Raw genomic sequence first — 57,671 nt, forward strand, 5'->3', positions numbered from 1 at the left:
TGGGGTGATGCAGGAGGCCAATTCCCGGCCAAACCGGTCCTACCGGAGGATCGCGTACCCCGTAGGACCGGCTTTAGCCGGGAACAGGCTGTTATTACGCAGAATTCAGAATGGGCTATTCCGCTATCAACCAATCCATCTTCCAGTCACCCTGAGTCTGACCCAGCTTCTCGGCCAGCCACGGCAGCAGCTCGCGTAACTCTTCTTCCAGCCCCCATGGCGGATTGGCGATCGCCAGCCCGGAGCCGTTGAGGCTGTTGGGCGTTTCCAGCGGATGCACCAGCAACTCAACCCGCAGCAGCTTCGGCGCGCCGGTTTCGGCGAGGTCCTGATAGAAGCGTTTCAGGGCGCGCTGGTCTTTGACCGGATACCAGATGGCGGCGACGGTCTGGCGCATGCGCGCGATGGCCTCCTTGAGCGCAACGGAGCAACGCTTCATCTCGTCCAGTTGCTCGAAAGGCGGATCAATGAGCATGACCGCGCGCTTTTCCTGAACCGGCAGCAGCGCCCGGGGCACATACCAGCCCTCACCCAGATGCACCGCGACGCGACGGTCGTATTTCATGTTGTCTTTGAGCAGCGCGCCATCTTCGGGGTGCTTTTCGTTAAGCAGCACACGGTCCTGCTCACGAGTCAGGCGACGCGCCAACTCCGGGGAGCCGGGATAGTAACGCAGCTCACCGTTCTTGCGGTTCATGTGACGAATGACGTTCATGTAACCCGCGGCCATCGGCGGCACGTCTTCGGCATCCCACAGACGGCCGATGCCTTCGATCCATTCACCGGTACGTGTCGCCTGATCGCCCTGCAGGTCGTACAGCCCTAGGCCAGCATGGGTGTCGAGATAGGCAAAAGGCTGCTCTTTGCGCGACATCAGCGCGAGCAATCGAGTCAGGACAATGTGTTTGAAAACGTCGGCGTGGTTGCCGGCGTGGAAGGCGTGACGGTAGTTCATGGCGGCTCCTGGAAGGCTGCGGAGTTTACCAAAACAGCCGCCGTCGCGCAGACCGCTCATACCCTGCAGCACCCTGGGCATCCAAACGGCAGGCAAAAAAATCCCCGGTTAAGCCGTTACAAAACCGGGGCTGAGGCACTTGCGCAGGCTAGAGGGTGACCAAACCATGACCTGCGCAATTTTGAATGAGGCCATTATGCCGAATTAACTAAACAGTTACATAGCCGAAAACGACACCGTTATGCGTATGTCAGACATTGCCGACGACAGGTATTGCCGAGCCCTTCGGGCCCCACCAGAATCGAATCATTCCCAATAAAGGAGCCAACGTCATGATGCATGCGGACCTGATCGACCAGGACGATCTCATCGGCCAACTCAGATCCATCGGCTTTGAAACGCCCTCCGGCGCCAGCGCCGAACAGGCGTGCGCCCAGGTCGTCTGCGGTCTGACCGAAGACCGCGCCCGAGCGCTGCGACAACTGGTGGAAAGAATGCTCAGCGGCAGTGCCACCATCCTCCCGGCGGTGCGCCAGGCGATCGATCAGCAGCTGTTGCCGGCGCTGGCGACGTATAACCAGGGCCGCGTACAGGCCTGACACTTAACTTGGATGTGTAGGAGCGCGCTTGCCCGCGATGGAGGTTGCCTGCAACCGATGTGTCGACTGACACGCCGCAATCGCGGGCAAGCGCGCTCCTACAGCACGCACATAATGCGTGAGCCTGTTACAACCTCACACTCGCAAACGTCGACTCATTACGCGCCTGGCTCAGTGCAGACAGCGGGCCCGACAGCGGCGCGAGCACCATCGCTTGGGGAATCGGCATCATCGCCACCTGTTGTGCCGTGTTGGAGCCGACGCGTTCGTCACGCGGTGGAATGCCGAAATATTCGCGGTAGCACTTGGAGAAGTGCGGCGTGGAAACGAAGCCGCAGACCGACGCCACTTCGATGATCGACATCGGCGTCTGTTTGAGCAACTGACGCGCACGGATCAGGCGCAGCTTGAGGTAATAGCGTGACGGCGAACAGTGCAGGTATTTCTGGAACAGCCTTTCCAGCTGACGCCTGGACACCGAGACATACACCGCGAGTTCGTCGAGGTCGATCGGCTCCTCAAGGTTCGCCTCCATCAGGGCGACGATTTCCTGAAGCTTCGGCTGATTGGTGCCGAGCATGTGTTTGAGCGGCACGCGCTGATGATCCTGCTCATTACGGATACGCTCGTAGACGAACATTTCCGAGATTGCAGCGGACAGTTCACGCCCGTGATCGCGGCTGATCAGGTGCAGCATCATGTCCAGCGGCGCCGTGCCGCCCGAACTGGTGAAGCGGTTGCGATCGAGGGTGAACAGGCGAGTGCTCATGGCAACGCGCGGAAAAGCTTCCTGCATCGCGGCCAGACATTCCCAGTGCACGCTGCAATCGAAACCATCGAGCAGGCCCGCGCAGGCCAGTGCCCAGCTGCCGGTGCACACAGCGCCAAGGCGGCGGGATTGACGCGCCTGACTCTGCAGCCAGCTCACATGTTCGCGCGTGACCGTGCGCTGAATGCCGACGCCGCCACAGACGATTACGGTGTCGAGCACCGGCGCCTTGTGCATGGCCGCGTCAGGGGTGATTTGCAGGCCGTCGCTGGCCCAGACCTGGCCGCCGTCGACGCTCAGTGTGGTCCAGCGATACAGCTCACGGCCAGAAAGCTGGTTGGCCATACGCAGTGGCTCAACCGCTGATGCGAGGGAAATGAGTGTGAAATTGTCCAGCAGCAAAAAGCCGATGGATTGAGGCGCACGGTTCTGGGGTTGTGCCCCGGAGTTGAACGAAGTCATCACGGTATCTCCTCACACGAAAAGCGGTTGATGGCCCCAAGAAGAGGCTCTTGTTGTTGGCTCTCATCAGTGGAGAGCTTTGTTATTGCAACGCAAATGCCATGCCTAAACTTGAATGGGCATTCAATAAATCCTGATTGCGACGTCGCGATGCGTCTATTCGGGAGCGACATGAGCGTTCGATTCGCGACCTGCTGGACGCAAGGCCTTATAACAGAGGGCGGGCTGAGCAATTCAGTAGCACTTTTGTGAAGTGCCCAAATGCCAGCACAAGCTGGAGTGTCACCGCATGCACAGGTGACAGGCGGCGCAGCGGATAAGGTCGGTGTGACATGGCTTTGCGCCATGTTCGGCAGCCTCCGCGCCAAAAGGCAGCGGCAGGCTCGAAACGTGAGCGAAAAGCGAGCAGCGGCATGTTGCGCCCCCATGATCGACGACGGGCACAAGGCCTCGTGAGCAAGCTCACTCCCACCTATTTCGCGACGTGACGTCGCTCGCCAAAAACGCCACGCCCCCCCTGTAGCAGCGCGCCTGCTCGGGGCCGCCATCTGACGAAGTCTGATTTCCAGACGCTGCATCTCCACAGCATGCACCTGCCTCTTCCCGGCTGAAGCCGGTCCTACAGACGCTGCAAATTCTTCGTAGGACCGGCTTCAGCCGGGAAGGCATTGGGTATTACGATGATCGAGGGGCTATTAAAGACAACTGGCTCACTCCCACGGGTTGGCCGTTGCCAGTCATCGCTGCCTACGACGCAAACCCTGTGGGAGTGAGTTGGCTCACGAAGGCGTCAGATCAGGTGCCGCCGAATCAACGCCTCAACACTCAACCGCACTGACAGCCAATCCGCCGCGCGACGTTTCTTTGTATTTGTCGTGCATGTCCGCGCCGGTGTCGCGCATGGTGCGGATGACGCGATCCAGGGAGATGAAGTGCTTACCGTCCCCGCGTAACGCCATCTGGGCGGCGTTGATGGCTTTCACGGCAGCAATCGCGTTGCGTTCGATACAGGGCACCTGAACCAGACCGCCGACCGGATCGCAGGTCAGGCCAAGGTTGTGTTCCAGACCGATCTCGGCGGCGTTGCACAGTTGCTCGGGAGTGGCCCCAAGGATATCCGCCAGCCCCGCGGCTGCCATGGCGCATGCCGACCCGACCTCGCCCTGACAGCCGACTTCGGCTCCGGAAATGGAGGCGTTCTTTTTGCAGAGAATGCCGATTGCTGCCGCGCCGAGGAAGTAATCCACCACGTTCGCTTCACTGACTTCATCACTGAACTTCACGAAGTAATGCAGGACGGCCGGAATGATCCCCGCCGCGCCATTGGTGGGCGCCGTCACCATGCGCCCGCCTGCGGCGTTTTCTTCGTTGACCGCCAGGGCGAACAGGTTGACCCACTCCATTGCGCTCAACGTCGAGCCAATGACATTGGGTTTATTGAGTTCCTGAAGACTGCGGTGCAGACGCGCCGCTCGACGACGTACATTCAGGCCACCTGGCAGGATGCCCTCTTCTTTCAGGCCGTGCTCGACGCAATCCTGCATGGCCTTCCACAAGCGCATCAGGCCGGCGCGAATCTCTTCCTCACTGCGCCAGACCTTTTCGTTGGCCATCATCAATTCCGACACGCGCAGATTGTTTTTCTCGCACAGCATCAGCAGCTCATCAGCGCTGGAAAAGTCGTAGGGCAGTACCGTGTTGTCCGCATCGAGAACGCCACTGGCGGCCTGCGCCTCGTCGACGACAAAGCCTCCGCCGACCGAGTAATACGTGTCGCGAAACGCCTCGCCTCGTGCATCGAATGCAATCAGCGTCATGGCGTTGGGGTGATACGGCAGGTTTTCGTCGAGCAGCAACATGTCGCGCTGCCAGACGAAGGCAACCGGATGATCGCCGTTGAGCTTCAGCGTGTCGGTTTCCCGCAGCTCTGCGATGCGCTGGCCGATCTGCGATGGATCAATTGCGTCAGGCCACTCGCCCATCAGCCCCATGATCACTGCGTTGTCGCTGCCGTGACCGACGCCGGTTGCCGACAACGAGCCATACAACTGCACTTCGATGCGCGTGACCGACGCCAGCTGGCCACGCTCGCGCAGCCCTTGCACGAATAACGCCGCTGCACGCATTGGCCCCACGGTATGAGAACTGGAGGGGCCGATACCGATCTTGAACAGGTCGAAAACGCTGATAGCCATTAACCGCAAACCTCCGCAAAACAGGGTTCCCGGCGCGCCGCGCGGCCGGCGACGGAACTGCTACGCTGAAGCTGTCATCCGTCGAGATGGCGGCATCATCAGCCTTTTATCTCGAAGGGCGGCGTCTCACACCGACTCACTCATGTCCACGAACGTCGCCGCTGCACATGCGCGCGCAAGAGCCGACTCGCCAGAAAGAGGCCTCACTGTTTTCGACACTTTTTGCCGCATAGACACTCGAAAACCGCTCGGCGGGCGGGGAAAAAATCTGTAAGCGACGTCACTGACACTGGATACGACCCCCTATGTACTGGTTACGACGCACCCTGTAGGCGTTTGTTTTTCCCTGTTACATGATCGTTAACGACTCAATCGCCAGACGCAGTGATAGAGCTGTTTTCCCCCTTGACTCGCCGACACCAGAAAACGCGTCAGCCTCGGCTGATGACGAGAAGAAAACACCTAAGGAGTCCAACCATGAAAGGTTCACAAAAGCTGTTGCTGGGCGTTGTGCTGAGTCTGCCCGTTCTGACTCAGGCCGCAGAGCCCGCCGCTTGCAAGATGGTCAATTTTTCTGACGTAGGCTGGACCGATATCACTGCGACGACCGCTGTCACCAGCGTGGTGCTGCAGTCGCTGGGTTACAAGACCAAAACCACCATGATTTCCGTGCCCGTGACCTACAAGTCGCTGGCCGATGGCAAGAACATGGACATCTTCCTCGGCAACTGGATGCCGACCATGGAAAACGACATCAAGGCCTATCGCGATGCCGGCACCGTTGAAACCGTCCGCGCCAACCTTGAAAACGCCAAATACACCCTCGCCGTTCCGCAAGCCCTCTACGACAAAGGCCTTCACGATTTCGCCGACATCGTCAAATTCAAGAAAGAGCTCGACGGCAAGATCTACGGCATCGAGCCCGGCAACGACGGCAACCGCCTGATCCAGAGCATGATCGACAAGAACGCCTTCGGCTTGAAAGACGCAGGCTTCAAGGTCGTGGAATCCAGCGAAGCGGGCATGCTGTCGCAAGTCGACCGCGCCACCAAACGCAACACCGACGTCGTGTTCCTGGGCTGGGAACCGCACCCGATGAACACCCGTTTCAAAATCCAGTACCTGACCGGTGGCGACGATTTCTTCGGCCCCAACTTCGGCCAGGCGACGGTCTACACCAACGTGCGCAAGGGCTACACCACCGAGTGCGCCAACGTTGGCCAACTGCTGAAGAATCTGTCCTTCACCTTGCCGATGGAAAGCTCCCTGATGGGCAACATTCTGGACGACAAGATGAAGCCTGATGCCGCAGCCAAGGCATGGCTGAAGAAGAACCCACAAGTACTCGACACCTGGTTGGCAGGTGTGACCACAGTGGACGGTAAACCTGGCCTGGAGGCCGCAAAAGCCGAGCTGACGAAGTAACTCGACACGCAGGCGGGTACGCCCGCCTGTTGTCCTCATTTCATCCCGCACGCGGACAACCGATATCATGCTGACTGATCACAAAATCCCCCTAGGCCAGTACATTGCAGGCTTCGTTGACTGGCTGACGCAACATGGCGCCAGCACGTTCGACGCCATCGCATCGTCGCTGGAAACCATGATCCACGGACTGACCTCGGGTCTGACCTGGTTCAACCCCTTCGTCCTGATCGGCCTGATAGCTCTGCTTGCCCATTACATCCAGCGCAAATGGGGCCTGACCGCCTTTGTCGTCATTTCCTTCCTGCTGATCCTGAACTTGGGTTATTGGCAGGAAACCATGGAGACCCTCGCGCAAGTGCTGTTCGCGACGCTGGTCTGCGTGGTCATCGGTGTGCCGCTGGGCATTGTTGCCGCGCACAAGCCGATGTTTTACACCTGCATGCGCCCGATCCTGGACCTGATGCAGACAGTCCCGACTTTCGTGTACCTGATCCCTACCCTGACTCTCTTCGGGCTCGGTGTGGTTCCCGGTCTGATTTCCACGGTGGTGTTCGCGATTGCCGCACCGATCCGTCTGACCTATCTGGGCATCTGCGACGTACCGCAGGAATTGCTCGACGCCGGCAAAGCCTTCGGCTGCTCCCGTCGTCAACTGCTTTCCCGAATCGAACTGCCTCACGCCATGCCCAGCATTGCGGCCGGTATCACTCAGTGCATCATGCTGTCGTTGTCGATGGTGGTGATTGCGGCACTGGTGGGCGCCGATGGCTTGGGCAAACCCGTGGTCAACGCACTGAACACTGCTGATATCGCACTGGGCTTCGAAGCAGGCCTTGCGATCGTATTGCTGGCGATCATGCTCGACCGTATCTGCAAACAACCCGACGCTAAAGTGAGGGCCGACGCATGAGCATCATCAAATTCGACCAGGTAGACGTCGTCTTCTCCAAAGACCCGCGTGAGGCTCTCAAGCTGCTGGATCAGGGCCTGACGCGGCCAGAAATCCTGAAGAAGACCGGACAGATCGTTGGCGTCGAGAAAGCCAGCCTGGAGATCAACAAGGGCGAAATCTGCGTGCTGATGGGCTTGTCCGGGTCGGGCAAATCCAGTCTGCTGCGCTGCATCAACGGCTTGAACACCGTCAGCCGCGGCTCGCTGTTCGTGGAGCACGAAGGCAAACAGATCAACATCGCCAACTGCACACCGGCGGAACTGAAAATGATGCGCACCAAGCGCATCGCCATGGTGTTCCAGAAGTTCGCCCTGATGCCGTGGCTGACCGTTCGCGAGAACATCAGCTTCGGTCTGGAAATGCAGGGTCGTCCCGAGAAAGAACGTCGCCAGCTGGTTGACGAGAAACTCGAACTGGTCGGCCTGACCCAATGGCGCAACAAGAAGCCCGACGAGCTCTCCGGCGGCATGCAGCAGCGCGTCGGTCTGGCCCGTGCGCTGGCGATGGACGCCGACATTCTGCTGATGGACGAGCCGTTCTCCGCGCTCGACCCGTTGATCCGCCAGGGCCTGCAGGACGAACTGCTGGCGTTGCAGAAGAAACTGAGCAAGACCATCGTGTTCGTGAGCCACGACCTGGACGAAGCGCTCAAGCTCGGCACGCGGATCGCGATCATGAAAGATGGCCGGATCATTCAGTACAGCGTTCCGGAAGAAATCGTGCTTAACCCGGCGGACGAATATGTGCGTACGTTCGTGGCCCACACCAACCCGCTCAACGTGCTGTGCGGCCGCAGCCTGATGCGCCCGATCAACGATTGCACGCGCATCAACGGCTCCCAGGTCTGCCTGGATCCGGGCGACGATTCCTGGATCGACCTGGCCGATGGCAACACTATCAAGGGCCTGCATCAGCACGGCGCGGCTGTTGATCTGCAAAGCTGGGAACCGGGGCAGTCCGTGGAAAACCTGGGCCGCAAACCGACGGTCGTGCATTCGGACATCGGCATGCGCGAGGCGCTGCAGATCCGCTACCACACCGGCAACAAACTGGTGCTGCAAGAGAACAACCAGCTGGTCGGCATCCTGGGCGACAGCGAGCTGTACCACGCATTGCTTGGCAAGAATCACGGTTGATCGCGACACACGCTTAACGCAATACCTCTAGCAGATCTGATCTGATCGTTCCCACGCTCCGCGTGGGAATGCATCTCGGGACGCTCCGCGTCCAACGGTATGACGCGGAGCGTCAGGGGCGGGATTCCCACGCAGAGCGTGGGGAACGATCAGCACAGATGATCGACTTCGGCCTCGCAGACGCTGCCATTCACAACCTTTCCGCACGCCCATGGTTTTTTGTTGATTGAACGTTCAATTAAAAAGCACTAGACTGGAGGCCGTTTTTCAGTCCTTCACGATCACCCGGCGAGCCAAGGAGACTCACAGATGCCCAAGGTCGGTATGCAACCCATACGCCGTCAACAGCTGATTCAGGCCACCCTTTCGGCGGTCGATCAGGTCGGCATGGGCGACGCCAGCATTGCACTGATCGCCAAGCTGGCGGGCGTCTCCAACGGCATCATCAGTCACTACTTTCAGGACAAGAACGGCCTGATCGCAGCGACCATGCGCCATCTGATGAACGCGCTGATCATCAATGTCGCCGAGCGTCGTCAGGCGCTGACCGATGACAGCCCCCGCGCTCATCTGAAGGTGATCATCGAAGGCAACTTCGACGCCAGTCAGGTCAATGGACCGGCAATGAAAACCTGGCTCGCCTTCTGGGCAACCAGCATGCATTCGCCTTCGTTGCACCGCTTGCAACGGATCAACGATCACCGCCTGTATTCAAACCTGTGCTGCCAGTTCCGCCGCGTCCTGCCACTGGATGACGCACGCACCGCAGCACGCGGCCTGGCGGCGCTCATCGACGGTCTGTGGCTGCGCGGCGCGCTGTCGGGCGATGCGTTCGATACCGGACAGGCGCAACAGATCGCCTACGAATACATGGATTTGCAACTGGCAAAAGCGGCGCGCTGCTCCTGACAGGGACGCAGGCCGCCGAACAGCGATCGGCACTGCGCACGGCGCACCCGCTCAACGCCCATCACAGACAACTGCGAGGACTTTATGGCCCGTTTCGAATTGCAAAAACTCTACATTGACGGTGGTTACGTCGACGCCAGCAGCGACGCGACCTTTGAAGCCATTAACCCCGCCAACGGCGAAGTCCTTGCCAAGGTTCAGCGCGCGACCGAAGCCGACGTCGAGCGCGCTGTGGTCAGCGCCGAGAAAGGCCAGAAGATCTGGGCCGCCATGACCGCCATGGAGCGTTCGCGGATCCTGCGCCGTGCCGTTGATATCCTGCGCGAGCGCAACGACGAACTGGCCGCGCTGGAAACCCTGGACACCGGCAAATCCATTTCCGAAACCAGATACGTCGACATCGTCACCGGCGCTGACGTGCTTGAGTACTACGCCGGTCTGGTCCCGGCCATCGAAGGCGAGCAGATTCCGCTGCGCGACACTTCGTTCGTCTACACCCGCCGCGAACCACTGGGCGTGACCGTCGGCATCGGCGCGTGGAACTACCCGATCCAGATCGCCTTGTGGAAATCCGCGCCTGCGCTGGCGGCCGGTAACGCAATGATCTTCAAACCCAGCGAGGTCACCTCGCTCACGACCCTGAAACTGGCGGAAATCTACACCGAAGCAGGCGTTCCAGACGGCGTCTTCAACGTCCTGACCGGCAGTGGCCGTGAAGTCGGTACCTGGCTGACCGAGCACCCGCGCATCGAGAAGATTTCGTTCACTGGCGGGACCGATACCGGCAAGAAAGTGATGGCCAGCGCCTCCAGCTCCTCACTCAAGGAAGTGACAATGGAGCTGGGCGGCAAATCGCCGCTGATCATTTTCGAGGACGCCGATCTGGATCGCGCTGCCGACATCGCGATGATGGCCAACTTCTACAGCTCGGGTCAGGTCTGCACCAACGGCACCCGCGTCTTCGTGCCGAGCGCGTTGAAGTCCGCCTTCGAAGCCAAAATCATCGAACGCGTCAAGCGCATCCGCGTCGGCAACCCGCAGGACGACAACACCAACTTCGGCCCACTGGTGAGCTTTGCGCACATGGAAAGCGTGTTGGGCTACATCGCCAAAGGCAAGGAAGAAGGCGCCCGTCTGTTGATCGGCGGCCATCGCCTGACCGAGGGCGAGTTCGGCAACGGCGCCTTCGTCGCCCCGACCGTTTTCACCGATTGCCGCGACGACATGACCATCGTCAAAGAAGAAATCTTCGGCCCGGTCATGAGCATTCTGAGCTACGACACCGAAGAAGAAGTCATTCGCCGCGCCAACGACACCGATTTCGGCCTTGCCGCCGGCATCGTGACGCGGGACCTGAACCGCGCTCATCGCGTGATTCATCAGCTCGAAGCCGGTATCTGCTGGATCAACGCCTGGGGCGAGTCCGACGCGAAGATGCCGGTCGGCGGCTACAAACAGTCGGGCGTGGGCCGCGAAAACGGGATTAGCTCGCTGGCGCAGTACACCCGGATCAAATCGGTACAGGTCGAGCTGGGCGATTACGCCTCGGTGTTCTGACCCGCCCCACTCCTACAGTCGAACGCAATCACTGTAGGAGTGAGCTTGCTCGCGATGGCGTCAGTACATCTTGCATCTCTGCTGACTGATCCGCCGCTCTCGCGAGCAAGCTCACTCCTACAAGTCCCGAGGCCAGTTCGGCTAGCGCATTAGCATGGGGCGCAAGGGGTCGAGCATGCCTATTGCTCCCCCCTGCTTCTCTCGACCGCCCACTTTCTGAAGAGGGAGCATCTTCAATGTCCCAAGAATTCGATTACATCATCATCGGCGCAGGCTCGGCCGGTAACACCCTGGCAGCCCGTCTCACCGAAGACGCGGGCGTCACTGTTCTGCTGCTCGAAGCGGGCGGCCCGGATTACCGCGCCGACTTCCGCACCCAGATGCCGGCCGCGCTGGCCTTCCCGCTGCAAGGCCGTCGCTACAACTGGGCATATGAAACCGAGCCAGAGCCGCACATGAACAACCGTCGCATGGAGTGCGGCCGTGGCAAGGGCCTGGGTGGCTCGTCGTTGATCAACGGCATGTGCTACATCCGTGGCAATGCGCTGGACTACGACGGCTGGGCGAAAAATCCAGGACTGGAAGACTGGACCTATCTCGACTGCCTGCCGTACTTCCGCAAGGCGGAAACCCGCGACATCGGTGCCAACGACTTTCACGGTGGCGATGGCCCGGTCAGCGTGACCACGCCCAAAGCCGGCAACAATCCGCTGTTCGCGGCAATGGTCGAAGCGGGCGTGCAGGCGGGGTATCCGCGTACCGACGACCTCAACGGTTACCAGCAGGAAGGCTTCGGTCCGATGGATCGCACGGTCACGCCATTCGGCCGCCGCGCGAGTACGGCACGCGGCTATCTGGACGAGGCCAAGAAGCGCTCGACCCTGACCATCGTCACCCATGCCCTGACCGACCGGATCCTGTTCGACGGCAAGCGCGCGGTTGGGGTGGCTTATCTGGTGGGCGACAGCGACACCCGCATCGAAGCCCGCGCGCGCAAGGAAGTCTTGCTGTGCGGCGGCGCGATCGCTTCGCCGCAGATTCTGCAGCGCTCCGGCGTGGGTCCTGCGGCGCTGCTGCAGAAGCTCGATATCCCTGTGGTTCACGACCTGCCGGGCGTTGGCGAGAACCTTCAGGACCATCTGGAGATGTACCTGCAATACGCCTGCAAGGAGCCGGTTTCGCTGTACCCGTCGCTGCTGTGGTGGAACCAGCCCGCCATTGGTGCTGAGTGGATGTTCCTGGGCAAGGGCATCGGCGCCAGCAATCAGTTCGAAGCCGGCGGGTTTATTCGCTCGCGCAAGGAGTTCGAGTGGCCGAACATTCAGTATCACTTCCTGCCCGTTGCGATTAATTACAACGGCAGCAAGGGCGTGCGCGAACACGGCTTTCAGGCCCACGTCGGTTCGATGCGCTCGCCGAGCCGCGGCCGTGTGCAACTGAAATCGAAAAACCCGCGTGAGTACCCGAGCATCCTTTTCAACTACATGTCCACCGAGCAGGACTGGCAGGAATTTCGTGACGGCATCCGCCTGACCCGCGAAATCATGCAACAGCCTGCGCTGGACAAATATCGTGGTCGCGAAATCAGCCCAGGCATCGAGGTCCAGACCGATGAGCAGCTGGATCAATTCGTCCGCGAACACGCCGAAACGGCGTATCACCCGTCCTGCTCCTGCAAGATGGGCAACGACGAGATGGCCGTGGTCGATGGTCAGGGCCGCGTGCATGGAATGGAAGGCCTGCGCGTAGTGGACGCCTCGATCATGCCGCTGATCACGACCGGCAACCTCAACGCGCCGACCATCATGATTGCCGAGAAGATCGCCGACAAAATCCGCGGCCGCGCGCCTTTGCCGCGCAGCACCGCGAAGTACTACGTGGCAGGCGATGCGCCGGTGCGCGGCACGCCGATGCGGGAGATAGGCCACACAGCCTGAGGACGACGCGCACTCGTAGGAGTGTGGCTTGTCCCGCGATCGGCGGGGAACCCGTCGTAAAATCGGCAAACTCGGTGTACCAGGAAAACCGCATTTGCTGAGTTTGCTGCCGGTTCCCGGCAGATCGCGGGACAAGCCACGCTCCTACAGTGCGGGAATTCACGTCCCGCCGCAGGGCTCAAGCGCGCTATGATTCGGACCGTTGCCTGTCCGAATCGCCAAGGAGCTTTCCTGCATGTTCGACTTTTCCGCTCACCTCAAGCAGCGGTTCGCAGCCCTGCGCAGCGGCGCTCAGTTTTTCTCTCTGCGTTACGTCAAACAGACCAGCCAACACCTCTCGGTGCGCAAGAACATCGCCGAACCGCCACAACTGAGCACCGACGAAGGCGCGATGCTGACGGTGCGCGTCAATGGCGTGGAAGCGTATGCCGCCACCAACGACATCTCGCAACGCGGCCTGCAGGCGGCTCTTGAGCGCGCCGAAAACCAGGCCCGGATGCTGGCCTCACACGCTCTGCTCGATCTGAGCGACCAGCCTGTCGCCACCAGCTGCGCGGATTATCTTTCACCCAATCTGAACAGCGCCTTTCCATCGTTGAGCGACTGCTACGCATTGCTTGGCAGTGAGTCCGCCAACGTTCCGCATGACGAACGCCTGGTGAACTGGCAGGTCAGTCTGGGACTGGAAAACGTCGAGCAGATCTATCTCAACAGCGCCGGAGCGCAGATCCGTCAGGCGCACCGTTTTGTGTTTCCCGGGCTGAGCGTGACCGCATACGACGGCCAGGACAGCCAGACCCGCAGCCTGGGCCGCGAGAACTTCGGCCAGCAGGGCGGCGCGGAAGTCATCGACGCTTGCGGCATCATCGGTGCCGCAAGGCAGGTCGCCGATCAGGCGCTGCAACTGATCATGGCGCCCAACACGCCCACCGGCCCGCGTGATTTGCTGTTGCTGCCCGACCAGATGATCCTGCAGATTCACGAATCCATCGGCCATCCGCTGGAGCTGGACCGCATCCTGGGCGACGAGCGCAATTACGCGGGCACCAGCTTCGTCAATGTCAGCGATTTCGGCAGCCTGCAATATGGCTCCAGCCTGCTCAACGTGACGTTCAATCCCGACATTCCCGAACAGCTCGCCAGTTACGGTTACGACGACGATGGCACGCCCGCCAGCAAACAATTTCTGATCAGGGACGGCATTCTCGAACGGCCGTTGGGTGGCGCGCTGTCGCAGTACAGATCGGGCATGGAAGGCGTGGCCAACAGCCGCGCGTGCAGCTGGAACCGCGCGCCGATCGATCGCATGGCCAACCTCAACATCGAACCGGGCGACCAATCGATGGAGCAACTGGTGAGCGGCATCGAGCACGGCATTCTGATGAGTACCAATCGCTCCTGGTCGATCGATGACGCGCGAAACAAGTTTCAGTTCGGCTGCGAATGGGGTCAGTTGATCGAGAACGGCGAAATCAAGGGCGTGGTGAAAAACCCGAACTACCGCGCCATTTCCGCGCAATTCTGGCGCAGCCTAAGTGCGGTCGGCGATGCGAGCACATTCAAGGTGCTCGGCACGCCGAACTGCGGCAAGGGCGAGCCCAACCAGGTGGTTCGCGTGGGCCACGCCTCGCCAGCCTGCGTATTCGCCAATGTCGACGTTTTCGGAGGTGACGCCTGATGTCCCATCAAGATCAATTCCATGCACTCGCCGACGGGTTGAGCGCTGCCATCACATCCGAAGAGCGCTTCACGCTCGGCTATAACGCCGAAGCGTCGGATTTCATCCGTTTCAACCACGGCAAGGTCAGGCAGGCGGGGCATGTGCAGCAGGCCAGCGTCTATTTCAAGCTGATCGCCAGCGGTCGCCACGCCAATCTGGACCTGACGCTGTCAGGCGAAAGCGACGTGGATCAACAGCGCTTGAAGCAGGCGCTTGAGCAACTGCGCGAAACCCTGACGCTCTTGCCGCAAGATCCTTATCTGTTGCTTAACGACGAGCCGTGGCACAGCAGCAACGTGCAGGACACGCCGCTGCCGGACAGCGCGCAGGTAGTGGACCGTATCGCGCAACTCGGCGAAAGGCTCGATCTGGTCGGCATCTACGCGGCAGGTCCGGTCTACCGGGGTTTCGCCAGTTCCAGCGGCGCGGCGGGTTGGCATCAGGCCAACAGCTTCAACTTCGACTGGTCCCTGTTTCATGAAAACGGCCAGGCGGTGAAAGCCAACTACGCCGGTCACCAATGGGACGACGAGGCATTCACCCGCCGCTTCGCGCTGGCCCGCGAGCAACTTGAGTTTCTCGATCGTCCGGCGCACAAGCTTGCGCCCGGTCAATACCGCGCCTACCTCGCTCCGGCTGCGCTGGAGGAAGTCATCGGCATGCTCTGCTGGGGTGGGTTCTCTGCCCAGTCGCTGGCCAACAAAACCAGTCCGCTGCAACGGTTGTACGACGCTCATGCCGCGTTGAGCCCGCTGGTGAGTCTGGACGAGCAGGTGACCGGGTCGTTGTCGCCGGCGTTTTCGGGCGAAGGGTATCGGCGCTCCGATCTGTCGCTGGTGGCGAATGGCATCGCCAGAGACCGGCTGATCGATTCCCGCAGCGCCGCCGAATACGGCCTTGTCGCCAACGGCGCAGGCTGGGGCGAGTCGCCCAGCGCGCTGAGCATGAATGCTGGCGCCCTGGCGCTGGACGACGTGCTAGAGGCGCTTGGCACCGGGCTGTACATCAGCAACCTCTGGTACTTGAACTTCTCCGACCGCAACGCCGGGCGCATGACCGGCATGACCCGCTTTGCAACCTTCTGGGTGGAAGACGGCAAGATCAAGGCGCCGGTCAGCACCATGCGGTTCGACGACAGTATCTTCAGCCTGCTGGGCGACTCGCTGGAACAATTGACGGCGCAAAGGGAACTCATTCTGTCGACAAGTACCTACAGTCAACGTCAGACAGCCTCGAATCTGCTGCCGGGAGCGCTGATCAGCAAGCTGACACTGACGCTGTAGCCAGACGCAATCCATGTAGGTGTGAGCTCGCGATAGCGCAACGTCAGGTGCTGCTCCGTGGGCAGACAGAACGCTCTCGCGAGCAAGCTCACGCCTACAATGACCGACACAAAAAGGACCTCGAACTTCATATGCCGACCTCGACGCCGCAGTTGGACGCCCGAACCTTGCGCTGGATGCCTTGGGTCATCGCCATCGCCTTTTTCATGCAGAGTCTGGATGGCACGATTCTCAACACGGCCCTGCCTTCGATGGCCGGTTCGCTGTCGGAAGATCCGCTGCGCATGCAGTCGGTGATCATTGCGTACATGCTGACCATCGCGCTGCTGATTCCAGCCTCGGGCTGGATCTCCGACCGTTTTGGCATAAAGCGCATATTCTTCAGCGCCATCCTGTTGTTCAGCTTCGGTTCATTGCTGTGCGCGGCGTCCAACTCACTTGGCATGCTGGTCGCCGCCCGCGTGGTGCAAGGCCTGGGCGGTGCCTTGATGATGCCGGTCGGGCGGCTCATCGTGCTGCGTGCCTATCCGCGGACCGAACTGGTGCGCATCCTGAGCTTCATCACCATGCCTGCGCTGCTCGGCCCGCTGCTGGGCCCGACCGTCGGCGGCTGGCTGGTGGAATACCTGAGCTGGCACTGGATTTTTCTGATCAATATTCCGGTGGGGATTCTGGGCTGCTTCGCCGTGCGCAAGTTCATCCCCGATCTGCAAGGCGGCGGGCGCACCCGTTTCGATCTGGTGGGGTTCGGGCTGTTCGGCGCATCGATGGTGTTGATCACCATCGCCCTGGAGGGTCTGGGTGAACTGCATCTGCCGCACCTGCGCGTCGTGATGCTGCTGTTCGGCGGGATGGCTTGTCTGGCGGCGTACTGGCTGCGCGCGGGCCATATCGAGGCGCCGCTGTTCTCTGCCTCGCTGTTCCGCACGCGCAGTTTCGCGGTGGGCATCATGGGCAACCTGTTCGCCCGCCTGGGCAGCGGCGCTTTGCCGTTTCTCGTGCCGCTGATGCTGCAAGTCGCCCTGGGTTATTCGCCTTCCCACGCCGGGATGAGCATGATCCCGCTGGCGCTGGCGGCGATGTTCGCCAAGCCGCTGGCGACGAGGGCCATCGAGCGACTGGGCTACCGCATTGTATTGACCGGCAACACCCTGTTGCTGGGCCTCTTGCTGGCGAGCATGGCGCTGGTGAGCGCCGACACGCCCTACTGGTTTTTGCTGGTTCATCTGGCGCTGTTGGGCGGCGTCAACTCGCTGCAATTCTCGGCGATGAACGCGGTGACGCTCATTGACCTGGACGACGCCAGCGCCGCCAGCGGTAACAGCCTGTTGTCGGTGGTGGCGCAGCTGTCGCTGAGCCTTGGCGTGGCGTGTGCGGCGGCGTTGCTGGGCGGTTTCACCGATGACGTGTCGACAGGCGAGGTCAGCAGTGTACTGGGCGCCTTCCAGCTGACGTTCCTTTGCGTGGGTGTGCTGGCGATGCTGGCTGCTTCGATCTTCCTGCAACTGTCACCGCGCATGCCTCCGGAAAACCCGCCGCGCAAGCCGCAGACCGAGCCTGAGATCGAAGCGTGATCGAGCCAGACTCAGGCCCGCTGTGGGATCAGGCTGGCTCATGAGGACTGATTTGCAACCACTGCATCTTTCCTCACCCTACTGGCCTGTTCCCGGCTGAAGCCGGTCCTACAAACGGTGCAGGCTTTCCGTGGGACCGGCTTCAGCCGGGAAGCCTTCAGGTGTTACGCCGTTGATCGGAGGGCGCGTTCAACAGAGCGGGCTCCTCCCACAGCGTTTGTGAGGTCAGCGCGAACATGACGGGCTGCCGAATCCTCCACCATTTATCGCCCCCAGCCCCAAGCCGGGGGCTTCGACCTGATACACTGCGCGACATTTTGTTTTGCAGGCCCGTCCCGTGACTAACACCGCTTTCAACACGCTGCCCCTTTCCGCCGCCATGCTGGCTAACCTGGAGTCCCTTGGTTATGCCCAGATGACGCCGATTCAGGCGCAGAGCCTGCCGGTGATTCTCAAGGGCATGGACCTGATCGCCCAGGCCAAGACCGGCTCCGGCAAGACCGCGGCCTTCGGCATCGGCCTGCTGAACCCGATCAACCCGCGCTACTTCGGCTGCCAGGCACTGGTGCTGTGCCCGACACGCGAACTGGCCGATCAGGTGGCCAAGGAAATTCGTCGTCTGGCCCGGTCCGAAGACAACATCAAGGTGCTCACCCTCTGCGGAGGCGTGCCTTTCGGCCCGCAGATCGGCTCGCTGGAACATGGCGCACACATCATCGTCGGCACACCGGGCCGCATTCAGCAGCACCTTCGCAAGGGCTCGCTGGTGCTGGATGGCCTGAACACACTGGTTCTCGACGAAGCCGACCGCATGCTCGACATGGGCTTCTACGATGCCATCGCCGACATCATCGAGCAGACGCCAGAGCGCCGTCAGACGTTGCTGTTCTCGGCCACCTACCCGGTCGGCATCAAGCAACTGGCTTCCAAATTCATGCGCGATCCGCAGACCGTAAAGGTCGAGGCGCTGCACGCCGACAGTCAGATCGAGCAGATTTTCTACGAAATCGCGCCCGAGCAGCGTCTGGAAGCGGTGGTTAAGGTCCTCGACCATTTCCGTCCGCAATCCTGCGTAGCGTTCTGTTTCACCAAACAACAAGTTCAGGAAGTGGTCGATCACCTGTGCGCCAAAGGCATGTCGGCTGTCGGCCTGCACGGCGATCTGGAGCAGCGCGATCGCGATCAGGTGCTGGCGATGTTCGCAAACCGCAGCACCTCGGTGCTGGTGGCGACCGACGTCGCCGCTCGCGGCCTGGATATCGATGCCCTGGACATGGTGATCAACGTCGAGCTGGCCCGTGACTCCGAAATCCATATCCACCGCGTAGGCCGCACCGGCCGTGCAGGCGAGACCGGAATCGCCGTCAGCCTCGTTGCGCCAGGTGAAAGCCAGCGTGCGCGGGCTGTCGAAGAACTGCAAAAGGCCCCGTTGAACTGGCAGCAATACGATCAGTTGACGCGCAAAGAGGGCGGCAAGCTGCTCCCGCCGATGACAACGCTGTGCATCGGCTCGGGTCGCAAGGACAAGCTGCGCCCCGGCGACATTCTCGGCGCGCTGACCGGCGAAGCGGGGATTCCCGGCGCCCAAGTCGGCAAGATCGCGATCTTCGATTTCCAGGCCTACGTGGCGGTTGAGCGCAGCATCGCCAAACAGGCACTGGATCGCTTGAACAACGGCAAGATCAAGGGTAAGTCGTTGCGCGTGCGGATTCTCTAAAACCGCCTGAATACCCCCTGATCGTCCCCACGCTCAGCGTGGGAACGATCATGTTTCGATATTCCCCCAGAGGACACCGCTTTGCCCGTTACTGACGTTGTGATCATCGGCGCCGGCGCCGCAGGTTTGATGTGCGCATTCACGGCTGCCAACCGCGGCCGCAAGGTCATGCTGATCGATCACGCCAATAAACCCGGCAAGAAAATTCTCATGTCGGGCGGCGGGCGGTGCAACTTCACGAACATGTACACCGAGCCCGCCAACTTCCTGTCGCAGAACCCGCACTTCTGCAAGTCGGCGCTGGCGCGCTACACCCAGTGGGACTTCATCGCGCTGGTGGGCAAGCACGGCGTGCCGTACCACGAGAAGAAACTCGGCCAGCTGTTCTGCGATAACAAGTCGAGCGACATCCTTGGCCTGCTGCTCAGCGAATGCGATGACGCCGGGGTGAACCTGCACATGGACACCTCTGTGCAGACCATCGAGAAGACCGAAAGCGGTTATCGGCTGGAAACCACGCTGGGTGCCATCAACTGCGAATCTCTGGTCATCGCCACCGGCGGGCTGTCGATCCCGACGCTGGGCGCAACCGGTTTCGGTTATCAGGTCGGCAAGCAATTCGGCCACACCCTGCTGCCGACCCGCGCCGGGCTGGTGCCATTTACCATTACCGACCAGCTCAAAGAGCTGTGCACCGAACTGTCCGGCACGTCGGTCGATTGTCTGGTGAGCTGCAACGACACCAGTTTTCGCGAGAACATCCTGTTTACGCATCGCGGTCTGAGCGGGCCAGCCATTCTGCAGATCTCATCGTTCTGGAACCCGGGCGATACGGTGGAAATCAATCTGCTGCCCGATCACGACGCTCATGAATGGCTGAGCACTCAGCAAGCGGAGCGCCCGAACAGTGAGTTGAAGACGTTGCTGGGCGAGCTGTTCACGAAAAAGATGGCCAACCTGATTGCCGAGCAGTGGTTCGTGTCCAGGCCCATGAAGCAGTACACCCACGCTGAGCTTGCCGACATCGCCGGGAAGCTGTCGAACTGGCAGGTGGTGCCGGCGGGCACCGAAGGTTATCGCACCGCAGAGGTCACGCTGGGCGGCATCGATACGCGCGAAGTGTCTTCCAAAACCATGGAATCGCTGAAATCGCCCAAGCTGTATTTCATCGGCGAAGTGCTGGATGTCAGCGGTCATCTCGGTGGCTTCAACTTCCAGTGGGCCTGGGCGTCCGCGTACGCGGCAGCGCAGTTTGTCTGACGTTCACCTTTTTGGCTGACAACGTAGCAACCCGCATCTCGACAGCATGCACCAGCCTCTTCCCGGCTGAAACCGGTCCTCCAGACGCTGCGAGCCTTTCGTAGGACAGACTTCGGCCGGGAAGGCGTCGGGTGTCACGCCATGGGTCGAAAGGGGGCGTTAAAGACAGTCGGCTCACTTCCACCGTTGTGTGCTTGAGCGACAACTTGCCCCCAGACTCGCGGAATAAATTTTGCTAAGCGGATGTACAGCACGCATCCGGCGCTGTACATATCCGTCAGCAGAATCAATCGCGAACAGGGCCGTCAGCGTTCATGGCATCGAAATCGTTGCGCAATACCTTCCGCCGCCTGTGGGCGCTGGACAAATTCTCCTACAGCGTCAGGGTGTTCATCGCGCTGACCGGCAGCATGGCGCTGTGTTGGTACCAGAACGAAATGTCGCTGCTGATCCCGCTTTTCCTCGGGGTCATCGCCAGCGCGCTGTCCGAGACTGACGACAGCTGGCAAGGCCGCCTTAACGCTTTGGCCGTGACGCTGGTGTGCTTCAGCATCGCAGCGCTGTCCGTGGAGCTGCTGTTCCCCTACCCCGTCGTCTTCATCTGCGCGTTCGCCCTGGCGGCGTTCTGCCTGACCATGCTGGGCGCTCTGGGAGAGCGCTACGGCGCCATCGCCTACGCCACGTTGATTCTCTCGGTCTACACCATGATCGGCGTGGACCAGCGCGGAGGTGAAGTCACGGATTTCTGGCATGAACCGATGCTGCTGGTGGCCGGCGCCGCGTGGTACGGCCTGCTGTCGGTGTTGTGGCAGATGCTGTTCTCCAATCAGCCCGTGCAGCAAGCGCTGGCGCGGCTGTTTCGAGAGCTCGGCCTGTACCTCAAGCTCAAGTCCGACCTGTTCGAGCCTATCCGTACGCTGGATGTCGAGGCCAAACGTCTGGAACTGGCGAAACAGAACGGCAAGGTCGTTGCCGCGCTCAACGTCACCAAGGAAATCATCCTCAACCGCGTCGGCAGTGGTCGTCCCGGCTCGAAGGTCAGTCGTTACCTCAAGCTGTATTTTCTTGCCCAGGACATCCACGAGCGCGCCAGCTCATCGCATTATCCCTATAACTCGCTGGCCGAGGCCTTCTTCCACAGCGACGTGCTGTTCCGCTGTCAGCGCCTGCTGCGCCAGCAAGGCAATGCCTGCCGCGATTTGTCGATTTCCATTCAATTGCGCCAGCCGTTCGTCTACGACGACAGTTTCGCCCACGCGCTCGACGACCTGCGCGCGTCCCTCGAACACCTGCGCATTCAAAGCAATCCCGCCTGGCGCGGCCTGCTTCGCTCACTGCGTGCTCTGGCGAACAACCTTGGTACGCTGGACCGGCTGCTCAGCGATGCCAGTAATCCCGATGCCCTCGCCGATGCGACTGACAGCAGCCTGCTCGACCGGTCGCCGCGTAACCTCAAGGATGTCTGGACCCGGCTGCGTTTGCAGCTGACGCCCACGTCGCTGTTGTTTCGCCACGCGCTGCGCCTGCCGCTGGCGCTGGTGATCGGCTACATCATGGTGCATCTGATTCACCCTTCGCAGGGCTACTGGATCATCCTGACCACGGTTTTCGTGTGCCAGCCAAGCTACGGGGCAACCCGGCGCAAGCTCGGGCAACGCATCATCGGCACGGCGATCGGCCTCACGGCAGGCTGGATTCTGTTCGACCTGATCACCACACCGGTGCTGCAGTCGATGTGCGCAGTGCTGGCCGGGGTTGTGTTCTTCGTCAATCGCACCACACGCTACACCCTGTCGACGGCGGCGATCACGGTGATGATTCTGTTCTGCTTCAATCAGGTCGGTAACGGCTACGGCCTGTTCCTGCCGCGCCTGATGGATACGCTGCTGGGCAGCCTGATCGCGGGTCTTGCGGTGTTCCTGTTCCTGCCCGACTGGCAAGGTCGCAGGCTCAACAAGGTGCTGGCCAACACGCTGTCCTGCAACAGCATCTACCTGCGCCAGATCATGCAGCAGTACGCGCAGGGCAAGCGCGACGACCTGGCCTATCGCCTGGCCCGCCGCAACGCCCACAACGCAGATGCCGCGCTCTCGACGACACTGGCGAACATGCTCATGGAGCCAGGCCATTTCCGCAAGGAAGCCGATGTGGGCTTCCGCTTTCTGGTGCTCTCACACACGCTGCTGAGTTATCTGTCGGGACTTGGCGCGCACCGGGAAACCCAATTGCCCAGCGAAGTTCGCGAGCAGTTGATCGAAGGGGCTGGCGCAAGTCTGGCGTCGAGCATCGACGAGATTGCCCAGAGCCTGGCCATGCGCGAGCCGGTGGCCGTGCACAGCGATGCAGAGGAAGCACTGGCCACCGAGCTTGAGCAAATGCCGGAAGAGATCGATGAGGGGCAGCGTCTGGTGCAGACTCAACTCGCGCTGATCTGTCGCCAGCTTGGCCCACTGAGAACGCTGGCGGCACATTTGATCAAAGAACCCGTTAAAGAGCCTGCAATCACAGACCGTGCAGCTTGAAGAGCGTGTCGTAGGAGCCGTCGGCTTTCATGGCGGCGATGGCCTTGTCGAAGTCCGCGACAATTTTCTCGTGATCGGGATGTTTCAGGCTGACGAGAATGTGCAGGCTGTTTTCACTCAGTGAGCGAGGCAGGAATTCGACGCTGTCCCGCACCTGCGCCGGTTCGTGACTGAGCGCGAACCGCGCCGCGTATTCATCCTCCACGGTGAGCTCTACCCTGCCCGCGACCAGCATGCGCACGGCGGTAGAGAAGCTCGCCACCGGGACCTTCTTGAGCAGAGCATCGGCATCGAATTCAGGCGAATAGGCGTAGCCGCGCACCACTGCGATGGAGTGGGGATGCAATTGCACGAGATTTTGAAAGTCGACATCAGCGTCCTTGCGTTTGATGAAACGCAACCGGTTGATCAGGTACGCCTGCGAGAACTGCCCGATCAAGGTCCGATCCTCGCTGTACCAAGCGTTGATCAGCACGTCGTAACGCCCCTCACTCACCCCGTGAACAGCTCTGGCCCAAGGCACTTGTTCGTATTCGGTGGAGTAGCCAGCGCGGGCGAATGCAGTCTGGATCAGATCCGTGGAAAGCCCTCCCTTGAGCAGCGAGGTATCCGAGTAAGGAGCCCACGCGTCGCCGGCCAGCCGCAATTTTTGCGCCCATGCCTGATCTGCGATCAGCAGCATTCCCAGCAAGGCCATGGCTAGAAGCAAACGCGGCATGCTCAAGATCCTTAGGCAGACGGATTGCCTGCAATGTTCAGCTGCACTAATGCGGCACGGTAACGTCCCTGATGCGAGCGACGGGCACGTTGATCAGCCCGGCGAAACAGCGATTACGGCAATAGCAGCTGGCCTCCATTGAAGACCTCTTCGGCACTTTTCACAACTCATATGAAGGCGATGTTTGTGCCGCAGTTCAAGAAATTCGAGCAATGTGCGAACCGTGTCGGCGCCCACGCTTTCAGGGCCGCTTTGGACTGACGCCCATATGCGTTTAGTATCCGGCATGGATTTCTTTTCGTGAGCCGGCTTCATGTCTATCAACTGGATTTGCAAACACCATACCGATCTTGGCAAGGAAGAGCTGTATGCCATCTTGAAACTGCGTGCCGAAGTCTTCGTGGTCGAGCAGAAATGCTGGTACCAGGACGTCGACGGCCAGGATCTGTTGGGTGACACCTGCCATTTGATGGCATGGCAGAACGACGAGCTGGTTGCCTATCTGCGCCTGCTGGACCCGATTCAACAGGATGGCGATGTCACCATCGGCCGGGTGGTGACTGCGCCCTCGATGCGCAACAAAGGAATGGGCCACGAATTGATGCTGCAGGCGCTGGATCATGCCGAACGAAAGTGGCCGGATCAGCCGATCTATCTGTCCGCTCAAGCCCACTTGCAGGGCTATTACAGTCGGTACGGGTTCAATCCGGTGGGCGAGGTTTACGTCGAGGACGGTATTCCGCACATCGGCATGCGGCGGGATCTGGACTGATCCCGCAGCCTTCGGAGGCGGCTTCAGGGATAACCCAACACCGTCTTTATCTGCTGTATGTTGCATTCGATCCAGTGCTTGTCGATTGCGCCCCATTCCCGGATTCGATAACCGCCTGCATGATTGCGGGCGCCGTCCAGCTGTTCGAACTCACAGACGATATCCAGATCGGCCAATGCCGCAATCGTGTCCTGCGCGGTGCGTCGCGGCATGCCAGTGACTTCGGTGAGCGCCGGTACGCTCGCGGCGATTTCACTGTCGATCAGATACGCCACATACAGACGGCGATAGAAACTGCTTTTGGTCTTGCTGACGTCCATCGCCAGATCCTTTGGGGTGTGAGAGCAAGCAGCTTACCGCGCACCGAGCGCCCTGTGCTACGACAGCGCCTATCGATCGGCAGACTGCAGGTCGCGCCAGGTCAAATAGACGCGCAGATCGAATTCCAACTGGTGATACCCCGGCTGCATGTGCTCGCACAGCTTATAGAACGCCTTGTTGTGCTCCGATTCCTTGAAGTGCGCCAGTTCGTGCACGACGATCATTTTGAGGAATTGCGGAGCGGCCTCCTTGAACAGCGAAGCCACGCGGATTTCTTTCTTTGCCTTGAGCTTGCCGCCTTGCACGCGTGAAACAGTGGTGTGCAGGCCGAGCGCACGGTGCGTGAGGTCGAGTCGGTTGTCGAACAAGACCTTATCGATGTTCGGGGCGTTGCGCAGATGCTCCTGCTTGAGCGCCAGCGCGTAGGCATACAGCGCCTTGTCGCTCTGCACTTCGTGGCGATCGGGGTAGCGCTGCTCCAGATAATCGCCCAGCCGATTCTGCACGATCAGCTGACGAACCTGATCCTGCAGGGTTTGCGGATAAGCCTGCAGGTATTTGAGCGGCATCAATGCTGTGGAAGTCATGGTCCGGTCGTGTCGCTGAAAAGTCGCCAGTCTACCCCGTCAGCCCTGATCGAGCAGCCGCTCGGCGACCGGCAACTGAACGGGATGCACGAAGCGCTCTGCTTCTTTGGGCTCCAGGGGATGCGCGAGCAGAAACCCCTGCATGAGCTGGCAGCCGTTCGCCACCAGCCAGTCATATTGCTCCTGGGTTTCGACGCCTTCGGCAATGACGTCGATGTCGAGCATCCGGCACAGATCGATGATGCTGCGCGCGACAGCCAGGTCCCGAGGCGAGCCCATCATGCCGCCGATGAAATGCCGGTCCAGCTTGAGCGTGTCCAGATCGAGATTGCGCAGATGCGCCAGTGAGCTGTCGCCTGCGCCGAAGTCGTCCAGCGACACTCGCACGCCGATGTCGTGCAGGCTTCGCAACTGCTGGCGGCTGTGAACCAGATTATGGACGAGCGAAGGCTCGGTGATTTCGACTTCCAGCTGACGTGGATGCAGACCGTGCAAATGGATGGCCCGCTGCAGCTCCGCTGCCAGGTTGGGCATGCTGAACTGCGCCGGACTGACGCTGACACTCATGACCAGATCGTCCGGGAACACGCCATTCCAGCGCTGCCGCTGAGCGGCGCCCTGCTCAAAAATCCAGCTGCCCAGCTTGTTGATCAGGCGCGTCTCCTCGAGTAATGGAATGAACACGCCGGAAGGCACATCGCCCGCATCGGGATGCTGCCAGCGCAGCAGCGCTTCAAAACCCCGGATCCGGCCAGTGGTGACGTTGATCTGCGGTTGGTACACCATCGAAAAATCCTTGCCATCGATGGCGGTACGCACGCTTTCTTCGAGCATCAGACGCGAGCGCGCGCGGCCGTTCATGTACTGATCGAAGAATCGATACTGATGTCGGCCTGCCCGTTTGGCCTCATACATGGCGATGTCCGCCGCCCGCAGCAGACCATCCAGATTCGTGCCACAGTCAGGGTAAACCGCAATACCGATGCTCGCGCCCAGCGTGGCCTCGATCCCGTCGATATGACGGCGAGCCGAGACACGTTCGATGAGTTTTTCGGCAACCTTGGCCGCGTGTTCGGGGAAATCCAGTCCGTCGATCACGACCACGAATTCGTCGCCGCCCATTCGCGCCAGGACGTCGTAAGGGCGCAAACAATCCTTCAATTGCTCGCCGACCCATTGCAACACCTGATCGCCTGCGTCGTGCCCGAGCGAGTCGTTGACGTGCTTGAAGCCGTCCAGATCCAGGTACAACACCACCAGGTATTTGCCCGAGTGCTCGTTGCGCAACAGCATGCCTTCGACCGTCTGATAGAAGCCCCGGCGGTTGAGCAGGCCGGTAAGCGAGTCAGTCACGGCCTGTTGTTCAAGCTGACGATACAGGTCGCGTACCACGGACATATCGAGCACGCTGAGCACCATCGCTTTCTGCTCTTCCGGCAGCGGCGCACAGGACAAGGCCACCGGCACCTGACGCCCCTCGGGCGTACGCAATACGGCATCGTGAACGCGATACGTGTCGGCGCGGCGGTAGTGGTGGTAGAACCCCGATTCTCTCCATTCGGTGAAGCAGGGTTCCTGAAGGTAGCTGCACAGATCCGTGCCCCGCAGCTCGTCATCGGACATGCCCAGCAAGCGGCAAATGGCCGGGTTGGCAAAGCTGATGATGCCGTCTTCATTGACCACCAGAATGCCCTCGCCGACGTTGGCCAGCACCGAAGCATTGAACGCCCGCGCCGTTTCCAGCTCTCGGCTGAGTTTCTGCAACGCACGCCGGTTGTGCTGTTGCTCCAGCAGGGCCTGCACCTTGGGCTTGAGAATATTGGGGTCGAACGGCTTGAACAGGTAATCAACCGCGCCGCTGGCATAACCCTTGTGCACGGCGTCGCGTGATTGTTCGTTAGCGGTCAGAAAGATGATGGGCGTCAGGCGTGTGCGCTGACTGCCGCGCATCAGACGGGCGACTTCGAAGCCATCCATTTCCGGCATCTGCACGTCGAGCAAGACAAGGTCCACGTCCACGTCGAGCAGAAGGCCCAACGCTTCCATGCCTGAGCTGGCCGTCACGATTTCCCAGTCCTGTCGTTGCAGGACCGCACGCATGGTGACGAGATTTTCCGGGTAGTCATCGACTACCAATAGGACTGACTTGCCATTGGGAGGCAGGGGTTGCACGCGATCCATGCTGCTACTACTCATCATTCACTTACTGCCCGGGGGAACAGGCTCCGCCGATGATCCGATAGGCAGATACTCTAGCCCCGAATGTGGAAAAGAGAAGGAAGGCCACCGTTTTGCCATCGCAAATCCGTTTGCCTCCCGACTAACGGTAGCTGCACCGTACGTCAGCCCCTGCCTGTCCCGCAACAAAAATGCAGGCACATTGACGCCAGCCACTCGACGGATTGCCGTTAACAAATCCACTTCTGAACCGTATAAGGAGCGCCCCCTAACCCTTGCGCCAGACACGTTTGCTGGCAATGAGACACATCGGACGAAAGAGAAAATGATTGATTTAGGCACGTGGAATCTGAGCATTCCTGTGGGCTCGCCCCCCGCCACGATTGAAACGAAGCAACTGCTCCAAGGCTATGACGGTAAATATTTCAAATCCGGTTCATCCAATGTGAGTTTCTGGGTTCCGGTCACCGGCAGCAAGACAGCCAACGCCATTTACCCCCGCACCGAACTGCGCGAAACCTGGTCCGACGGCACCCTTCATAACTGGTATTACCCTGACGCGGACAATTTCCTGCGCGCCAAGCTCAAGGTCATTCAGGTGCCGTCGTCCGGGAAGATCGTCATCGGTCAGATCCACGTTTATGAGAGCACCCAGCCGCTGCTCAAAGTGGAGTATCAGTACAAAGACGCAACCCACATGGGCAACATCGTTGCGAAGGTGCGCTTTCATCCCAAGGACAAGAAAGCCCGCGTCATCACCATTGCCGAAGACGTGCCGCTCAACGAGACCTTCAATTACGTCATCCATCTGAACAAGGCAGGATTGCTCAGCGTGACCGCTCGCGGCATGGTCTGGAACGACCGGATCAGCGCGACGTGGAGCAAACAGCAGCTGTATTTCAAGGCCGGCGTCTATTGTCAGGACAACACGGGCTATACCAGCGAAGGCGGCAAGGCGATGTTCTTCAACCTCGATACCGATCACAACAAAGGCTGAGCCCTTTCAGGCGCTGAGGCTGAAATGAAAAACCCGCGTCATTGCGAACGCGGGTTTCTTCATGAGCCAGACGGATCAGGCCGCTCTGTACTCCTTCTCCGCAGCCTCGAAGCGAGTCAGCATACCGGGCGTCGGGCCTTTGCCGATTGAACTGAAGAGCACGATGGCCGCACTGGCGAAGATGAAGCCCGGGATGATTTCATACAGTCCCAGCAACTCGAAGTGCTTCCAGACCACCACTGTGATCGCCCCGACCAGGATCCCTGCGAGCGCGCCGTTGCGGGTCATGCCTTTCCAGATCACCGAGATCAGCACCACCGGGCCGAACGCTGCGCCGAAGCCGGCCCATGCATAACTCACCAGCCCCAGCACCCGGTTCTCCGGATTGGCCGCCAGCGCAATCGCAATGAGCGCCACCAGCAGGACCATCGCCCGGCCCACCCAGACCAGTTCGCGTTGGGAGGCACCTTTGCGCAGGAAAGGCTTGTAAAAGTCCTCGGTCAACGCGCTTGAACACACCAGCAACTGGCAGCTCAGCGTGCTCATGACGGCCGCCAGAATGGCCGAAAGCAGCACACCGGCAATCCATGGGTTGAACAGGATCTTCGCCAGCTCGATGAACACCCGCTCATGGTTTTCGTTGACCGGCCCTGCCAGCTCCGGGTGCGCCGAGAAATAGGCGATACCGAAGAAACCCACCGCAACGGTGCCGCCCAGACAGAGAATCATCCAGGCCATGGAGATACGCCGCGCGCTGGCGATCGACTTGACCGAGTCTGCGGCCATGAAGCGCGCCAGAATGTGCGGCTGGCCGAAATAGCCCAGTCCCCAGCCCATCAGCGAAATCACGCCGATGAAGGTGGTGTTCTTGAGCATGTCGAAACTGGCAGGATCCTTGGCCTCGATCGCGAGGAAAGTCGTATCGACGCCGCCGGTCGCCAGCAGCACGATGATCGGCGTGAGGATCAGGGCGAAGATCATCAATGTTGCCTGGACTGTGTCGGTCCAACTAACGGCCAGGAAACCGCCGATGAACGTGTAGGCAATCGTCGCCGCAGCGCCCGCCCACAGAGCGGTTTCATAAGGCATGGCGAACGTGCTTTCAAACAGCCGAGCGCCCGCTACGATGCCCGACGCGCAATAGATCGTGAAGAAAAGCAGGATGACGATGGCCGAGATGACACGCAGCAGGCCGCTGGTGTCTTCGAAACGGCTGGAGAAATAATCCGGCAGTGTGAGGGCATCGCCATTGTGTTCGGTCTGCACGCGCAGGCGGCCTGCGACGAAAAGCCAGTTCAGATAAGCGCCGACGATCAGGCCAATGGCGATCCAGCTTTCCGACAGGCCGGACATGTAGATCGCTCCCGGCAAGCCCATGAGCAGCCAGCCGCTCATGTCCGAGGCGCCAGCAGAAAGCGCCGTGACGACGCTGCCGAGGCTGCGGCCGCCGAGAATATAATCCGAAAGGTTGTTGGTGGAGCGGTACGCCAAGAGCCCAATCAGGACCATTGCCGCGATGTAGATCACAAAGGTGATCAAGGTAGGGTTGCTGACGCTCATTGTGATGACCTGCCATTATTTTTATGGGCGCGAACGAGACCGATTGCACTGCGCACCGCAGATTCGCAGGTTCGTCGTTCGCGTACGTAACGCCCGTCCGCGATGTCGGCGCCGTAGAGAACACTTGGCTGCACCAAGGCGGCGCATGCTAGTGGACGCGCCCGAGCAGGTGCAACCCGAAATGATGGATAAGTTGTACCTTCTTACAATTTTTCGGTGATCAGATGCGCCTTCTTAGCCTGTTTAGCGCCGAAACAGGTCACTCCGCGCAGTTAAGCACGCAAACAGTGCTTCATGCGGGGCGTCACAGGCAGCCAGACAACGCACCGGAAATATTCGGCAAAAACCGGTTGCACCCGGTTGCACCCGGACCTGAGCGCAGCTACTCTTGACGTCATCCATAGCCACACGAATCGTGGCTTTCATGAGGACAAGACATGGCGACCACCACCCTGGGTGTCAAACTCGACGACCCGACCCGCGAGCGTTTGAAAGCAGCTGCACAGTCCATTGACCGGACGCCGCACTGGCTGATCAAACAGGCGATCTTCAATTACCTGGAGAAACTCGAGGGTGGTGCAACCCTGAACGAACTCAATGGCCTGAACGCCAAAGACGATGACCACGGCGAGCCGCCCGCCGAAAACGGCCATCAGGCGTTTCTGGAGTTTGCCGAGAGCATCCTGCCTCAGTCGGTGCTTCGCGCCGCTATCACGTCGGCCTATCGTCGCCCTGAACCTGAAGTCGTACCCATGTTGCTGGAGCAGGCGCGCCTGCCTGCCCAGATGGCCGATGCAACTCACAAACTCGCCGCGTCGATTGCCGAGAAGTTGCGCAACCAAAAGAGCGCCGGCGGCCGTGCGGGCATCGTCCAGGGCTTGCTGCAGGAGTTTTCGCTGTCGTCGCAGGAAGGCGTGGCGCTGATGTGTCTGGCCGAAGCGCTGCTGCGTATTCCTGACAAGGGCACCCGCGACGCCCTGATCCGCGACAAGATCAGCACTGGGAACTGGCAGCCGCATCTGGGCAATAGCCCGTCGCTGTTCGTCAATGCCGCCACGTGGGGCCTGCTGCTCACTGGCAAACTGGTCAGCACCCACAATGAAGCGGGACTCACTTCCTCGCTGAGCCGCATCATCGGCAAGTCCGGCGAACCGATGATCCGCAAGGGCGTCGACATGGCGATGCGCCTGATGGGCGAGCAGTTCGTGACCGGCGAAACCATTGCCGAAGCGTTGGCCAACGCCAGCAAGTTCGAATCCAAAGGCTTTCGCTACTCCTATGACATGCTCGGCGAAGCGGCGCTGACCGAGCACGACGCGCAGAAATACCTGGCGTCTTACGAGCAGGCCATTCACTCCATCGGCAAAGCCTCCCACGGCCGCGGCATCTACGAAGGTCCGGGCATCTCCATCAAGCTCTCGGCGCTGCACCCGCGTTACAGCCGCGCGCAATACGAGCGAGTGATGGAAGAGCTTTACCCGCGCCTGCTCTCGCTGACCCTGCTCGCCAAGCAGTACGACATCGGCCTGAACATCGATGCGGAAGAAGCAGATCGTCTGGAGCTGTCGCTGGATCTGCTTGAGCGTCTGTGCTTCGAACCTCAACTGACGGGCTGGAACGGCATCGGCTTCGTGATTCAGGCTTACCAGAAGCGTTGCCCGTACGTGATCGATTACGTGATCGATCTGGCTCGCCGCAGCCGCCATCGCCTGATGATCCGTCTGGTGAAGGGCGCTTACTGGGACAGCGAGATCAAACGCGCCCAGGTCGAAGGCCTGGAAGGTTATCCGGTCTACACCCGCAAGGTGTACACCGACGTTTCCTACATCGCCTGTGCCCGCAAACTGCTCTCCGTGCCGGAAGTCATTTACCCGCAGTTTGCGACCCACAACGCCCACACCCTGTCGGCCATCTACCACATCGCGGGCCAGAACTATTACCCCGGCCAGTACGAATTCCAGTGCCTCCACGGCATGGGCGAGCCGCTCTACGAGCAGGTCGTCGGAAAGGTCGCCGACGGCAAGCTGAATCGTCCGTGCCGCGTGTACGCACCGGTCGGCACCCACGAAACCTTGCTGGCGTATCTGGTTCGCCGCTTGCTGGAAAACGGCGCTAACACCTCGTTCGTCAACCGCATCGCCGATCAGTCGATCTCGATCCAGGAACTGGTCGCCGACCCCGTCTCGACTATCGAGCGCATGGCCACCCAGGAAGGCGGCTTTGGCCTGCCACATCCGCGCATTCCATTGCCGCGTGAGCTTTACGGCAGCGAGCGCGCCAATTCCGCCGGCATCGACATGGCCAACGAACATCGCCTGGCGTCGCTGTCCTCTGCCCTGCTTGCCACGGCTCATAACGACTGGAAAGCCGCGCCGATGCTGGGCAGCCCGGTAAGCGCAGGTGCTCAGACGCCCGTATTGAACCCGTCCGACCTGCGTGATGTGGTCGGTCATGTCCAGGAAGCAAGCCTGGAAGACGTCGACAACGCGTTGCTCAGCGCCTTGAGTGCCGGCCCGATCTGGCAAGCCACGCCACCCGCCGAGCGAGCCGCCATCCTGGAGCGCGCGGCCGACCTGATGGAAGCCGAAATACAGCCGCTGATGGGCCTGCTGGCCCGTGAAGCCGGCAAGACCTTCGCGAATGCCATCGCCGAAGTGCGCGAAGCCGTGGACTTCCTGCGCTATTACGCCGTGCAAGCACGCAACGATTTCAGCAACGACGCTCATCGCCCGCTCGGCCCGGTCGTGTGCATCAGCCCATGGAACTTCCCTCTGGCGATCTTCAGCGGTCAGGTCGCAGCAGCGCTGGCGGCCGGTAACCCGGTACTGGCCAAGCCTGCCGAGCAGACGCCGCTGGTGGCCGCTCAAGCCGTGCGCATCCTGCTTGAAGCCGGCATTCCTGAGGGCGTGGTGCAATTGCTGCCGGGGCGCGGTGAGACCGTAGGTGCCCGCCTTGTCGGCGACGATCGCGTCAAAGGCGTGATGTTCACCGGCTCCACGGAAGTCGCGCGTCTGCTGCAACGCAACATTGCCGGTCGTCTCGACTCTCAGGGGCGTCCGATTCCGCTGATCGCTGAAACCGGCGGCCAGAACGCAATGATCGTCGACTCCTCGGCGCTTACCGAGCAGGTGGTCATTGATGTCGTCTCATCGGCCTTCGACAGCGCCGGTCAGCGCTGCTCGGCCCTGCGCGTCCTCTGCCTACAGGAAGACTCCGCCGATCGCGTGATCGAGATGCTTAAAGGCGCCATGGCCGAAAGTCGCCTGGGCAACCCCGAGCGCCTGTCGGTAGACATCGGTCCGGTGATCGACGCCGACGCCAAGGCCGGCATCGAGAAACACATTCAAGCCATGCGCGACAAAGGCCGCGCGGTGTATCAGGTGGCGATTGCCGACAGCGATGAAATCAAGCGCGGCACCTATGTGATGCCGACGCTGATCGAGCTGGAAAGCTTCGACGAGCTGCAGCGCGAGATCTTCGGTCCGGTGCTGCACGTCGTTCGCTACAAGCGCAGAGAACTGGATCAGCTGATCGGCCAGATCAACGCCTCCGGTTATGGCCTGACGCTGGGTGTGCATACGCGCATCGATGAGACCATCGCCAAGGTCATCGACACCGTCAATGCGGGCAACATGTACGTCAACCGCAACATCGTCGGCGCCGTGGTCGGCGTGCAACCGTTCGGCGGCGAAGGCCTGTCGGGCACCGGCCCCAAAGCGGGTGGCCCGCTGTACCTGTACCGCCTGCTGTCGACGCGACCGGTCGATGCCGTGCAAAAGTCGTTCGCTGCGCGGGACGCACAGGTGGCTCCTGATACGCGGATGCGCGACGCCATGCTCAAGCCGCTGAACAGCCTCAAGGCCTGGGCGGCAAGCCAGCAAAAGCCGGAGCTGGAAGCCCTGTGCGTGCAGTTTGCCGAGCAGTCACAAAGCGGCGTGACCCGCGCGCTGATCGGTCCAACCGGCGAGCGCAACAGCTACAGCATTCTGCCGCGCGAACACGTGCTGTGCCTGGCCGAAGACGAAACCGACCTGCTGGCGCAACTCGCCGCTGTCATGGCTGTGGGCAGCACGGCCATCGTTCCGGACGCAGAACCAGGAAAATCGCTGCGCAATCGCCTTCCCAAGGATGTACAGGCACGCATCAAACTGGTGGCCGACTGGAACAAGGAGGACGTCTCGCTCGACGCCGTTCTGCACCACGGTGATTCGGACCAGTTACGCGCCATCTGCGAGCAGGTTGCCCAACGTGGCGGCGCGATTATCGGCGTGCACGGCCTGTCCAAAGGCGAAACCGGCATTGCCCTGGAACGCCTGGTGATCGAGCGCGCGCTGAGCGTCAACACGGCGGCAGCGGGCGGTAATGCGAGCCTCATGACCATCGGCTGATTGATCGCTGAGATCCATGGCAGTCTGGCTTGCCAGCGGCGGCGCCTTAATGGCCCACCGCCGGTGAGTCGGACGGCCGCAGATGCTCCACGCATTTCTGCGAGAGTCAGTTCGCTCACCCCCACAGATCCGCTGCAAGGCATTCACCCCACGTACTATCCCTCCATCACGCAAATCAATCTTCCTGTTCACCCCTTCTGCGCCTACCTAGACTCGACGGCAACTCATTGAAAGGTACGCTGCCATGTCCGAGACGTTGCTCAGTTCGCGCAATCTGGCTTTCGAGCTGTATGAAGTGCTGGATGCCGAAGCGCTGACGCGACGTGAACGGTTTGCCGAGCACAGTCGCGAGACGTTCGATGCGGCGATCTCCACGGCGCGCACCATTGCCGAAAAATACTTCGCGCCGCACAACCGCAAGAATGACGAGCACGAGCCGCGCTACGAGAACGGCGAGGCGGTCCTGATCCCGGAGGTGAAGCCCGCTGTCGACGCGTTTCTCGAAGCAGGCTTCCTCAATGCCGCGCGCGACTTCGAAGCCGGCGGCATGCAGCTGCCGACGCTGCTGTCGCAAGCCTGCTTCGCGCACTTCCAGTCGGCCAACGCCGCCACAACCTCCTATCCCTTCCTGACCATGGGCGCGGCGAACCTGATCGAAAGCTTTGGCAGCGACGAACAGAAAAGCCGTTTTCTGCAGCCCATGATCGAGGGCCGGTTTTTCGGAACCATGGCACTGACAGAACCTCACGCCGGGTCATCGCTCTCCGACATCCGGACCCGCGCCGAACCCATGGAAGACGGGACCTGTCGCCTGCGCGGCAACAAGATTTTCATCTCCGGAGGCGATCACCCACTGTCGGAAAACATCGTGCATCTGGTGCTGGCCAAGCTTCCCGACGCGCCACCCGGCGTGAAAGGCATCTCGCTGTTCATCGTGCCGAAATACCTGGTAAACGACGACGGCAGTCTGGGGCCGCGAAACGACGTGTTACTCGCTGGGCTGTTTCACAAGATGGGCTGGCGCGGAACGACGTCCACAGCGCTGAACTTCGGCGACAACGGTCAGTGCGTGGGCTATCTGGTCGGCAAGCCGCATCAGGGGCTCAGCTACATGTTCCAGATGATGAACGAGGCACGGATTGGCGTGGGCATGGGCGCGGTCATGCTCGGCTACGCGGGGTATCTGTATTCGTTGGAATACGCACGCCAGCGTCCGCAGGGTCGGCTGCCCGACAGCAAGAATCCACAGGCCGCGCCGGTATCGATCATTCAGCACGCCGACGTCAGACGCATGCTGCTCACGCAGAAGGCCTATGTCGAAGGCGCCTTTGATTTGGGGCTATACGCCGCGCGCCTGTTCGACGATACCCAGACCGGCGAAAGTGAAGACCAGCGCAAACAGGCCCACGAACTGCTCGACCTGCTGACGCCGATCGTCAAATCCTGGCCTTCGGAGTTCTGCCTCAAGGCCAACGAATTGGCGATTCAGATTCTCGGCGGTCATGGCTACACCCGGGAATACCCGGTGGAGCAGTACTACCGGGATAACCGGCTGAACCCGATCCACGAGGGGACGCACGGGATTCAGTCGCTCGACTTGCTGGGACGCAAGCTGGCGCAGAATGGAGGCGCAGGCCTCAGGCAACTGATCAGGCTGATCGCCCACACCTGCGAGCAGGCACAGACGCATGAAGCGCTCGATGCCTTGCGTGAGCCGCTCGAGCAGCTGGTTGCACGCCTCCAAGCCGTCACCATCGGGCTGCTGACCGATCTGGCACAGGGCAAAGTCAACGCCACCCTCGCCAACTCAGCGCTCTACCTGAAAGCATTCGGCCATACCGTGATTGGCTGGCGCTGGCTGGAGCAAGCGATTCGCGCCCAAGAGGGATTGAATGGGGCGGACGAGTCCGACACGCGTTTTTACAACGGCAAGCTGCAAGCTGCCCGGTACTTCCTGACGTGGGAAGTACCGGGATGCCATCACGACCTGGCGATTCTCGAACGCCGGGACGACGCCTGCCTGTCGATGCAGGATGAGTGGTTTTAGGCCCGCCCCTGACACGGGTCGAAGTCATAACCGCGCATCTGCGATCAGCAGTGAGTCACGCCTTTGTTGCATTCCAGGAGTTTGCAGCGCCTGGAAAAATCCTGAAACGTGAAGTAAACGGGCGGTAAAACGCTTTCACTCGCTCCAGCAGCCGGTAGTATTCGGACGAGTACACATTGAAATCAATCATAAACCCGTCGTTGAGAAGATCCGCATAATCGGGGCGGGTTCGCTTGAGCACATCAAAGAACAGCTTGGGGCCGGTGATTTCCGATATTTGCTTCATATAGGCAGCCAACCCTGTTGTGGATTGATGTCTGGAAGATTTCAATGCTTCAAGTTCGGCTCGCTGCCTGCTGAAGCGGACCTGAATTTCCAGCTCCATTTCTCTTAAGACAGGATTGCCGGGCCGACTCGCGAAATGACTGTTACCGGGACCTTTGAACGACAATGTCGGGCTTTCCAACGTGCCGCCTACCAGCACATCATTAGGACCGCCCAACAACTCGCCCCCGGAGAATGATCGCCCAATGATGTCATCGCAGTCCATGTAGATGCCGCCATACTCCCTGATCAGTCGGTACCTCAAAATATCCGAAGCCGCGGCGTAGTTTGCAGACTCTCCTTGGCGAAAATAAGAAAACGCTGCCCAGGTATCCGGGTCGCCCATGAACCCTCTAAAGAAAGGCTCATCCTGCAGCCTGGAAATAGTCATGTTGGGATAGTCGGCGAACACATTTTGCAGATGCTCGTGAGGGGATAGCTTGCCCAGCGCTTCAATGTCATCGATATCAACATGCATCGTGAACTTAAGCTCCGGACTTATGCTCATGTTGGCTTTGATAGTTTTTATCAGCGACTCGTCCGGCAACTGTCGACCCAGCCAGACCTGGTGCACCATCTGCTCAATCGGCTCTGCGTTGGCAGGAATACCTGGCACACGCCGAAATGAATACCAAAGGTTACGCACCTCTGCCTTTAATTTATCCTTGATCTCCAGATAGGCTTTTTCGGTTCCTGTACGCCACCGGCCTTTGTTGTCCAGCCACAGAAATTTGTCATTCCCCGCTTCCCAACAGCCTACCTCGGCGTTGTAAGTGACCTTCGTCCCTGCAGGAACATTGTTGGCGAAATATCGGCGTACCAGCCCCCCATCCGGGCCCTCTGTCCACCTTGTTTCGATGCCGTCCATGGGGATCTCGATTGTCAACGGTGGCTTGGCAGGTGTGAGTGTGATTCCGCTCTTCCCGGCGGGCGGGGCAGCTTGGGGTAACTCTCCAATGAAACTGTCTCCACCTCGCAAGCCGGGACGCAGGTCGATATCGGAATAGAAGCCGTTGAGCCTCTTGACATAAGGTCCCTTAAGCGTCGGGTCGTCCAGGGCGTAGATCCGGTACTGGCCGACGGCCTGTACGCGCTCGACGGGATACAGCTTTGAATGCACGCGAGCATAGTAAAGCGGCCTACCGGTCACCGGATCGCGCGCTTCATAGACGGCTCCCAACTCATCGATTTTCCAGGCGCCAGACGGGTCCAGTGGCGCGTCGTATTCGAACTGAGCGAGCGATTTGCGAGTTTCCGGAGTAAGTTCTCTCAAGCCTTGCGGCTCTACCCCAAAAGCAGTCGCGCTGTCGTAGCGTGCAGCGCGTTGGCGGCTGGTGGCCAATCGTTGCTGTTCTTCATGGCTCAGGCGATCGGCCCTTTGAGCAGGGGACTCCTTGGCGTGATCGACAACCTCGTCCGCATGATCTGCCTGGACTTGTTCATGCTTGGCAACCGCTGCATCCTGGTCCGCCTTCCCGCGCGTGGCGATTACGCTCGAGACCTCATCCGCAGCGCCCGGTATTGCTTTATCCCCGGCACGCGCGGCCGCGCCCAGAAAGCTGTGGGCTGTCCCCGCTCCTTCGATGATTGCCGGTACGGCATTCAAAACGCCGAAAACAATGCGGCCCGTGCCATTTTTCTTCTCCTCAAGTGTCCGGCCATGAATCACCTCATCTGCGCCCAGCCCGATCAACGCCACCGACATCGCCGCCAGAGGCACCCATGTGTAAGGCACCACCATCGCGATCGCGCCTGCTGCGGCTATTGCATCACTCAGCAACTGAGCGGCCACCTCTTTGTTGTAGTCGGCGCGATTACGAATCAGTTGTCGGCCGTCCTTCTCAAGACGCGTTTGCAGGTTCTGTCGGAAGTGCGAAAACGGCCACGGCGAGAGCGCCGCGCCGAGGTGAATCTCGCTGGACGGGTTCCAGTAACCGGACGCCTGATCGAGAAGATGCGGGTACATCGCCAGACCTGCCAAAGCTTTGTGAAGGCCGGTGTAGAACAGACCATCAGGATCGTCTTCGAGGCTGAAATGGCGCTCCAACGCCTTTCGTCGCCGTGGATCCTTGCATTGCAGCGCGAACCATGCCGCCAGCGCCGGCAGGTCTGCAAACCCGTGCAGAGGCGAGGAGTTTCCCGGGAAGTAAACCACTAGCCGATCCGTGTGCTCATCCCTCACCACAATGATGTCGGTGGCGACGTAGCGGTACACGATGAGCTCACGGAACGTAATATGATGGTCAAGCGGCGCATCGACGAATTGCTTGAACGTCAACGTTTCCCATTTCTGGCCAGGGTCGAGGCCGAGACTGCGCAATATCAGCGACTTGTCCTCTGTGCTCAGTGAGCCTTCGGCATTCTGCACATAAGCTGACTTCAAGAGCGCGGCCTTGATCAAGAGGTTGTAGTCAGCACCATGTTTGGCCCAGAAGCGCGTAAGTTCGGCCTCGTAATGCGCCTGTAGGTCCGCCTCCCAGACATACGCCTTGAACACCACCGGATCCAGGGGGACGTGGGTGGTTGCGTCGAAGCGCTGGGGGCTGGTTTTCCGGTAAATGGCCTCGTAGGCGAAGCAATCCCATAGTCCCAGTGGCGCGGGGGAAATCCGCGCCGGATAGCCACCGTCCCGGTAATGACGCAGCGTCGACAGGTGATCGAGCAGTTGTCCGTTTCCACTCTGCTGCCAGTTGCTCATCAGTGCGTCGGTCAGCGTCAGGGAGTGCGCGATATTGGCCCTCTGGGGCACAGCGTCAAGACCATTGATATACAGAGTGGTGATCAGCAAATCGTCCGGGTCAGTGTCATCCAGAAGGTGCTGGAACAGAAAGCTCTGTGCCTGAGCGCGTGCATATTCACGCGGCGATTCATAGCGCACGTTTTGCTGATCGAGCCAGTTGCTTAGCAGCGTTACATCAGAGGCACCTGGTTTCTCAGCGGCCAGCTCGACGGGCCAACCGTCTTTGTCCAAGACCAGATTGGGCTTATTCGAGCCTTCGTCCTCCGAGTCCCTGCCTCCCTGCCAGCCCAAGACTTGCCCGCTGTCACGACTGCTGTCACGACTGCGCTTAAGCTCTTCGAGTCTGCGCAGCAATGCGCCTATATTTCTCCATTCATCTTTCATAACTCGACATCCTGTCAGTGAGTGAATCTGCAGAATCCACCAACAGGCGCGCAAGGCAGCCATACATAATTATTGCTTACGAAAAGAACAGGCTATTCACGGCCTTTGAATCCAAAAAATATTGGCCAGCATCCGTCCGATCCAGACCACACAGGCCGTACGAGCCGCAAGTGAGCGATAGTCAGCCCGAGGCCCACCCACAATTTCGCGCGGATCTAACGGATCTACGCCGCCCCTTATCGACAATATGCAAATGCCCCGAGCCTGAACGCTCTCCGTTTCAACTGGAACCGATACTGCTGACAGCGCAGGCGCCAGCTCACGCACCAGTTCAAGCGTCAAAGATCCACCCTGCTGCCGAGGTGCTGCCTTGCACCATGGCCGAAAGGTGTCGGGGTAATAGTCCACCCCTTGCGCAATTACGCTTTGACAGCCAACCAATTCAACAGGTTAAATCTCTTGGCACGCGGACTGCATGGTCAGTTCACGGATGCATTTATCATTTTCGTCTGGAGTACCGCACTTGGATGCCACGACCATCAACAGCCTGTTCCTGATCGGCGCGTTGCTGGTGGGTGCGAGTATTCTGGTCAGCTCGCTGTCATCGCGACTCGGCATTCCGATTCTGGTGATCATCCTGGCAGTCGGCATGACCGCCGGTGTCGACGGCGGCGGCATCATCTTCGATAACTACCCCACGGCTTATCTGGTCGGCAACCTGGCGCTGGCGGTCATTCTCCTCGATGGCGGCTTGCGTACTCGGGTCGCCAGTTTCCGCGTGGCGCTCTGGCCGGCGTTGTCGCTGGCAACCGTGGGCGTGTTGATCACCACTGGGCTGACCGGCATGGTCGCGGCCTGGCTGTTCGACCTGAACATCATCCAGGGACTGCTCATCGGCGCCATCGTCGGCTCCACGGACGCAGCGGCGGTGTTCTCGCTGCTCGGCGGCAAAGGCCTGAACGAGCGGGTCACGGCCAGCCTGGAAATTGAATCCGGCAGCAACGATCCGATGGCGGTGTTCCTGACCGTGACGCTGATCGACATGCTCGCGAGCGGCCAGACCGGCTTGCACTGGAGCCTGTTGGGCCATCTGATTCAAGAGTTCGGCATCGGCGCAATTATCGGGTTGGGCGGCGGCTGGCTGATGCTGCAGCTGGTCAACCGGATCAATCTGGCCAACGGCTTGTATCCGATTCTGGTCATCGCAGGCGGTCTGGCGGTTTTCGCCCTGACCAACGCCATCCACGGCAGCGGCTTCCTGGCGGTTTATCTGTGCGGCCTGGTGCTGGGCAACAAGCCTATCCGCAGCCGCCACGGTATTCTGCACATGCTCGACGGCATGGCCTGGCTGGCTCAGATCGGCATGTTCCTCGTGCTCGGGTTGCTGGTCACGCCACACGATCTGCTGCCAATCGCCCTGCCCGCGCTGGGACTGGCGCTGTGGATGATTCTGGTCGCCCGTCCACTGTCGGTGGTTGCCGGGCTGCTCCCGTTCAAGGTGTTCCACGGACGAGAGAAAGCCTTCATTGCCTGGGTGGGACTGCGCGGTGCGGTGCCGATCATTCTGGCGGTGTTCCCGTTGATGGCGGGCCTGCCCCATGCTCAGCTTTACTTCAATCTCGCGTTCTTCATCGTGCTGGTCTCGCTGCTGGTTCAAGGCACGAGCTTGCCCTGGGTCGCCAAACTGCTGAAAGTGACGGTTCCACCCGATCCGGCGCCTATTTCCCGTGCGGCGCTTGAGGTGCACGTCACCAGTGAGTGGGAGCTGTTCGTGTATCGCCTCGGCGCAGAAAAATGGTGCATCGGCGCGGCCCTGCGAGAGTTGAAAATGCCGGAAGGCACGCGGATCGCGGCGCTATTCAGAGGGCAGCAACTGCTCCATCCGTCGGGTAGTACGGTGCTGGAAGTAGGTGACCTGCTGTGCGTGATCGGGCATGAACACGACCTTCCAGCCCTCGGAAAACTGTTCAGTCAGGCACCACAACGCGGTCTGGATCTGCGCTTTTTCGGTGACTTCGTTCTGGAGGGAGACGCTCAGCTCGGGGCTGTCGCGGCGCTGTACGGTCTGAAGCTCGACGGGCTGGATTCAAATATGCCGCTGAGCCAGTTCATCATTCAGAAAAATCGCGGCGCGCCGATTGTGGGCGACCAGGTCGAATGGAACGGAACTATTTGGACGGTTGCGGTTATGGAGGGGAACAAGATCCTCAAAGTGGGCGTCAGATTCCCCGAAGGTAGCCGCCCGGGTCCCGGGTTGTTCCTCTAAACTGCTCCTCATTCCTGATCGCTCGACCCGGTGTCTATGTTCACGCTGCGTACTTTTTTTGCCTCGGCCCTGCTTGGGCTATGCCTGTCGTCTGTTCCGGCGCTCGCCGCCGATACGCCTCCACCTTCCAGCGAAGCCGTCCAGCAGAGCCTGGACAAAATCGCCGACCGCAAGCTCTCGGCCGATGATCAGAAAGCGCTGCAGCAAGTCCTGGAACAGACCCTCACGTTCATCGCCGCGCAGAAAGACAATCAGCAGAAGCTCGATGATCTGAAGAAACAGCTGACCGATGCGCCGCGGCAGACCAGCGAAAACCAGCGCGAGCTGGCCAAGCTCAAAGCCAGCAAACCGATGCCGGTCGCTCAGCGCTATGCCAACCTCGATGTGCCGCAGCTCGAGCAGATCCTCAGCCAGCGCAGCACTCAGCAGTCCGATCTGCAAAAGGCGCTGAATGATGCCAACAGCCTGACCATCACTGCGCAGACCCGCCCCGAACGGGCTCAGGCCGAAATCAGCAGCGCGCAGACGCGTATTCAGACGATCAACAGCATCCTCAAGTCAGGCAAGGACGGCGGCAAGGCAATCAACGCCGATCAGCGCAATCAATTCAACGCCGAACTAGCTTCTATCAATGCGCTGATCGCCCTGCGTCGTCAGGAACTGGCGGGCAACAGCCAGCTTCAGGACCTGGGCGGCAGCCAGCACGATCTGTTCACCGAAAAGGTCAATCGTCAGGATCAGGAAATCCAGGACCTGCAGACATTGATCAACGACAAACGCCGCGCACAGTCCCAGGAAACCGTGACGCAGCTGTCGATCGAGGCGCAGAAAGCGGGCGGCAGCAGCCTGCTGGCAACCGAGAGCGCCGCCAACCTCAAGCTGTCCGATTACCTGCTGCGTGGCACTGACCGGCTCAACGAGCTGACCCAGCAGAACCTCAAGACCAAGACTCAGCTCGATGCCCTCACCCAGACCGATCAAGCGCTGGATGAGCAGATCAACGTGCTGAGCGGCAGCTTGCTGCTCTCCAAGATCCTCTACAAACAGAAGCAATCGTTACCCAAGCTGAAGCTCGACAGCGGCCTGGCGGACGAAATCGCCGACATCCGGCTGTATCAGTTCGAGGTCAATCAACAGCGCGAACAGATGAGCAGCCCGAGCGCCTATGTCGAAACGTTGCTCGCGACGCAGAAGCCGGAAGACGTCACCCCCGCCCTGCGCAAAACGTTACTGGACCTGGCAACCACGCGCAGCGATCTGCTCGAGCGCCTGAATCGCGAGTTGAGTGCGCTGCTCAATGAATCCATCACCCTGCAGCTCAATCAGAAGCAGCTCGTCAGCACAGCGATGAGCCTGCGCGAGACGCTGGATGAGCAGATGTTCTGGATTCCCAGCAACAAACCGCTGGACCTTGAGTGGTTCGAACGCGTTCAGCCGCGCCTGATGAAGCAACTCACGACGCTGCCGTGGACCTCCAGCATCAGCGAGCTGAAAGACGGGCTGACTCAGCGTCCGCTTATCTTTCTCCCGTTGCTGCTGGTGATTGGCGCGCTGATGTGGAAACGCAAGGCGCTCTACGACAAGCTCAACCGCCTGCATGGCGACATCGGCCACTTCAAGCGTGACCGACAATGGCAGACGCCGCTCGCCATCCTCATCAACATCCTGCTGGCCATGCCGCTGTCACTCGCCCTCGCGCTTTGCGCTTTTGCGCTGCAAATCGACGCCCGCGGGCAGAACATCAACCTGGGCGCCGCCCTGCTGCAGGTGTCGCTCGCCTGGCTGGTTTTTTATACGGCCTATCGCATCCTTGCACCGGGCGGCGTCGCGCAGCTGCACTTCCGCTGGGACAAACCTCAGGTCGAGTTCCTCCGTGGCTGGATTCGACGCCTCGGTCTGGTGGTCCTTGCGCTGGTGACCGTCGTCGCCGTCGCCGAGCACGAACCTTCGGCGTTGGCCGACGATGTCATCGGTATCGCAGTGGTGCTCACCTGTTACGCGATGATGACCTGGCTGCTCGGACGCTTGCTGCTGACCAGCCCGGCGCACCAGAACGCATCGCTGTTCCGCCGCGCTGTCGGCCTTGCGTTCACGGCGCTGCCGGTCGCGCTGTTTCTCGCGGTGTGTTTCGGCTACTACTACACCGCGCTCAAGCTCAGTGATCGCCTGATCGACACCCTTTATCTGCTGATGCTCTGGCTCGTCATCGAGGCGGCATTCGTCCGCGGGCTGAGCGTGGCCGCCCGTCGCCTCGCGTACCAGCGCGCGCTGAGCAAACGTCAGGCGGCCAAGGAAGCGGGCGAAGGTGAAACCCTGATCGAAGAGCCGACACTGGACATCGAACAGGTCAACCAGCAATCGTTGCGACTTATCCGACTCGCGTTGATCGGGGGCTTCATCGGCGCGCTGTATTTCGTCTGGGCCGACCTGATCACCGTCTTCTCGTATCTGGACAACATCACGCTCTACGAATACACCAGCGGCACCGGTCCCACCATGAGCATGGTGCCCATCAGCCTCGGCGACCTGATCGGCGCGCTGGTGATCATCGGTATCACCTTCGTATTGGCCGGCAACCTGCCCGGCCTGCTTGAAGTGCTGGTGCTGTCGAAGCTGAACCTCAAGCAGGGCAGCTCATACGCCACCACGACGCTGCTGTCCTACACGATTGCCGGCGTGGGTTTCGTCTCGACGCTCTCGGCGCTGGGCGTCAGTTGGGACAAACTGCAATGGCTGGTGGCGGCGCTGTCGGTCGGCCTGGGTTTCGGCATGCAGGAAATCTTCGCCAACTTCATTTCCGGCATCATGATCCTGTTCGAGCGTCCGGTCCGGATTGGCGACACCATCACCATCGGCAACCTGTCCGGCACCGTCAGCAAAATCCGCATTCGCGCCACGACCATCACCGATTTTGACCGCAAGGACATCATTGTCCCCAACAAGACGTTCATCACCGGTCAGCTCATCAACTGGTCGCTGACTGACACCATCACCCGCGTCACGCTGAAACTGGGTGTGGATTACGGCTCGGATCTGGACCTGGTGCGCAGCCTGCTGCTCAAAGCTGCGAACGAGAACCCCCGCGTGCTGAAAGAGCCGGCGCCTATCGTGTACTTCCTGAACTTCGGCGAAAGCACGCTGGACCACGAACTGCGCATGCACGTGCGCGACCTGGGCGACCGAAACCCGGTGCTCGACGAGATCAACCGGTTCATCAACAAGGAATTCAAGAAGCAGCACATCAACATCTCGTTCCGGCAAATGGAGGTTTACCTCAAGAACATGCAGGGGCAGGAGTACAAGATGGTGCCGATCGAACAGGAGCACAAAACCCTCTCAGCGCCCGCCCCGGTGCCAGCTGCTCCCAAGGACGTACCCGAGCCGCCGGACGTCAGGCTCGACTGACATCGGTAATGCCAGCAGAATGGCTGAACATTCTGCTGGAGGCATCCCTTGAAAGCCCTCGACGAGCTGACCTTCGACAACCGCTTTGCCCGCCTGGGCGACGCGTTTTCCACGTCTGTGCTGCCCGAGCCGATCGCCGAACCCCGACTGGTGGTGGCCAGCGATGCGGCGCTGGCATTGCTGGATCTGGATCCTTCGCAAGCTGAAGAGCCGGTGTTCGCCGAACTCTTCAGCGGTCACAAACTCTGGGCCGAAGCTGACCCTCGCGCAATGGTCTATTCCGGTCATCAGTTCGGCTCCTATAACCCTCGCCTCGGCGACGGTCGAGGCCTGCTGCTCGGCGAGGTGTACAACGAGGCCGGCGAGCATTGGGATCTGCACCTGAAGGGCGCCGGCCAGACGCCTTACTCACGCATGGGCGATGGTCGCGCGGTGTTGCGCTCTTCCATCCGTGAGTTCCTGGCCTCCGAGGCGCTGCACGCGCTGGGCATTCCCAGCAGTCGCGCGGCCTGCGTGATCGGCTCGAGCACGCCGGTCTGGCGCGAAACCCAGGAGCGCGCCGCCATGGTGCTGCGCCTCGCGCAAAGTCATGTGCGCTTCGGCAGCCTGGAGTATTTCTTCTACACCAGGCAGAACGAACAACTCAAAGAACTGACCGATCACGTGCTGGCGTTGCACTACCCCGAGTGCCGTGAACAGCCTGAACCGTATCTGGCGATGTTTCGTACGATTGTCGAGCGTCAGGCCGAATTGATCGCCAAATGGCAGGCCTACGGCTTCTGTCATGGCGTGATGAATACCGACAACATGTCGATTCTGGGCATCACGTTCGACTTCGGCCCGTTCGCCTTCCTCGACGACTTCGACCAACACTTCATCTGCAACCATTCCGATCACGAAGGTCGCTATTCCTTCAGCAATCAGGTGCCGATCGGACAGTGGAACCTCAGCGCGCTGGCTCAGGCACTCACGCCGTTCATCAGCGTCGAAGCCTTGCGGGAAGCGCTGGGCCTGTTCCTGCCGCTGTACCAGGCACATTACCTTGACCTGATGCGCCGTCGTCTGGGGCTGACGACCGCCGAAGAAGACGACGCGGACCTGATCGCACGCCTGCTGCAACTGATGCAGAACAGCGGCGTCGACTACAGCCTGTTCTTCCGCCGCCTGGGAGACGAATCCGCCGAAGTCGCCGTGAGCCGCCTGCGCGACGACTTCGTCGACATGCTGGGTTTCGATGCCTGGGCCGACGCTTACAAAGCGCGCAGTGCGCGGGAGCCCGCCTCCAGCGAGGAACACCGCCGCACGCGCATGCACGCCGTCAACCCGCTGTACATCCTGCGTAACTACCTGGCCCAGCGTGCCATCGAAGCCGCCGAACAAGGCGACTACAGCGAAGTCCGCCGCCTCCATCAGGTACTGTGCAAACCGTTCGAAGAGCAGGCCGGAATGGACAGTTATGCACAGCGTCCACCGGACTGGGGCAAGCATCTGGAGATCAGTTGTTCGTCGTGAGTGCCGCTGATCCGGTCTTGTCGGCGGGTGCAAGCTGCCCGGCGGCGGGAGTGGTCTGGCTACCTGCTACCGCTGGCTGAACAGCCGGCCTGGCCGCCGCTTTCCCGACCTCCTTACTGAGGAATTTTTCGGTCCAGCTCGTGGCGACCGGCGAGGTTCTCGGGCTGAATTTCTTCGTGTGAACCGGGTTGGCAGCATCGGTTTTCTTGTCCCTGGAAGCGTCAACAATGCCCGCGAGAATGTCGTACAGCGTCAATTTGCGATCCGCAGCTTGTCGCATCGAGGTTCCCGGCAGGGCTGGCAGTGTCTTGTCGTCCTTGATGCGCGCCTCAAGGATTGCCTCGGCATCGTTGGGGTAATCGACTGCTTTCTCGATCGCGGGCAATGCCTTGAAGTAGCTCAACGCCTCTTTGTAAAACCTCGACGCTTTGCCGGTGCGCGTCTGCTCGATGACGCCTTCGGGAATCGCAACCTTGCGCCACGCCTCGTCCAGCTTTTGCACGCCATGCCACGCCGCGCGTCGCTCGTTGAGGGTAAAGGTGGCGCTGTCGTCAAAGGCAATCAGGTTCAGTTGTTCGCGCGAGAGATTTTCAAACGGGCTCTTGGCGTTCTTGTCACCGGCCAGTGTCCGGGTCACGAACGCATTGGCTTCGCGCGCACGGTCCAGCAATTCGGGGTCACTCGTCTTGGGCACTTCCATGGCGCGGGTGCCGCTGTTGACGGTGCGGCTTTCGATCAGGAACTCACTGATGCGATTGCGCCCGTATTGCCCCAGTTCGGCGTGGGTCATCCCGGCATCCCGTTTGGCTGCTCGCGTGGCGCAGTCGTTGAGCTGACTGGCCAGCGTGGAAAAGCTCGCCTTGTCTGCGGCTGCCGGCTCTGTCTTATCCACAGCAGGTTGATCACTTTTCTCCCCAGCCGACGGCGCTGGCGTTTTACTCGAGATGATGGCGGAAACGGCGGCCTGAATCTGGCTGATCATCGACGACTCCCAGACAATGAATGGACAGGGGCGATGGTTTCAAGCGACTGCAACGCCCCTGAGCGGGAAGCTATCCGGGGGCGATGCCTGCGGCTAGCTGGCCAATCAGGGCGTTCTATTGGATAAAAGGTCAGGCGGTAGCGCCGCGGATCACGATAAACAGGCGGAATCGGCGGACGAATCGAGGAATGGGCACGGCCTTCACGTGTGAGTGAATCTGCGATCTGGTGATCAGAAGGGTGGACTCGCGCCCAGTGAAACTAGCCCCGCGAAGATACCGCCAATGCTGTGGGAAATAACTTCATCATCCTTTCAACAACCATGTCAGCCCCATCGCCACGTGCTCCTCGGTGCTGTCGACCAGCGGCAAAGGGCTTTGCACGCCATCCAGCAGCAGGCCGATCTCAGTGCAGCCAAGAATCGCGGCCTGAGCGCCCTGCTCGCGAAGCTGTTCGAGTACGCCAAGATAGAAAGCGCGGGCAGGCGGGTGAAACTGGCCCAGGCAGAGTTCGGCGAAGATGATGCGGTCGATTTCTGCCATGGCATCCGGATCCGGCAATACCACTTCAATACCGAAGCGCTCGGACAGGCGACGTTTGTAGAAGTCTTCCTGCATCGTGAAGCGCGTGCCGAGCAGCGCGGCGCACGTCACGTTTCTGGCCTGCAGGGCCTGGCCAACGGCATCGCCGATGTGCAGCAACGGAATGTCCACCGCACCTTCGATTGCGGTCGCGACTTTGTGCATGGTGTTCGTCGCCAACAGGATCGCGCCCGCTCCGGCGCGTTCTAGCCCTCTGGACGCTTCGGCCAGTTGCTCGCCCGCCAGCTCCCACTGACCTGACTTCTGCAGCGCGGCGATGCCGGCGAAATCCACGGAGTGCAGGAGCAACGGTGCCGAATGAAGCCCGCCCAGCTCATTGCGCACGCCTTCATTGAGCCATTTGTAATAGGTGGCGGTGGATTCCCAGCTCATTCCGCCCAATACACCCAAGGTTTTCATGCAGGCCTCCCGTCAAAGTCACAGCAGCAGGCTAGGCCCGAACCTGCCGCCAGGCCAGTAACAGAAACGCTTGAAGCTTGCGGTACAGTGTGACGTTACCCAGCTTGATAAAGCCGCCTGCCGGCTCCACTTATCGGTCATTAACCCATCTCCAGGTGTCTGTCATGTCCGACTCATTGTTGATCCCGTGCCCGCATTGCAATGGCCTGAACCGCATTCCCGCTGACCGGCTGAGCGATCAGCCCAAGTGTGGCCGTTGCAAACAGGCTGTTCTGCTCAGCAAACCCTTCAACCTCACTCAAGGCGACTATGCAGGCCAGATCAAAGGCGATCTGCCGTTGCTGGTGGATGTCTGGGCGGACTGGTGCGGGCCGTGCAAGTCTTTCGCTCCGACGTTCGAACAAGCGGCATCGCAGTTGAGTGGCCGCGTGCGCCTGGCCAAACTGGACAGTGAGGCAAACCCGCAACTGTCGGCGCAACTGGGCATTCGATCGATTCCCAGCCTGATCCTGTTCAAGAACGGCCGCGAAGTCGCTCGGCAAAGTGGCGCCATGCCGCTCCAGCAACTGACCGCCTGGCTAAGCAGCCAAGGGATTTGAAAGCCGTTTCTACAGCGTCCGAAGCGTCCGACAGCGCGCGTTGTAGGCTTCTTCTGAAACGGCTCTGAGCCCGAAACAACATCGAAAACCGCGTCTAGGGTTATCGCTCACACCGGCACCCTGGAGCGACAAGCGATGACATTCGTGATCAGAGAAGGCGATTCGACTACGACAGGCGGCACCGTACTCAAGGCATCAGGAACATTGACGTGCGAAGGTCGACAGCTCGCGCGCATGGGCGACCCGGTGTGGTGCCCGGCATGCGAACAGGTCGGGTTCATCTGCGAAGGCAACCCGACGTTCATTGATGCACTGATTGCAGTGGCGACCCACGCACAGGCTGTGAAATGTGGCTGTTGCGAAGGTATCAATCGACTGATCGCCAGCCAGGACCAACTGGTGGCTGATATGGACGCCGCCATTTCCATTCCCAAGGATGAGGCAGATCAGGCGCGTAAGCGGGCAAAGCGCCTGGCTAAATCCATCCAGCCTGACCTCCCATCGGCACCTCTCTAGCACTGTTGCAGAGCATCAGCCTTTGCGATTTTCCCTACACGCTAACGCGAAGGAACTGACAGCACCAGAACATGGCGCCGCGTACCGTCATCGAGTCGGATTTCGAGTATTCGGCAAATGCTGTGTGGATGCCACAGGCAATTATCGACGGGAGTTTCAATGCCTTTTCACGGACGATTCATAATTAACAACGCAGAGTCTTCCTCCTTAGCTATTTATGGTGTTGGCAGCTTCATGGCTTTCTCTGGCAACAGCATCTACCGGAATAGGGGCGGCTGTTTCGCCATCCCAGATAACGGTCCATTGCCTCCGGGGAAATACTGGATCGTTGATCGACCAGGAGGAGGATTCTTGAGCAGGGTTTACACATTGGCTAAAGACATTCCGACCTGGATGACTGATACACCCACCGATCATAGCGAATGGTTTGCGCTGTATAGGGATGACGGAAAGATTGACGACTTCACATGGGTCAACGGCGTCACACGAGAGCTTTTGTCTGAACCAATCGGACCTTTAGGTATTTCACAAGGCTGCATAACGCTTCAGCATCATTCCGACTTCACGATGATCCGCAACGCGTCGCCAGCACCGACAAAATTCCCGTGAGATCCACAGGATTACAGGCTTATGGGTGGATAGAGGTCATTGCACATGCAAGCAGTTGCCCGTAAGGCGTGCAGGGTTTTACTATTTTTAACCTTGCTGACATCAGCGGTTCTATTTCTGCATACGTATCCATATCCCATGCCGTTCGCACAACTTGAATACTGGATGCATGCGGCGAATCTTCTGGGTATATCCAACCCGGAAAACCTCTATTTTCCCACCATGTGGTTGATCGACCTAGTCGCCGCGGTCATTGCATATCGCGTGATTATCAGGCTCTTCAGGCGATTGCGCGCCCGAGAGCCACACTAGCGGGAAGACACCCAGTCGGGCATCGAGGACTCTGAAATCCGGGTACTTGATCGCGGTTTCAATGCGCAGTATTGCTCTCCAGCAAATGGTGCAATTCAACGAATTGCTGGCTCAGCTTATGCCGGGGATCCAGATGGATCAGCGGCATATTGGCCTGATGAGATTCGCGCATTTTGACCGAACTGTTGAGATAAATCGGCAGGACCGGCAGCCCCTCGGCGATCAGTTCGTCGAGAATCTGCTGCGGCAGGCTGGCACGTAGCTGGAACTGATTGACGATAATGCCCTCCACCTCCAGGTCTTCGTTGTGGTCTTCCTTGAGCTCTTCCACTTCTTTCAGGAGGCCATACAGGGCCTGACGGGAAAAGCTATCGCAATCGAAGGGTATCAGCACGCGATCGGCGGCGATCAGCGCGGAAACGGCATAGAAATTCAGCGCTGGAGGCGTGTCCAGATAGATGCGGTCGTAGTCTTCGTCGAGCTCGTCGAGCAGCTTTCGCAGTTTGTTGATCTTGTGCTTGGCCTCAAGTTTGGGCTGCAGATCAGCCAACTCCGCCGTGGCCGTCACCACGTGCAGGTTCTCGAAGGGCGTCTCGTAGATGTCCACCTGATTCTTTTTGGAAAAGGGTCCCGAAGACAGCGTGTGCTTGAAGAAGTCGGCGATGCCCATCGGGATTTCCTCGCCGGTCAGCCCCGTGAGGTATTGCGTCGAGTTTGCCTGAGCATCCAGGTCGATCAGCAGCGTACGGTAACCCTCATGGGCACTGACTGCCGCCAGATTGCAGGCGATGCTGGATTTCCCGACGCCGCCTTTCTGATTGAACACCACACGCCGCATGTAGGAACTCCCTGTCGTTGTCTTGCCATGAAGGGTCGCCCGGCGACCGCATGAATGGTCCCGAGTCTAGGCAATCCGGGCAACAAGGGCGAGTGCCCAGGAGAAATCGGATAACCGGACGACAACTGCAGCGGGCAAACGGCGAACGGCTCCATCACGGTATCGCCTTGCGTGACCATGATTTGCCTGTATGCGGTAACGGCCCGATAATGACGGCCGCTGCGCCCGCCTGCCATGTGCCGATTGCGCAAACGCTGGCGGCGCCCTTCAGAATCGTAGGTAAGTCGATGATCCGAAACTTGTTATTGGCCAGCATGCTGTTGCTACTGGGCGCATGCGCTGACCGAGAAACGCTGCCGGCGCAGGTGCCTCATTTGAAGCTGCCGATTGTCTTGCATGCCCAACATCAGCCGGATGACGGACAACAAGCCCCACTGCTGGAAATCAAGAAACGAGACCACGGCGTGCGCTTCACCCTGACCGGGGCATCTGGAACGCTGCTCGCCAAACAGGACCTCACGAACGACGGTTGGCAAGACAGAGCCAAATCGGATGCCGACTACGATGCACGGGATTTATTCGGCGCAGTGCTGTTCGCGCTGACCTCCATGCAAGAAGTGCGGTTCGTCTACCCGGGCGTTGCACTGCAACCGTATGAAAGAAGCCTTGAGGGACGTTGGCAGGTCAGCTACGCCTCGGAGGGCTTTTTCCGTGTGACGCTGTCTGATGGCACGAGCTATCTGCTGAGCCCTGCAAGAGGCAAGGCAAGCCGCTGACGCCTCGCCGCGCAAGCCAGCAACATGTCGAGTCCTCATCCGGCCTTGCGCGTCACCAGCTCGATGAAGGCCTTGGCCATCGGCGATTTCTGTTCCCGGCGTTGCACCAGCCAGACCGCCGACGTGGCGTCCGGGTCGAGCAAAGTCCTGTACACCACACCGTCGATGCGCATGCGCTGATACGAGGCCGGCAGGACGGTGACTCCCAGCCCTGCCGCCACCAGCCCGATGATGGTCATCGCTTCGCCTGCTTCCTGCGTGAACAAAGGACTGAAGCCTGCCTCTCGAGCAAGACTCAGCAACTGCGCGTACAGCCCGCTGCCGTAGGTACGTGGGAAAAACACGAAGGGCTCGCTCGCCAGCTCCCTGAGGTGGATGCCCTCAGCGCTGCCCTCGGCCAGCGGATGATCGGAGCGCAGAATCGCCACCAGCGGCTCGCGCAACAATTCGACCGCAACCAGTGAGTCCGGCAACGGCAATGGCCGCATGATGCCCACTTGCATCGACTCTTCTTCCAGTCGCTCCGCGACCTCCTTGCTGCTCATTTCCTGCAACGCCAAGTGCACGGCGGGGTAACGCTGGCGAAAGGCAAAGATGGCCTTGGGGATGCTCGAGGTGAAAGGTGCCGACGCGGTAAAGCCGATTTTGAGCTCGCCCAGCTCACCGAGTTGCGCTCTTCGCGCGACGTCAGAGGCCTTTTCGACCTGCGCCAGCACCAGGCGCGCCTCATCGAGGAACAGTCGGCCGGCTTCGCTGAGCGCCACGCGTCGATTGGTACGCTCGAACAGACGCGCCCCCAGCTCCTGCTCAAGTGCCTGAATCTGCTGGCTGAGGGGCGGCTGCGAGATTCCGAGGGATTCAGCGGCGCGGCCGAAATGCAGTTCTTCAGCCACCGCGATGAAGTAGCGCAGATGACGTAATTCCATGACGTTCCAATTAGGTCGTAGAAGCTATCAAACAGGTCGAACAATATATTGGAAAGGATCGTTAGCCGGCTATATGCTTTTTCCCATCGCCGCACTGCTCCCCTTTTGAGGTCACCTGTGAATACTGCTGCATCTCCCACCGCGCCCGCGTCTGAGGTCATCGAAGCCGCCATCCCGCTCGGCGACTCCTACATTGAAAAAGACACTCCCGCGTTCATTCGCACCGTACTGGCACTGTTTTCCGGCGGCTTTGCGACGTTCGCCCTGCTCTATTGCGTCCAGCCGATGATGCCAGTGCTGTCTCGCGACTTTTCAATCAATGCTGCGCAGAGCAGCATGATTCTCTCCGTATCCACCGCGATGCTCGCCATCGGTCTGCTGATCACCGGACCCATCTCTGACCGGCTGGGGCGCAAGTCAGTGATGGTCTTCTCGTTGTTTTCGGCGGCGATTTTCACCATCGCCAGCGCGATCATGCCGACCTGGGAAGGCGTGCTGTTCATGCGCGCGCTGGTCGGATTATCGTTGAGCGGGCTGGCTGCCGTGGCAATGACCTACCTGAGCGAAGAAATTCATCCGCAACACATCGGCCTGGCGATGGGCCTGTACATCGGAGGCAACGCGATTGGCGGCATGAGCGGTCGCGTGATCACCGGCGTATTGAGCGATTTCGTCAGCTGGCATGCATCGCTGTCGATCATGGGCGTCATCGCGCTGGCGGCCGCCTGTGTGTTCTGGAAGATTCTGCCGCCGTCGCGCAATTTCCGTGCTCGTCCACTCAACGGCCGCAATCTGATGGACGGCTTCCTCTTGCAGTTTCGCGATGCCGGCCTGCCGTGGCTGTTCCTGGAGGGCTTCCTGTTAATGGGCGCCTTCGTCACGCTGTTCAACTACATCGGCTACCGCCTGCTCGCAGACCCGTACAACCTGAGTCAGGCGGTCGTTGGCCTGTTCTCTGTCGTGTACCTGTCGGGCATCTACAGCTCCGCGAAAATCGGTGCGCTTGCCGATCAACTGGGGCGCCGCAACGTGCTGTGGGCCGTGATTCTGTTGATGCTCGTCGGCGTGACGCTCACCCTCTTCAGCCCGTTGGCGATTGTCATCGTCGGCGTGTTGATGTTCACCTTCGGGTTCTTTGGCGCTCACTCCGTCGCCAGCAGCTGGATCGGCCGCCGCGCCATCAAGGCCAAGGGCCAGGCATCATCGCTGTATCTGTTCAGCTACTACGTCGGCTCAAGCGTGGCCGGCACCGGCGGCGGCGTCTTTTGGCATTATGCGGGCTGGAATGGCATCGGCATCTTCATTGGCATCCTGCTGCTGGTTGCCTTGGGCGCCGCGCTGAAACTCGCGAAAGTCCCACCATTGGCAGTGAACGTGAAGGTTTGACCGTGCTCGTACAAAACCTGGCTTCGTTTCACATCGTCAGCGTCTACATTGCCTGACAGTAAAGCGTGAACAGTGGATTCACGCTTTAACTGCCATGACGATCTCGACGACCACTGACAGGATTCACACGCTGAAAAAATTCGAAGCAGCGTGACCACGCCGAAATAAAAACGCCCGGCAAGTCCGGGCGTTTTATATGTGGGGTTCAGCGCTTACTGGTGGTATTTCGCTGACATCTCGTGCACGGCTTCGATGAAGGCACCGGCGTTGGCAGGGTCGACCTCAGGCGTGATGCCGTGGCCGAGGTTGAAGACGTGGCCAGTGCCGCTGCCGTAGCTGGCGAGGATGTTCGAGACTTCCTGGCGAATGGCCTCCGGACGCGCATACAGAACGGTCGGGTCCATGTTGCCTTGCAGTGCGACTTTGCCGCCCACGCGACGACGGGCTTCGCCGATGTCACAGGTCCAATCCAGACCCAACGCATCTGCGCCAGCGTCGGCGATGCTTTCCAGCCACAGGCCGCCGCCTTTGGTGAAGAGAATCACTGGCACCTTGCGCCCGTCGTGCTCACGGATCAGGCCGTTGACGATCTTGCGCATGTAGGCCAGGGAAAACTCCTGATACGCCGCCGCCGAGAGACTGCCACCCCAGCTGTCGAAGATCTGCACGGCTTGCGCGCCCGCGAGGATCTGGCCGTTCAGGTAAGCGGTGACTGACTGCGCCAGCTTGTCCAGCAACAGGTGCATGGCCTGCGGATTGTCGTAAAGCATGGCCTTGGACTTACGGAAGTCCTTGGACGAGCCGCCTTCGACCATATAAGTCGCCAGTGTCCACGGGCTGCCCGAGAAGCCGATCAACGGTACGCGGCCATTGAGTTCGCGGCGAATGGTACTGACCGCATCCATGACGTAGCCCAGGTCTTTCTGCGGATCCGGAATCGGCAGCGCCTCGATATCAGCCAGCGTGGTGACAGTTTTCTTGAAGCGCGGCCCTTCGCCCGTTTCGAAATACAGGCCCAGGCCCATCGCATCGGGAACAGTGAGGATGTCAGAAAACAGAATTGCCGCGTCCAGCGGGTAACGCTCCAGCGGTTGCAGGGTCACCTCACAGGCGAACGCCGGATTCATGCACAGGCTCATGAAGTCCCCGGCCTTGGCGCGGCTGGCGCGGTATTCCGGAAGGTAGCGACCCGCCTGACGCATCATCCATACCGGCGTGACGTCTACGGGTTGCTTGAGCAGGGCGCGAAGGAAACGGTCGTTCTTCAGGGCAATCATGTCGGCATCCGGAAAAAAAGTGCGGGCATTTTCTCAGACACCAACGCAAAAGGCACGGTCAGTACCGTGCCTTTTATTTATCGGGTCGATTTGTCGCATGGGGCCAGCCACAAGCGGCAAGCTTCAAGCCACAAGCAGAAGCAATACGCGCACGGCTTGCAGCTTGTGGCTTGCAGCTCGAAGCTGCCGTGTTTACACGCCCAGGTAATCCAGAATCCCTTCAGCCGCATTGCGGCCTTCGAAGATGGCAGTCACCACCAGATCGGAACCGCGGACCATGTCGCCACCGGCGAAGATCTTAGGGTTGCTGGTCTGGTGCTTGAACTTTCCTTGCTCCGGCGCTACCACGCGGCCCTGGCTGTCAGTCTCGATGCTGTGCTGCTCGAACCACGACGCCGGGCTTGGGCGGAAGCCGAAAGCGATGACCACGGCATCAGCCGGGATGATCTCTTCGGAGCCTGGAATCGGCTCAGGGCTGCGGCGACCGCGCGCGTCGGGGTCACCCAGACGCGTCTCGACAACCTTCACGCCCTCGACCTTGTCTTCACCGACAATGGCGATGGGCTGGCGGTTGTAGAGGAATTTCACGCCTTCTTCCTTGGCGTTCTTCACTTCCTTACGCGAGCCCGGCATGTTTTCTTCGTCACGACGGTACGCGCAGGTGACCGACTTGGCGCCCTGACGGATCGACGTGCGGTTGCAGTCCATCGCGGTGTCGCCACCGCCCAGTACAACAACCTTTTTGCCCTTCATGTCCACGAACGCTTCCGGCGTTTTTTCAAAACCCAGGTTGCGATTGACGTTGGCGATCAGGAAATCCAGCGCGTCGTGCACGCCCGGAAGGTCTTCACCCGGGAAGCCGCCCTTCATGTAGGTGTAGGTGCCCATGCCCATGAAAACGGCATCGTACTCTTCCAGCAACTGGTCGACGGTGACGTCTTTGCCGACCTCGGTATTGAGGCGGAACTCGATACCCATGCCGGTGAACACTTCACGACGGTTGCTCAGCACGCTCTTCTCGAGCTTGAACTCCGGGATACCGAATGTCAGCAGACCGCCGATCTCGGGGTTCTTGTCGAACACGACCGGGGTCACGCCGCCGCGCACCAGTACATCGGCGCAGCCCAGACCCGCAGGGCCGGCACCGATGATCGCAACGCGCTTGCCAGTCGGTACGACACGGGACATGTCCGGACGCCAGCCCATGGCGAACGCAGTATCGGTGATGTACTTCTCCACCGAACCGATGGTGACCGCGCCAAAACCGTCGTTCAGC

The 57,671-nt window shown here is 60.1% G+C and carries 40 protein-coding genes (1 of these 40 only partly in view); 25 read left to right on the top strand and 15 right to left on the bottom strand.

The annotated features are described in order from the left end of the window. Positions 1-115: 115 nt before the first annotated feature. Complete coding sequence (locus tag BMZ10_RS18020; RefSeq protein WP_093465230.1) at positions 116-955, bottom strand: 23S rRNA (adenine(2030)-N(6))-methyltransferase RlmJ; 840 nt, start codon at positions 953-955, stop codon at positions 116-118. Between the two features lie 332 nt (positions 956-1,287). Here BMZ10_RS18020 and BMZ10_RS18025 point away from each other — a divergent pair, with 332 nt between their 5' ends. Further along, positions 1,288-1,554, top strand: a complete 267-nt coding sequence (locus tag BMZ10_RS18025) for a hypothetical protein (protein ID WP_093465233.1) — start codon at positions 1,288-1,290, stop codon at positions 1,552-1,554. Between the two features lie 127 nt (positions 1,555-1,681). Here the strand turns inward: BMZ10_RS18025 and BMZ10_RS18030 are convergent, their stop codons facing one another. Continuing rightward, positions 1,682-2,785, bottom strand: a complete 1,104-nt coding sequence (locus BMZ10_RS18030; protein ID WP_093465236.1) for a choline metabolism transcriptional regulator GbdR — start codon at positions 2,783-2,785, stop codon at positions 1,682-1,684. An 818-nt stretch (positions 2,786-3,603) separates the two neighbouring features. Further along, positions 3,604-4,980: an L-serine ammonia-lyase gene (locus tag BMZ10_RS18035; protein ID WP_093465238.1), complete on the bottom strand. Its 1,377-nt coding sequence runs from the start codon at positions 4,978-4,980 to the stop codon at positions 3,604-3,606. Between the two features lie 477 nt (positions 4,981-5,457). Between BMZ10_RS18035 and BMZ10_RS18040 the strand changes: the two genes are divergently transcribed. From BMZ10_RS18040 to yccS, 12 genes are all read left to right on the top strand, one after another. Further along, on the top strand, positions 5,458-6,405 hold the full coding sequence (locus BMZ10_RS18040; protein WP_093465241.1) for a choline ABC transporter substrate-binding protein: 948 nt from the start codon (positions 5,458-5,460) through the stop codon (positions 6,403-6,405). Positions 6,406-6,469: 64 nt separating this feature from the next. Continuing rightward, a complete protein-coding gene (choW, locus tag BMZ10_RS18045; RefSeq protein WP_177182163.1) occupies positions 6,470-7,318 on the top strand; it encodes a choline ABC transporter permease subunit in 849 nt (282 codons plus the stop codon). Next, positions 7,315-8,496, top strand: coding sequence for a choline ABC transporter ATP-binding protein (gene choV, locus BMZ10_RS18050; RefSeq protein WP_093465246.1), 1,182 nt, complete (start codon positions 7,315-7,317; stop codon positions 8,494-8,496). Before choW ends, choV begins: the two co-directional genes overlap by 4 nt. Before the next feature lie 309 nt (positions 8,497-8,805). After that, on the top strand, positions 8,806-9,405 hold the full coding sequence (betI, locus tag BMZ10_RS18055; protein WP_093465249.1) for a transcriptional regulator BetI: 600 nt from the start codon (positions 8,806-8,808) through the stop codon (positions 9,403-9,405). 84 nt (positions 9,406-9,489) lie between these two features. Continuing rightward, positions 9,490-10,962 carry a betaine-aldehyde dehydrogenase gene (betB, locus tag BMZ10_RS18060; RefSeq protein ID WP_093465252.1) on the top strand — a complete coding sequence of 491 codons (1,473 nt, stop codon included), beginning with the start codon at positions 9,490-9,492 and terminating at the stop codon, positions 10,960-10,962. Positions 10,963-11,198: 236 nt separating this feature from the next. Beyond that, on the top strand, positions 11,199-12,899 hold the full coding sequence (betA, locus tag BMZ10_RS18065) for a choline dehydrogenase (RefSeq protein ID WP_093465255.1): 1,701 nt from the start codon (positions 11,199-11,201) through the stop codon (positions 12,897-12,899). A gap of 235 nt (positions 12,900-13,134) precedes the next feature. Beyond that, positions 13,135-14,577, top strand: a complete 1,443-nt coding sequence (locus tag BMZ10_RS18070; protein WP_093465258.1) for a TldD/PmbA family protein — start codon at positions 13,135-13,137, stop codon at positions 14,575-14,577. Beyond that, positions 14,577-15,902, top strand: a complete 1,326-nt coding sequence (locus tag BMZ10_RS18075) for a TldD/PmbA family protein (protein ID WP_093465261.1) — start codon at positions 14,577-14,579, stop codon at positions 15,900-15,902. The genes BMZ10_RS18070 and BMZ10_RS18075 overlap by 1 nt, the downstream gene beginning before the upstream one ends. Before the next feature lie 131 nt (positions 15,903-16,033). Next, positions 16,034-17,476 carry a multidrug transporter subunit MdtD gene (mdtD, locus tag BMZ10_RS18080; protein ID WP_093465264.1) on the top strand — a complete coding sequence of 481 codons (1,443 nt, stop codon included), beginning with the start codon at positions 16,034-16,036 and terminating at the stop codon, positions 17,474-17,476. A gap of 337 nt (positions 17,477-17,813) precedes the next feature. Next, positions 17,814-19,193: an ATP-dependent RNA helicase DbpA gene (gene dbpA, locus BMZ10_RS18085; protein ID WP_093465267.1), complete on the top strand. Its 1,380-nt coding sequence runs from the start codon at positions 17,814-17,816 to the stop codon at positions 19,191-19,193. Positions 19,194-19,274: 81 nt separating this feature from the next. Beyond that, positions 19,275-20,453, top strand: coding sequence for a BaiN/RdsA family NAD(P)/FAD-dependent oxidoreductase (locus BMZ10_RS18090; RefSeq protein WP_093465270.1), 1,179 nt, complete (start codon positions 19,275-19,277; stop codon positions 20,451-20,453). 314 nt (positions 20,454-20,767) lie between these two features. Continuing rightward, entirely contained in the window at positions 20,768-22,975 is a 2,208-nt protein-coding gene (gene yccS, locus BMZ10_RS18095) for a YccS family putative transporter (protein WP_093465273.1), read from the top strand. Here the strand turns inward: yccS and BMZ10_RS18100 are convergent. Further along, complete coding sequence (locus BMZ10_RS18100) at positions 22,956-23,693, bottom strand: substrate-binding periplasmic protein (protein WP_093465276.1); 738 nt, start codon at positions 23,691-23,693, stop codon at positions 22,956-22,958. The two genes, yccS and BMZ10_RS18100, sit on opposite strands and share 20 nt — an antisense overlap. A 313-nt stretch (positions 23,694-24,006) precedes the next feature. On the opposite strand from BMZ10_RS18100, the gene BMZ10_RS18105 reads away from it, so the two are divergent. Beyond that, entirely contained in the window at positions 24,007-24,465 is a 459-nt protein-coding gene (locus BMZ10_RS18105) for a GNAT family N-acetyltransferase (RefSeq protein ID WP_093465279.1), read from the top strand. A 23-nt stretch (positions 24,466-24,488) separates the two neighbouring features. Here BMZ10_RS18105 and BMZ10_RS18110 read toward each other — a convergent pair whose 3' ends face one another. The 3 genes from BMZ10_RS18110 to BMZ10_RS18120 form a co-directional block, all read right to left on the bottom strand. Beyond that, on the bottom strand, positions 24,489-24,785 hold the full coding sequence (locus BMZ10_RS18110) for a winged helix-turn-helix domain-containing protein (protein ID WP_093465282.1): 297 nt from the start codon (positions 24,783-24,785) through the stop codon (positions 24,489-24,491). A 69-nt stretch (positions 24,786-24,854) separates the two neighbouring features. Then, positions 24,855-25,358, bottom strand: coding sequence for a YgjP-like metallopeptidase domain-containing protein (locus BMZ10_RS18115; protein WP_093465617.1), 504 nt, complete (start codon positions 25,356-25,358; stop codon positions 24,855-24,857). Positions 25,359-25,412: 54 nt separating this feature from the next. Beyond that, positions 25,413-27,554, bottom strand: a complete 2,142-nt coding sequence (locus tag BMZ10_RS18120) for a two-component system response regulator (RefSeq protein ID WP_093465284.1) — start codon at positions 27,552-27,554, stop codon at positions 25,413-25,415. Between the two features lie 322 nt (positions 27,555-27,876). Between BMZ10_RS18120 and BMZ10_RS18125 the strand changes: the two genes are divergently transcribed. After that, complete coding sequence (locus BMZ10_RS18125) at positions 27,877-28,548, top strand: polysaccharide lyase family 7 protein (protein ID WP_093465287.1); 672 nt, start codon at positions 27,877-27,879, stop codon at positions 28,546-28,548. A gap of 75 nt (positions 28,549-28,623) precedes the next feature. Here BMZ10_RS18125 and putP read toward each other — a convergent pair whose 3' ends face one another. Further along, positions 28,624-30,108: a sodium/proline symporter PutP gene (gene putP, locus BMZ10_RS18130; protein WP_093465290.1), complete on the bottom strand. Its 1,485-nt coding sequence runs from the start codon at positions 30,106-30,108 to the stop codon at positions 28,624-28,626. Positions 30,109-30,545: 437 nt separating this feature from the next. Between putP and putA the strand changes: the two genes are divergently transcribed. Continuing rightward, positions 30,546-34,496: a trifunctional transcriptional regulator/proline dehydrogenase/L-glutamate gamma-semialdehyde dehydrogenase gene (putA, locus tag BMZ10_RS18135; RefSeq protein WP_093465293.1), complete on the top strand. Its 3,951-nt coding sequence runs from the start codon at positions 30,546-30,548 to the stop codon at positions 34,494-34,496. A gap of 244 nt (positions 34,497-34,740) precedes the next feature. Then, entirely contained in the window at positions 34,741-36,543 is a 1,803-nt protein-coding gene (locus BMZ10_RS18140; RefSeq protein WP_093465295.1) for an acyl-CoA dehydrogenase, read from the top strand. 55 nt (positions 36,544-36,598) lie between these two features. Here BMZ10_RS18140 and BMZ10_RS18145 read toward each other — a convergent pair whose 3' ends face one another. Further along, positions 36,599-39,991: a dermonecrotic toxin domain-containing protein gene (locus BMZ10_RS18145; protein WP_177182157.1), complete on the bottom strand. Its 3,393-nt coding sequence runs from the start codon at positions 39,989-39,991 to the stop codon at positions 36,599-36,601. Positions 39,992-40,514: 523 nt separating this feature from the next. Here BMZ10_RS18145 and BMZ10_RS18150 point away from each other — a divergent pair. From BMZ10_RS18150 to selO, 3 genes are read left to right on the top strand one after another with little or no spacing between them, the layout of a single operon-like run. Next, on the top strand, positions 40,515-42,257 hold the full coding sequence (locus tag BMZ10_RS18150; RefSeq protein WP_093465300.1) for a potassium/proton antiporter: 1,743 nt from the start codon (positions 40,515-40,517) through the stop codon (positions 42,255-42,257). 36 nt (positions 42,258-42,293) lie between these two features. After that, the gene (mscK, locus tag BMZ10_RS18155; protein WP_093465302.1) at positions 42,294-45,662 is read left to right on the top strand and encodes a mechanosensitive channel MscK; all 3,369 of its coding nucleotides are present in this window, start codon (positions 42,294-42,296) and stop codon (positions 45,660-45,662) included. Positions 45,663-45,710: 48 nt separating this feature from the next. Continuing rightward, a complete protein-coding gene (gene selO, locus BMZ10_RS18160) occupies positions 45,711-47,174 on the top strand; it encodes a protein adenylyltransferase SelO (RefSeq protein ID WP_093465304.1) in 1,464 nt (487 codons plus the stop codon). Here selO and BMZ10_RS18165 read toward each other — a convergent pair. Together BMZ10_RS18165 and BMZ10_RS18170 are read right to left on the bottom strand one after the other, a co-directional pair. Next, positions 47,158-48,156, bottom strand: a complete 999-nt coding sequence (locus BMZ10_RS18165) for a hypothetical protein (protein WP_093465307.1) — start codon at positions 48,154-48,156, stop codon at positions 47,158-47,160. The genes selO and BMZ10_RS18165 overlap by 17 nt on opposite strands. Before the next feature lie 304 nt (positions 48,157-48,460). Further along, entirely contained in the window at positions 48,461-49,156 is a 696-nt protein-coding gene (locus tag BMZ10_RS18170; protein ID WP_093465310.1) for an aspartate/glutamate racemase family protein, read from the bottom strand. Positions 49,157-49,320: 164 nt separating this feature from the next. On the opposite strand from BMZ10_RS18170, the gene trxC reads away from it, so the two are divergent. From trxC to BMZ10_RS18185, 3 genes are all read left to right on the top strand, one after another. After that, on the top strand, positions 49,321-49,755 hold the full coding sequence (gene trxC, locus BMZ10_RS18175) for a thioredoxin TrxC (RefSeq protein WP_093465313.1): 435 nt from the start codon (positions 49,321-49,323) through the stop codon (positions 49,753-49,755). 135 nt (positions 49,756-49,890) lie between these two features. Next, a complete protein-coding gene (locus tag BMZ10_RS18180) occupies positions 49,891-50,271 on the top strand; it encodes a PAAR domain-containing protein (RefSeq protein ID WP_093465316.1) in 381 nt (126 codons plus the stop codon). A 159-nt stretch (positions 50,272-50,430) separates the two neighbouring features. Further along, entirely contained in the window at positions 50,431-50,880 is a 450-nt protein-coding gene (locus tag BMZ10_RS18185) for a DUF2778 domain-containing protein (protein ID WP_218147248.1), read from the top strand. 370 nt (positions 50,881-51,250) lie between these two features. Here BMZ10_RS18185 and BMZ10_RS18190 read toward each other — a convergent pair whose 3' ends face one another. After that, positions 51,251-52,030, bottom strand: coding sequence for a ParA family protein (locus BMZ10_RS18190; RefSeq protein ID WP_093465319.1), 780 nt, complete (start codon positions 52,028-52,030; stop codon positions 51,251-51,253). 167 nt (positions 52,031-52,197) lie between these two features. Here BMZ10_RS18190 and BMZ10_RS18195 point away from each other — a divergent pair, with 167 nt between their 5' ends. Continuing rightward, positions 52,198-52,806: a hypothetical protein gene (locus BMZ10_RS18195; protein WP_143070306.1), complete on the top strand. Its 609-nt coding sequence runs from the start codon at positions 52,198-52,200 to the stop codon at positions 52,804-52,806. 35 nt (positions 52,807-52,841) lie between these two features. On the opposite strand, the gene BMZ10_RS18200 is transcribed toward BMZ10_RS18195, so the two are convergent. Next, complete coding sequence (locus tag BMZ10_RS18200; RefSeq protein ID WP_093465325.1) at positions 52,842-53,732, bottom strand: LysR family transcriptional regulator; 891 nt, start codon at positions 53,730-53,732, stop codon at positions 52,842-52,844. A gap of 117 nt (positions 53,733-53,849) precedes the next feature. On the opposite strand from BMZ10_RS18200, the gene BMZ10_RS18205 reads away from it, so the two are divergent. Continuing rightward, positions 53,850-55,118 (top strand): MFS transporter, encoded by a 1,269-nt coding sequence (locus tag BMZ10_RS18205; RefSeq protein WP_177182158.1) that lies wholly within the window; start codon positions 53,850-53,852, stop codon positions 55,116-55,118. A 212-nt stretch (positions 55,119-55,330) separates the two neighbouring features. On the opposite strand, the gene hemE is transcribed toward BMZ10_RS18205, so the two are convergent. Together hemE and BMZ10_RS18215 are read right to left on the bottom strand one after the other, a co-directional pair. Beyond that, on the bottom strand, positions 55,331-56,395 hold the full coding sequence (hemE, locus tag BMZ10_RS18210; RefSeq protein ID WP_093465330.1) for a uroporphyrinogen decarboxylase: 1,065 nt from the start codon (positions 56,393-56,395) through the stop codon (positions 55,331-55,333). 192 nt (positions 56,396-56,587) lie between these two features. Continuing rightward, a protein-coding gene (locus tag BMZ10_RS18215; RefSeq protein ID WP_093465333.1) for an FAD-dependent oxidoreductase crosses the window boundary here: on the bottom strand, positions 56,588-57,671 show its 3' portion. 335 nt of this gene lie beyond the right edge of the window; only the last 1,084 of its 1,419 coding nucleotides appear in the window; the start codon falls outside the window, past its right edge; its stop codon occupies positions 56,588-56,590.

This window comes from Pseudomonas sp. NFR16 (assembly GCF_900108875.1).
GTDB lineage: Bacteria > Pseudomonadota > Gammaproteobacteria > Pseudomonadales > Pseudomonadaceae > Aquipseudomonas.

Bases quoted from the DNA above. Each gene is read 5' to 3' on its own strand.
- mdtD (WP_093465264.1), top strand. From the start codon at position 16,034: ATGCCGACCTCGACGCCGCAGTTGGACGCCCGAACCTTGCGCTGGATG.
- BMZ10_RS18070 (WP_093465258.1), top strand. From the start codon at position 13,135: ATGTTCGACTTTTCCGCTCACCTCAAGCAGCGGTTCGCAGCCCTGCGC.
- betI (WP_093465249.1), top strand. From the start codon at position 8,806: ATGCCCAAGGTCGGTATGCAACCCATACGCCGTCAACAGCTGATTCAG.
- BMZ10_RS18180 (WP_093465316.1), top strand. From the start codon at position 49,891: ATGACATTCGTGATCAGAGAAGGCGATTCGACTACGACAGGCGGCACC.
- BMZ10_RS18020 (WP_093465230.1), bottom strand. From the start codon at position 955: ATGAACTACCGTCACGCCTTCCACGCCGGCAACCACGCCGACGTTTTC.
- BMZ10_RS18190 (WP_093465319.1), bottom strand. From the start codon at position 52,030: ATGCGGCGTGTGGTGTTCAATCAGAAAGGCGGCGTCGGGAAATCCAGC.
- hemE (WP_093465330.1), bottom strand. From the start codon at position 56,395: ATGATTGCCCTGAAGAACGACCGTTTCCTTCGCGCCCTGCTCAAGCAA.
- BMZ10_RS18145 (WP_177182157.1), bottom strand. From the start codon at position 39,991: ATGAAAGATGAATGGAGAAATATAGGCGCATTGCTGCGCAGACTCGAA.
- BMZ10_RS18025 (WP_093465233.1), top strand. From the start codon at position 1,288: ATGATGCATGCGGACCTGATCGACCAGGACGATCTCATCGGCCAACTC.
- trxC (WP_093465313.1), top strand. From the start codon at position 49,321: ATGTCCGACTCATTGTTGATCCCGTGCCCGCATTGCAATGGCCTGAAC.
- BMZ10_RS18110 (WP_093465282.1), bottom strand. From the start codon at position 24,785: ATGGACGTCAGCAAGACCAAAAGCAGTTTCTATCGCCGTCTGTATGTG.
- putP (WP_093465290.1), bottom strand. From the start codon at position 30,108: ATGAGCGTCAGCAACCCTACCTTGATCACCTTTGTGATCTACATCGCG.
- choV (WP_093465246.1), top strand. From the start codon at position 7,315: ATGAGCATCATCAAATTCGACCAGGTAGACGTCGTCTTCTCCAAAGAC.
- putA (WP_093465293.1), top strand. From the start codon at position 30,546: ATGGCGACCACCACCCTGGGTGTCAAACTCGACGACCCGACCCGCGAG.
- betB (WP_093465252.1), top strand. From the start codon at position 9,490: ATGGCCCGTTTCGAATTGCAAAAACTCTACATTGACGGTGGTTACGTC.
- BMZ10_RS18035 (WP_093465238.1), bottom strand. From the start codon at position 4,980: ATGGCTATCAGCGTTTTCGACCTGTTCAAGATCGGTATCGGCCCCTCC.
- yccS (WP_093465273.1), top strand. From the start codon at position 20,768: ATGGCATCGAAATCGTTGCGCAATACCTTCCGCCGCCTGTGGGCGCTG.
- BMZ10_RS18120 (WP_093465284.1), bottom strand. From the start codon at position 27,554: ATGGATCGCGTGCAACCCCTGCCTCCCAATGGCAAGTCAGTCCTATTG.
- betA (WP_093465255.1), top strand. From the start codon at position 11,199: ATGTCCCAAGAATTCGATTACATCATCATCGGCGCAGGCTCGGCCGGT.
- BMZ10_RS18125 (WP_093465287.1), top strand. From the start codon at position 27,877: ATGATTGATTTAGGCACGTGGAATCTGAGCATTCCTGTGGGCTCGCCC.
- BMZ10_RS18030 (WP_093465236.1), bottom strand. From the start codon at position 2,785: ATGACTTCGTTCAACTCCGGGGCACAACCCCAGAACCGTGCGCCTCAA.
- BMZ10_RS18040 (WP_093465241.1), top strand. From the start codon at position 5,458: ATGAAAGGTTCACAAAAGCTGTTGCTGGGCGTTGTGCTGAGTCTGCCC.
- BMZ10_RS18100 (WP_093465276.1), bottom strand. From the start codon at position 23,693: ATGCCGCGTTTGCTTCTAGCCATGGCCTTGCTGGGAATGCTGCTGATC.
- BMZ10_RS18185 (WP_218147248.1), top strand. From the start codon at position 50,431: ATGCCTTTTCACGGACGATTCATAATTAACAACGCAGAGTCTTCCTCC.
- BMZ10_RS18140 (WP_093465295.1), top strand. From the start codon at position 34,741: ATGTCCGAGACGTTGCTCAGTTCGCGCAATCTGGCTTTCGAGCTGTAT.
- mscK (WP_093465302.1), top strand. From the start codon at position 42,294: ATGTTCACGCTGCGTACTTTTTTTGCCTCGGCCCTGCTTGGGCTATGC.
- BMZ10_RS18105 (WP_093465279.1), top strand. From the start codon at position 24,007: ATGTCTATCAACTGGATTTGCAAACACCATACCGATCTTGGCAAGGAA.
- BMZ10_RS18165 (WP_093465307.1), bottom strand. From the start codon at position 48,156: ATGATCAGCCAGATTCAGGCCGCCGTTTCCGCCATCATCTCGAGTAAA.
- BMZ10_RS18075 (WP_093465261.1), top strand. From the start codon at position 14,577: ATGTCCCATCAAGATCAATTCCATGCACTCGCCGACGGGTTGAGCGCT.
- BMZ10_RS18170 (WP_093465310.1), bottom strand. From the start codon at position 49,156: ATGAAAACCTTGGGTGTATTGGGCGGAATGAGCTGGGAATCCACCGCC.
- BMZ10_RS18200 (WP_093465325.1), bottom strand. From the start codon at position 53,732: ATGGAATTACGTCATCTGCGCTACTTCATCGCGGTGGCTGAAGAACTG.